This is a genomic window from Labrys sp. (in: a-proteobacteria), from assembly GCF_047605565.1.
Lineage (GTDB): Bacteria > Pseudomonadota > Alphaproteobacteria > Rhizobiales > Labraceae > Labrys > Labrys neptuniae.
The window spans coordinates 112,733-154,134 of the sequence record NZ_JASGFM010000013.1; the positions used below are offsets into that span (position 1 = coordinate 112,733).

At 65.0% G+C, this 41,402-nt stretch carries 40 protein-coding genes, 1 tRNA gene and 1 pseudogene; 26 read left to right on the forward strand and 16 right to left on the reverse strand.

Annotated features, from left to right (window positions below; translation table 11 throughout):
- Positions 1–72 precede the first annotated feature (72 nt).
- Positions 73–351 carry a hypothetical protein gene (locus tag QM672_RS14135; protein ID WP_146126940.1) on the forward strand — a complete coding sequence of 93 codons (279 nt, stop codon included), beginning with the start codon at positions 73–75 and terminating at the stop codon, positions 349–351.
- A 238-nt stretch (positions 352–589) separates the two neighbouring features.
- On the opposite strand, the gene QM672_RS14140 is transcribed toward QM672_RS14135, so the two are convergent.
- Positions 590–674, reverse strand: a tRNA-Leu gene (locus tag QM672_RS14140).
- A gap of 153 nt (positions 675–827) precedes the next feature.
- Between QM672_RS14140 and QM672_RS14145 the strand changes: the two genes are divergently transcribed.
- Positions 828–1,391 carry an NUDIX domain-containing protein gene (locus tag QM672_RS14145; protein ID WP_415083268.1) on the forward strand — a complete coding sequence of 188 codons (564 nt, stop codon included), beginning with the start codon at positions 828–830 and terminating at the stop codon, positions 1,389–1,391.
- 160 nt (positions 1,392–1,551) lie between these two features.
- On the opposite strand, the gene trpA is transcribed toward QM672_RS14145, so the two are convergent.
- From trpA to QM672_RS14160, 3 genes are read right to left on the reverse strand one after another with little or no spacing between them, the layout of a single operon-like run.
- On the reverse strand, positions 1,552–2,379 hold the full coding sequence (gene trpA / locus QM672_RS14150; protein WP_311943677.1) for a tryptophan synthase subunit alpha: 828 nt from the start codon (positions 2,377–2,379) through the stop codon (positions 1,552–1,554).
- A gap of 48 nt (positions 2,380–2,427) precedes the next feature.
- Positions 2,428–3,645, reverse strand: a complete 1,218-nt coding sequence (trpB, locus tag QM672_RS14155; RefSeq protein ID WP_311943679.1) for a tryptophan synthase subunit beta — start codon at positions 3,643–3,645, stop codon at positions 2,428–2,430.
- Between the two features lie 15 nt (positions 3,646–3,660).
- Positions 3,661–4,317: a phosphoribosylanthranilate isomerase gene (locus QM672_RS14160; RefSeq protein ID WP_415083305.1), complete on the reverse strand. Its 657-nt coding sequence runs from the start codon at positions 4,315–4,317 to the stop codon at positions 3,661–3,663.
- A gap of 69 nt (positions 4,318–4,386) precedes the next feature.
- Between QM672_RS14160 and QM672_RS14165 the strand changes: the two genes are divergently transcribed.
- Positions 4,387–4,854, forward strand: a complete 468-nt coding sequence (locus QM672_RS14165; RefSeq protein WP_311943683.1) for a hypothetical protein — start codon at positions 4,387–4,389, stop codon at positions 4,852–4,854.
- Between the two features lie 287 nt (positions 4,855–5,141).
- The gene (locus QM672_RS14170; RefSeq protein WP_415083269.1) at positions 5,142–5,810 is read left to right on the forward strand and encodes a M15 family metallopeptidase; all 669 of its coding nucleotides are present in this window, start codon (positions 5,142–5,144) and stop codon (positions 5,808–5,810) included.
- 91 nt (positions 5,811–5,901) lie between these two features.
- Here the strand turns inward: QM672_RS14170 and QM672_RS14175 are convergent, their stop codons facing one another.
- From QM672_RS14175 to QM672_RS14185, 3 genes are all read right to left on the reverse strand, one after another.
- Entirely contained in the window at positions 5,902–6,825 is a 924-nt protein-coding gene (locus QM672_RS14175) for an SMP-30/gluconolactonase/LRE family protein (RefSeq protein ID WP_415083270.1), read from the reverse strand.
- 246 nt (positions 6,826–7,071) lie between these two features.
- Complete coding sequence (locus tag QM672_RS14180) at positions 7,072–8,166, reverse strand: polyamine ABC transporter substrate-binding protein (RefSeq protein ID WP_415083271.1); 1,095 nt, start codon at positions 8,164–8,166, stop codon at positions 7,072–7,074.
- Positions 8,167–8,323: 157 nt separating this feature from the next.
- Complete coding sequence (locus QM672_RS14185; protein ID WP_415083272.1) at positions 8,324–9,667, reverse strand: glutamine synthetase family protein; 1,344 nt, start codon at positions 9,665–9,667, stop codon at positions 8,324–8,326.
- Positions 9,668–9,789: 122 nt separating this feature from the next.
- On the opposite strand from QM672_RS14185, the gene QM672_RS14190 reads away from it, so the two are divergent.
- Positions 9,790–10,497, forward strand: coding sequence for a GntR family transcriptional regulator (locus tag QM672_RS14190; RefSeq protein ID WP_415083273.1), 708 nt, complete (start codon positions 9,790–9,792; stop codon positions 10,495–10,497).
- 36 nt (positions 10,498–10,533) lie between these two features.
- On the opposite strand, the gene QM672_RS14195 is transcribed toward QM672_RS14190, so the two are convergent.
- Positions 10,534–11,604: a siderophore-interacting protein gene (locus QM672_RS14195; RefSeq protein ID WP_311943692.1), complete on the reverse strand. Its 1,071-nt coding sequence runs from the start codon at positions 11,602–11,604 to the stop codon at positions 10,534–10,536.
- 336 nt (positions 11,605–11,940) lie between these two features.
- Between QM672_RS14195 and QM672_RS14200 the strand changes: the two genes are divergently transcribed.
- From QM672_RS14200 to QM672_RS14220, 5 genes are all read left to right on the forward strand, one after another.
- Positions 11,941–14,283 (forward strand): TonB-dependent hemoglobin/transferrin/lactoferrin family receptor, encoded by a 2,343-nt coding sequence (locus QM672_RS14200; RefSeq protein ID WP_415083274.1) that lies wholly within the window; start codon positions 11,941–11,943, stop codon positions 14,281–14,283.
- Between the two features lie 9 nt (positions 14,284–14,292).
- Entirely contained in the window at positions 14,293–15,024 is a 732-nt protein-coding gene (locus QM672_RS14205; RefSeq protein WP_415083275.1) for a hypothetical protein, read from the forward strand.
- A gap of 14 nt (positions 15,025–15,038) precedes the next feature.
- The gene (locus tag QM672_RS14210) at positions 15,039–16,730 is read left to right on the forward strand and encodes an ABC transporter ATP-binding protein/permease (protein ID WP_415083276.1); all 1,692 of its coding nucleotides are present in this window, start codon (positions 15,039–15,041) and stop codon (positions 16,728–16,730) included.
- A gap of 148 nt (positions 16,731–16,878) precedes the next feature.
- Positions 16,879–17,430, forward strand: a complete 552-nt coding sequence (locus QM672_RS14215; RefSeq protein ID WP_311943700.1) for a sterol desaturase family protein — start codon at positions 16,879–16,881, stop codon at positions 17,428–17,430.
- Positions 17,431–17,507: 77 nt separating this feature from the next.
- Positions 17,508–19,358 (forward strand): class I SAM-dependent methyltransferase, encoded by a 1,851-nt coding sequence (locus QM672_RS14220; protein WP_415083277.1) that lies wholly within the window; start codon positions 17,508–17,510, stop codon positions 19,356–19,358.
- 101 nt (positions 19,359–19,459) lie between these two features.
- Here the strand turns inward: QM672_RS14220 and QM672_RS14225 are convergent, their stop codons facing one another.
- The 3 genes from QM672_RS14225 to QM672_RS14235 form a co-directional block, all read right to left on the reverse strand.
- A complete protein-coding gene (locus QM672_RS14225) occupies positions 19,460–20,314 on the reverse strand; it encodes an ABC transporter ATP-binding protein (RefSeq protein ID WP_415083278.1) in 855 nt (284 codons plus the stop codon).
- Positions 20,298–21,095: an ABC transporter permease gene (locus QM672_RS14230; protein WP_311943708.1), complete on the reverse strand. Its 798-nt coding sequence runs from the start codon at positions 21,093–21,095 to the stop codon at positions 20,298–20,300. The genes QM672_RS14225 and QM672_RS14230 overlap by 17 nt, the downstream gene beginning before the upstream one ends.
- A gap of 233 nt (positions 21,096–21,328) precedes the next feature.
- Positions 21,329–21,796: a VapA/VapB family virulence-associated protein gene (locus QM672_RS14235; RefSeq protein WP_311943710.1), complete on the reverse strand. Its 468-nt coding sequence runs from the start codon at positions 21,794–21,796 to the stop codon at positions 21,329–21,331.
- Between the two features lie 622 nt (positions 21,797–22,418).
- On the opposite strand from QM672_RS14235, the gene QM672_RS14240 reads away from it, so the two are divergent.
- From QM672_RS14240 to QM672_RS14285, 10 genes are all read left to right on the forward strand, one after another.
- Positions 22,419–23,453, forward strand: a complete 1,035-nt coding sequence (locus QM672_RS14240) for a helix-turn-helix domain-containing protein (protein ID WP_415083279.1) — start codon at positions 22,419–22,421, stop codon at positions 23,451–23,453.
- A 56-nt stretch (positions 23,454–23,509) separates the two neighbouring features.
- Entirely contained in the window at positions 23,510–24,673 is a 1,164-nt protein-coding gene (locus QM672_RS14245) for a hypothetical protein (protein ID WP_311943713.1), read from the forward strand.
- Positions 24,674–24,779: 106 nt separating this feature from the next.
- Complete coding sequence (locus QM672_RS14250) at positions 24,780–25,064, forward strand: acyl carrier protein (RefSeq protein WP_068285961.1); 285 nt, start codon at positions 24,780–24,782, stop codon at positions 25,062–25,064.
- 1 nt (position 25,065) lies between these two features.
- Positions 25,066–26,274, forward strand: a complete 1,209-nt coding sequence (locus QM672_RS14255) for a beta-ketoacyl-[acyl-carrier-protein] synthase family protein (protein WP_415083280.1) — start codon at positions 25,066–25,068, stop codon at positions 26,272–26,274.
- Complete coding sequence (locus QM672_RS14260; RefSeq protein WP_415083281.1) at positions 26,271–26,690, forward strand: hypothetical protein; 420 nt, start codon at positions 26,271–26,273, stop codon at positions 26,688–26,690. Before QM672_RS14255 ends, QM672_RS14260 begins: the two co-directional genes overlap by 4 nt.
- Complete coding sequence (locus QM672_RS14265; RefSeq protein WP_394314160.1) at positions 26,687–27,085, forward strand: MaoC family dehydratase; 399 nt, start codon at positions 26,687–26,689, stop codon at positions 27,083–27,085. The genes QM672_RS14260 and QM672_RS14265 overlap by 4 nt, the downstream gene beginning before the upstream one ends.
- On the forward strand, positions 27,082–27,879 hold the full coding sequence (locus QM672_RS14270) for an SDR family NAD(P)-dependent oxidoreductase (protein ID WP_415083282.1): 798 nt from the start codon (positions 27,082–27,084) through the stop codon (positions 27,877–27,879). The genes QM672_RS14265 and QM672_RS14270 overlap by 4 nt, the downstream gene beginning before the upstream one ends.
- Positions 27,876–29,105 carry a glycosyltransferase family 2 protein gene (locus QM672_RS14275; RefSeq protein WP_415083284.1) on the forward strand — a complete coding sequence of 410 codons (1,230 nt, stop codon included), beginning with the start codon at positions 27,876–27,878 and terminating at the stop codon, positions 29,103–29,105. Before QM672_RS14270 ends, QM672_RS14275 begins: the two co-directional genes overlap by 4 nt.
- Positions 29,105–30,337 (forward strand): glycosyltransferase family 2 protein, encoded by a 1,233-nt coding sequence (locus QM672_RS14280; protein WP_415083286.1) that lies wholly within the window; start codon positions 29,105–29,107, stop codon positions 30,335–30,337. Before QM672_RS14275 ends, QM672_RS14280 begins: the two co-directional genes overlap by 1 nt.
- A gap of 35 nt (positions 30,338–30,372) precedes the next feature.
- Positions 30,373–31,704, forward strand: a complete 1,332-nt coding sequence (locus tag QM672_RS14285; protein WP_415083288.1) for a glycosyltransferase family 2 protein — start codon at positions 30,373–30,375, stop codon at positions 31,702–31,704.
- A gap of 15 nt (positions 31,705–31,719) precedes the next feature.
- Here QM672_RS14285 and QM672_RS14290 read toward each other — a convergent pair whose 3' ends face one another.
- Positions 31,720–32,934 carry an aminotransferase class I/II-fold pyridoxal phosphate-dependent enzyme gene (locus QM672_RS14290; RefSeq protein ID WP_311943736.1) on the reverse strand — a complete coding sequence of 405 codons (1,215 nt, stop codon included), beginning with the start codon at positions 32,932–32,934 and terminating at the stop codon, positions 31,720–31,722.
- A 194-nt stretch (positions 32,935–33,128) separates the two neighbouring features.
- On the opposite strand from QM672_RS14290, the gene QM672_RS14295 reads away from it, so the two are divergent.
- From QM672_RS14295 to QM672_RS14320, 6 genes are all read left to right on the forward strand, one after another.
- The gene (locus QM672_RS14295) at positions 33,129–34,028 is read left to right on the forward strand and encodes a transglutaminase family protein (protein ID WP_311943738.1); all 900 of its coding nucleotides are present in this window, start codon (positions 33,129–33,131) and stop codon (positions 34,026–34,028) included.
- 91 nt (positions 34,029–34,119) lie between these two features.
- Positions 34,120–35,031: a LysR family transcriptional regulator gene (locus tag QM672_RS14300; RefSeq protein ID WP_367625560.1), complete on the forward strand. Its 912-nt coding sequence runs from the start codon at positions 34,120–34,122 to the stop codon at positions 35,029–35,031.
- A 103-nt stretch (positions 35,032–35,134) separates the two neighbouring features.
- Positions 35,135–35,551 carry a DoxX family protein gene (locus tag QM672_RS14305; RefSeq protein ID WP_415083291.1) on the forward strand — a complete coding sequence of 139 codons (417 nt, stop codon included), beginning with the start codon at positions 35,135–35,137 and terminating at the stop codon, positions 35,549–35,551.
- A gap of 43 nt (positions 35,552–35,594) precedes the next feature.
- Positions 35,595–36,446, forward strand: a complete 852-nt coding sequence (locus QM672_RS14310; RefSeq protein ID WP_415083293.1) for a VOC family protein — start codon at positions 35,595–35,597, stop codon at positions 36,444–36,446.
- Between the two features lie 3 nt (positions 36,447–36,449).
- A complete protein-coding gene (locus tag QM672_RS14315; RefSeq protein WP_311943748.1) occupies positions 36,450–37,427 on the forward strand; it encodes a glutathione S-transferase family protein in 978 nt (325 codons plus the stop codon).
- The gene (locus QM672_RS14320) at positions 37,424–38,038 is read left to right on the forward strand and encodes an alpha/beta hydrolase (protein WP_415083296.1); all 615 of its coding nucleotides are present in this window, start codon (positions 37,424–37,426) and stop codon (positions 38,036–38,038) included. The genes QM672_RS14315 and QM672_RS14320 overlap by 4 nt, the downstream gene beginning before the upstream one ends.
- Before the next feature lie 113 nt (positions 38,039–38,151).
- Here QM672_RS14320 and QM672_RS14325 read toward each other — a convergent pair whose 3' ends face one another.
- The 4 genes and pseudogenes from QM672_RS14325 to QM672_RS14340 form a co-directional block, all read right to left on the reverse strand.
- A complete protein-coding gene (locus QM672_RS14325; RefSeq protein ID WP_311943753.1) occupies positions 38,152–39,405 on the reverse strand; it encodes a HAMP domain-containing sensor histidine kinase in 1,254 nt (417 codons plus the stop codon).
- Positions 39,406–39,533: 128 nt separating this feature from the next.
- Positions 39,534–40,235 carry a response regulator gene (locus tag QM672_RS14330; protein WP_256390538.1) on the reverse strand — a complete coding sequence of 234 codons (702 nt, stop codon included), beginning with the start codon at positions 40,233–40,235 and terminating at the stop codon, positions 39,534–39,536.
- 268 nt (positions 40,236–40,503) lie between these two features.
- Positions 40,504–41,088 (reverse strand): Spy/CpxP family protein refolding chaperone, encoded by a 585-nt coding sequence (locus QM672_RS14335; protein WP_415083298.1) that lies wholly within the window; start codon positions 41,086–41,088, stop codon positions 40,504–40,506.
- A 200-nt stretch (positions 41,089–41,288) separates the two neighbouring features.
- Positions 41,289–41,402: pseudogene (locus tag QM672_RS14340) on the reverse strand (S-(hydroxymethyl)glutathione dehydrogenase); the annotation flags it as partial.

Sequence of the window (41,402 nt, forward strand, 5' to 3'; positions counted from 1 at the left end):
ATCGCAAGACGCTCTGGCGCGCGGCTGAACGCAATTTGCCAGGCCTGCAACATCGCGACGGGGCTGCGGTATATGGCATTTCGACCCTTGGACTATGACGAGCACCCGACCGTTCTCGCGGCCGAGTATCAGCGTATCAAGGCGAGCCTGTCCGACAACGAGGCGATGCTGCTCGCCTGCCTCACCAATGTGCTGAACGAATTGCCGGATTGGCTGGACGGGGACTATGCCGCCGGCAGCGCGCTCGACCATGCCAACACGGCGATCGAGGCGATGCTGCGGGGCTCCGGCTTGCTGCCGATTCCCCCTGAAGCCCGCGAACGGGCCGAGAGGCTGCGCGACGACAGCTGAAACCCGAGACGATAGCTGAAACCTGGAGCAAAGCGCGTTCAAGCGTGAACGCTTATTTGCTCTCACTCTTTGTTTCCAAGCCAATCCAAAGGATTGGCTAAGGCGTTTTGCGATTCTTGGTGATTCCACCAAATCGCAGAACGCCTTAGGGCTCGGGCGTGAGCGATGCTCTGCGTCTCGAGGCCTCGAAATGCAAAAGGCCCGACGGGCCGTTAGCCACGTCGAGCCTTTCCGAAATTGGTGCCCAGAAGAGGACTCGAACCTCCACACCTTGCAGTACACGGACCTGAACCGTGCGCGTCTACCAATTCCGCCATCTGGGCGCGGGGGTCTTCTAGGGGGGCGGAGAGCCGATGTCAACGCCCATTTGCAGTTCTTGCGACAGCTTGATGAAACCGCCGCAAAACCGGCGTTCTGCCTTGCGTTTGACACCTTGCTGGGCTTGTCTGCGGCGGAGTTCGAATGGAGTGAATGCCTTGGCCGCAGCGATTCTCGACGAGGCCCTGCTTTATGACGGCTGGAACCGCCTGCTGATGGTCAAGGCCCGCACGCCCGGTGGCGCGGTGATTCACCGCAGCGTCGAGGATCACGGCGATGCGGTGACGGTTCTGCCCTTCGATTCCGAGCGCCGGCTGGCGTTGCTGGTGCGCCAGTTGCGCGTTGCGATTCTCAAGGGACATGGCGTGGAGGCCTCGCTCGAGGCACCGGCCGGTATCCTGGACGAGGACGATCCGGCCGATTGCGCCCGGCGCGAGGCGATGGAGGAGGCAGGGCTGGAACTGAAGGCCCTGGTCCCGCTCGGGGCGGCCTTCGTGATGCCGGGCATCTCGACCGAGAAGATGCACATGTTCCTGGCCGAATATTCGGCGGCGAGCCGCGTGGGCGCCGGCGGCGGCCTGGCGGAAGAGAACGAGGAGATCGAGGTGGTCGAGATCGGGCTGAAGGATCTAGCCGCCATGGCCGACCGCGGCGAGCTTTCCGATCTCAAGACCTACGCCCTGGTGCAGACGCTCCGGCTGAAGCGGCCGGAGCTGTTTTAAAGGATGATCGCGCGGGTCCCATCCCTTCTCCCCTTGCGGGAGAAGGTGGCACGAAGTGCCGGATGAGGGGTTTCTCGACATTTCCGAGAGGGCGCGCGACCCCTCATCCCCCTGCCGGGACCTTCTCCCGCAAGGGGAGAAGGGCATAGGTATGCGGGCCTTACTTCTTGACGCTGCGGGCGCCCTTGGCGATGTCGCCGACCAGCGCCAGCACGGCCGGCACCGTCTTCTCCGTCGCCTTGTTATCGGCATCGAGGCTGCTGCGTACCGCTTCCACCAGGGCGGAACCCACTACCACGCCGTCGGCGCCCTCGGCGATGGCCCGGGCGTGCTCGGCGGTCTTGACGCCGAAGCCGACGCAGACCGGCAGGTCGGTGTGCTGCTTGATGCGGCCGACGGCGCCAGCCACCACGCCGAAATCGGGCGTGGCCGAGCCGGTGATACCGGTGATCGAGACATAATAGACGAAGCCCGAGGTGTTCTGCAGCACCTTGGGCAGGCGTTTGTCGTCGGTGGTCGGCGTCGCCAGGCGGATGAAGGCGATGCCGGCCTTCAGCGCCGGCAGGCAGAGCTCGTCATCCTCTTCCGGCGGCAGATCGACCACGATCAGGCCGTCGACCCCGGCGGCCTTGGCATCGACCAGGAAGCGTTCGACGCCATAGATGTAGATCGGGTTGAAATAGCCCATCAGGATGATCGGCGTGGCATCGTCGCTTTTGCGGAATTCGCGGATGACGCCGAGCGTCTTGGTCAGCGTCATGCCGGCCTTGAGGGCCCGCAGGCCCGCAGCCTGGATCGCCGGGCCGTCGGCCATCGGATCGGTGAAGGGCATGCCGAATTCGATGATGTCGGCGCCGGCAGCCGGCAGGCCGGCAAGGATCTTGGCGGAAGTCTCGATATCGGGATCGCCGGCGGTGACGAAGGTCACCAGGGCGGCGCGCTTTTCGGCGGCCAGGGCGGCGAAGCGGGCGGTGAGGCGGCTGGTCATGGTGTCACAGGCTCGGAGCAGGGGGCGGCAGGATGGGATGGCGCGAGGTCATAGCGACGTTCCCAAAATCTCGGCAACCTGCGGTACGTCCTTGTCGCCGCGGCCGGAGAGGCTGACCACCATCAGGTGATCCTTGGGCCGCTTCGGCGCCAGCTCGGCCACCCGGGCGAGGGCATGGGCCGATTCGAGCGCGGGAATGATGCCCTCCAGGCGCGACAGCAACTGGAAGGCGTCCAGAGCCTCCTGGTCCGTCGCAGACATGTAGGTGGCGCGGCCGACCTCGTGCAGCCAGGAATGTTCCGGCCCGATGCCGGGATAGTCGAGGCCGGCGGAGATGGAATGGGCTTCCTCGATCTGGCCGTCGGCATCCATCAGAAGATAGGTGCGGTTGCCGTGCAGCACGCCGGGGCGGCCGCCGGCGATCGAGGCGGCGTGCAGGCTGGTGAGGCCGTGCCCGGCCGCTTCCACGCCGATGATCTCGACGGAGGGATCGTCCAGGAAGGGATGGAACAGGCCCATGGCGTTGGAACCGCCGCCGATGCAGGCGATCACGCTGTCGGGCAGGCGCCCTTCGGCCTCCATCATCTGCTCGCGGGTCTCGCGGCCGATGATCGACTGGAAGTCGCGCACCATGCCCGGATAGGGATGGGGGCCGGCCACGGTGCCGATGCAGTAGAAGGTGTCGTGCACATTGGTGACCCAGTCGCGCAGCGCCTCGTTCATGGCGTCCTTGAGCGTCTTGGAGCCGGACTGCACCGGAATGACCTCGGCGCCGAGCATCTTCATGCGGAAGACGTTGGGCGCCTGGCGCTCGACGTCGACGGCGCCCATATAGACCACGCATTTCAGGCCGAAGCGGGCGCAGAGCGTGGCGGTGGCGACGCCGTGCTGGCCGGCGCCGGTCTCGGCGATGATGCGCGGCTTGCCCATGCGACGCGCCAGCATGATCTGGCCGAGCACATTGTTGACCTTGTGCGAGCCGGTGTGGTTCAGCTCTTCACGCTTGAGATAGATCTTGGCGCCGCCGAAATGCTCGGTCAGCCTTTCGGCGAAATAGAGCGGCGAGGGCCGGCCGACATAGGTGGACAGGTGCCCCGCCATCTCCTTGTGGAAGGCCGGGTCCGCCTTGGCCTGCTTGTAGGCCTCTTCCAGCGACAGGATCAGCGGCATCAGCGTCTCGGCGACGAAGCGCCCGCCGAACTGCCCGAAATGACCGCGCTCATCGGGTCCGTTGCGGAAGGAATTGAGCTTGGGGGTCTCGGTCATCGTTGCGGCCTGTTGTCAGCGGGATGACGTGAAGGAGGCGCGCGCCCTCTCCACGAAAGCCCTGATCTTGTCGGGGTTCTTCACGCCGGGCCGGTCTTCGACGCCCGACGAGACGTCGACCCCGTCGGGGGTGCTGATGCGGATGGCTTCGGCAACATTGGCGGGATCGAGCCCGCCCGATAGCATGAAGGGCAGGGTGCGGTCGAGATGCTTGAGCAGCGTCCAGTCGAATGTCACGCCGTTGCCGCCGGGATGGGCGGCGTCCTTCGGGGGCTTGGCGTCGAGCAGCAGCCAGTCGGCCACGCCGCGATAGACGGCTGCCCCTTCGAGATCGGCGGCGCTGGAGACACCGATCGCCTTCAGGAGCGGCAGGCCGTAGCGGGCCTTGACGGCCGCCACACGCTCGGGACTTTCCTTGCCATGCAGCTGCAGCCCGTCGGGGGCGAGGGCGGCGACGATGGCGTCGAGCCTGGCATCGTCGGCATCGACGGAGAGGGCGGTCTTGCGCGCACGGCCCGAGACCTGCGCGCCCAGCTGGGCCGCCAGATCATAGCCGATATGGCGGGGCGATTTCTCGAAGAACACGAAGCCGACCATGTCGGCGCCGGCGGCCAGAGCCGCTTCCAGCGTGTCGGGGGTGGAGAGACCGCAGATCTTGATCAATGCCATAATGGCGTCGAGATAGTTGCATCCGGCGCGCATTGCCAGTGAAATCAGGATGGAGCAGGGGAGAGAGTGCGAATGTTCCCGAAAGGGCGGTTCGTTGGCGGGGTCGCGGTGATGGCCGGGCTGGTGGTGATGGCGGGGCCGGCCGAGGCGTCGCTGTGCTATGCCCGCGACTACGATACCGCCCATCTCGTCAAGCATGTCGACCAGCGCGTGACCCGTATCACCGTGCGTCTCCTGGCCGACAATGGCTCGGGCATCGGTGTCGGCCTGTGGTTCCGGGGCGACAAGCGCCAATGGTGGGCGGGCGGCGGCTGCCGCCAGCAGGGAGCCGTGTTCGCCTGCACCCTGGACGGTGACGGCGGCAAGCTCACCGCGACGCAGAATGCCAAGGGCATCCGCCTCGACGTTCCCGCTGCGGGCATGCAGGTGGAGCATCCCGATGCGCAGGGCAATGCCAGCTTCCAGGCCGTCGACGGGCCGGAACACCGGGTCTTCCTGCTCTGGCCGGCGCCGGAGGCCGCATGCGAGCCGCAGAATTGACGGGTGATCCATGCAACGGTTTCGGTCGGGGCGGGCGAGGCGCAACTAGCCTTCTCCACGAAGTGGGGAAGGTGTCACGACGCAGTCGTGACGGATGGGGTGCGGTGGGCAATGCGATGCCATTAGTGGCTTGGCAGGGCGGTGGTGCAATCTCGGCTTGGCATACGCGCTGCCCGCCACACCCCACCCGACCTCGCTTCGCTCGGCCACCCTCCCCAACTTCGTTGGAGAGGGCTAGTCGCGTCACATTCCGAAGGTTCTATGCCAAGACGCTGGTGCTAGCAGTGATGGCTGCCACACTGGTCTTTGTGACTACCCCCGCTTACGCCGCCGACCTGCCGCCCGGCTTCGTCCGCCTGGCCGAGGTCGCGCCCGGTATCCGGCAGGACATGCGCTATGCCGGTTCGCACAATTTCGTCGGCCGGCCTGTCGCGGGCTATGCAAGCCCGGCCTGCTGGCTCAAGCGCGAGGCGGCGCAGGCCCTGGCCGCGACGGCCCGCGACCTCGAAAAGCGCCGCTGGCGGCTCGTCGTCTACGATTGCTATCGGCCCCAGCGCGCCGTTGCCGATTTCCTGGAATGGGCCAGGGATGCCACGGACCAGCGGACCAGGGCCGAGTTCTATCCGCGCACGCCCAAGTCGAGACTGTTCGCGCTCGGCTATGTCGCCCGCGCCTCCTCCCATTCGAAGGGGATCGCCGTCGATGTCGCGGCAGAACAGGTCGATGCGGCCGGGCAGGTCACGCCGCTCGATTTCGGCGGTGGCTTCGACCTGTTCGACGAGATGTCGTGGACCGCGAGCAAGGCGGTGTCGGCTGAGGCCGCCGCCAATCGCAAGGCCCTCGTCGCCGTCTTCGCCGCGAATGGCCTTGCCAATTATGCGCGGGAATGGTGGCATTTCAGCCTGCCCGGCGCCACGAAGGCGCCGGCCTATGATGTGGTGATCAGGGAACCCTGAGGGCGATGTGGCCCATGCAAGCATGCGGGTAGCCGGGTCAAGCCCGGCTATGACAAAGCGGAGGGGTTTCTCCTCAAGAGATCAGAATGCGCTATTTCTTCGGGCGCTTGGCGCCCTGGGTGTTCAGATACACCGCATAGAGCGACGTCGTGCCGCAAATATAGAGGCGGTTGCGCTTGGGGCCGCCGAATTCGACATTGGCGACGACTTCGGGGATGAGCACCTTGCCGATCAGCGTGCCGTCGGGGGCGTAGCAGATCACGCCTTCGCCGGACGAGGTCCAGACATTGCCGTGGATGTCGACGCGCAGGCCGTCGAACAGGCCAGCCGGTGAGGTGGCGAAAACCTTGCCGCCCGAGAGCGTGATTCCGTCCTCGCCGACGTCGAAGACGCGGATATGGCGCGGGCCGTCCTCGACATGGGTGGCGCCGGTGTCGACGATGTAGAGCCTGGATTCGTCGGGGGAGAAGGCAAGGCCGTTGGGCTTGACGAAATCGGTGGCCACGGCCGTGAGCTTCCCGCCGCGCGGGGGGATGCGATAGACATAGGAGGCGCCGATCTCAGAAGGCGCCGCGTCGCCCTCATATTCGGAATCGATGCCATAGGTCGGGTCGGTGAACCAGATCGAGCCGTCCGACTTCACCACCGCGTCATTGGGCGAGTTCAGGCGCTTGCCTTCATATTTGTCGGCCAGGATGGTGCGGCTGCCGTCATGCTCGATGCGGCTGACGCAGCGCCCGCGATGCTCGCAGGCGATCAGGCGGCCCTCGCGGTCGACGGTGTGGCCGTTCTGGTTGCGGCTGTCATGGTCGTAGACCGAGACCGAGCCGTCGGTCTCGTCATAGCGCATCAGCCGGTTGTTGGGGATATCCGACCAGATCAGATATTTGCCGGCCGGAAAATAGGCCGGACCCTCCGCCCAGCGCGTGCCCGTATGGAGCTTGTCGAGCTGGGAATTGCCGAAGATGAGCGCCTTGAAGCGCGGATCGACGACCACGAATTCCTTGGGGAGCATGTCGGTTCCTCGTTGTTTCATACCAAGCCTCGAGAATGCATCGGCATTTTCGAGGCTTGGTATTGGTTGGCGGCATGGAACGACAATTGCCCGGCAAAATCAATTCATCGGACAAAAGAAAACGGCGCGGAAACCGCGCCGTGGAGTGGATATTTTTCGGAGCGCGGACATCTTGTCCGCCCTTGGGAGCGCCGAACTTGACGGTGAAGCAAGAGGCGGACTGGAAGTCCGCGCTCCAAGACGCCCTCACTGGCCCGTCTTGACCCGGGTCCAGGTGCGGGTGACCAGCGTCTGCACCTTGGCCGCGTAGGGCTGCACGGTATAGGTCTTGGCCAGCATGTCGTCGTTGAGATAGATCTGCGGATTGTCCGTGATCGCCTTGTCGACCAAGGGCTTGGCCGCCAGCACGCCCGAGGCGAACTTGGTGGCATCGGCATTCTTGGCCGCGACATCGGGACGGATCATGTAGTTGATGAAGGCATGAGCCGCATCGACATGCTTGGCGTCCTTGGGAATGGCCATGGTGTCCATCGACATCAGCGTGCCTTCCTGGGGAACGACATAATCGACCTTCACGCCGTTCTTGGCTTCCTCGGCACGCGCCTTGGCCTGATAGGTGTCGCCGGCCCAGCCGATGGCGAGGCAGATGTCGCCATTGGCGAGCGCGTTGATATATTCGGACGAGTGGAACTTCTTCACATAGGGGCGGACGCCCTCGAGCAGCTTGCCGGCGGCCTCGATGTCCTTCTTGTCGGTCGAGCCCGGTTCCTTGCCGAGATATTTCAGGGCGGCGGTGAGGACGTCCTCAGGGCTGTCGAGGAAATAGACGCCGCAATCCTTGAACTTGGCGATGTTCTCGGGCTTGAACACCACGTCCCAGCTGTTCATCGGTTTGTCGCCGTACACGGCCTTGGCCTTGTCGACATTATAGGCGATGCCGGTGGTGAACCAGGTGTAATCGACGAGATACTCATTTCCAGGATCGTAGACCGCAAGATTTTCCATGATCTTGGGCCACAATTCCTTGTAGTTCGACAATTTGGACTTGTCTATTTTCTGGAATACGCCTGCCTTGATCTGGCGCGATGCGAAGGTCGCGGAGGGGAAGACGACGTCATAGCCGGAATTGCCGGCGAACAATTTGGTTTCCAGCACTTCGTTGGAATCCATGGTGTCGTAGACCACCTTGATTCCGGTTTCCTTGGTGAAATCTTCGAGCACGGTCGGGCCAATGTAATCCGACCAGTTATAGACGTTGACGACCTTGTCCTCGGCCATGGCCTGGCCCGCGAGCAACGCCACGGCCGTGGCCGCGAGAGCCAGTTTCTTGAAGGCTGACATCGGGAACACCTCCTCTGGGTGAGCGCCGCGCATTCCCGGACGCGACGCTGGCGTGCGAAAGCTAGAACCCCTGCTGAACTTGCTCAAGTCTTCCGAAGGGTTTTTGGTGACGTTTTATATAGCAAGTCCGTTACCGGTCAGGAGTGGAGCTGCGAAACTACAGATAGGTTTCATATTCCAGGCTCGAGATGCGGCGCTCGAACTCGGCGCATTCGAGTTCCTTCATCACCGCATAGACTTCGGCGAAGTGTTCGCCGAAATGCCGGCGGGCGAACTCCGAGGCCCGGAACAGGGCGACGGCCTCTTGCATCGAGCCCGACAGCCTGGGAGCGCCGAGATCATAGGCATTGCCGATGATCGGTTCGGGGGCCGGCATCTTCTTCTCCATGCCCTCATGCATGGCGGCCAGGATGGCGGCGAGCACGAGATAGGGATTGGCGTCGGCACCGGCGATGCGGTGCTCGATACGGGTGGCGGCCGGGCTGCCATTGGGAATGCGCACCGCCACCGAGCGGTTGTCATAGCCCCAGGTCAGCGAAACCGGCGCATAGGAGCCCGGCATCAGGCGGCGGAAGCCATTATAGCTCGACACGAACAGCAGCGCCGTCTCGGGCATATGGGTCAGCATGCCGCCCACGGCATGGCGCAGGGTGTCGGCGCCGGTATCCGGTTTGGCGAAGACATTGGCACCCTCGGCATCGAGGAGGCTGGCATGGATGTGCATGCCCGAGCCGGCAGTGTCGAGATAGGGCTTGGGCATGAAGCTGGCGACGAGGCCGTGCTTGCGTGCCACGCCCTGGATCATGCGGCGCAGCAGCACGGCATCGTCGGCCGCCGCCATGGCATCGTCGCGATGGTAGAGATTGATCTCGAACTGGCCGGGCGCCGCCTCGGAAATCACCGAATCGGCCGGCAGGCCCTGGATCTTGGCGGCCTCGCGCATCTCCTGGATCACCGGCGCGAAGGTGTCGAGATCGGAGATCGAATACATGTTCTGGCGAGCGGGGCCCGTATCGCGGTGGAATACCGTCTTGGGCGTCTCGCCCGGCTTGCTGCCGCCTTGCAGCAGATAGAATTCGAGCTCGAAGGCCACCACGGGCTTGAGGCCGAGGGCGGTGAGTTTGTCGAGCTGGGACTTGAGGATATGGCGCGGATCGAGCATCCAGGGCCGGCCATCCGGCAGATACATCGAGATCAGCGCCTGCATGGCGGGCTGGGAGGACCAGGGCACCGGCTTGAGCGTTCCAGGAACCAGGCGGCACAGGCCGTCCTTGTCGCCGGTCTCGATATGAATGCCGGTTTCCTCGACCTCGCGTCCCCAGACGTCGAGACCGAACATGGATTGCGGCATCGCCACCCCGTCCTTGAGGACCTTGTCGATCGCCGAGCCGGGCAGCCATTTGCCGCGGAGAATGCCGTTGGTGTCGGGAAGCAGCACTTCGATGACGTCGACTTGCGGGGCCGAAGACAAGCCAGCCGCGTCGCCGGCGAGTTTGTTCACGCCGTGCGTTTGGAATCCCATGGTACACCGGGGTTGTGAATGCGTCGTATCTTGACGCATCCTTCATCTGCACTAATTGTGATCACAAATTTGTGCGGTGTCAAATGGAGTCCGTTTTGCCCATGCCGAGTTCGCCAAAGCCGAGTTCGCCCAAGTCGCGTTCGCCCAAGTCGAGCAGCAGCGAGCCCGCCAGCAAACTGGCACCCGTGCATGACAAGGTCTATGCGGCGATCCGCAGTGGCCTGGTCGGCGGGCAGTTCGTCCCAGGCAGGGCCGTGACCCTGCGGGGGCTGGCCGAGATGCTCGGCGTCAGTCCGATGCCCGTCCGGGCCGCGGTGACGCGATTGGTCACCGAGGGCGCCCTGACCCTGACCGCGACGCGCCGGGTCAGCGTTCCCCTGATGACGCCGGCCCGCTTCGAGGAACTGGTACGCGTGCGCATGCTGCTGGAAGGGGAGGCGGCCGAAAGGGCGCTACCCGCCATCGACGCCGAACGCCTCGCCGCCATCCGGATGCATGACGACGAGGTCGAGCGTTGCCTCGCCGAAGACGATGCCGAGGGCTATATGCGGGCCAACCATGCCTTCCATTTCGCCATCTACACGGCGGTGCCCTCGTCGGTGCTGTTGCCGCTGATCGAGACGCTCTGGCTGCAATTCGGCCCGTTCATGCGCCTCGTCTATGAGGACCTCGACATGAGCGGCCTCGTCGACCAGCATCATCGCGCCATCACCGCCATCGAGCGGGGCGACGCCAAGGGGCTGCGCGATGCCATCGAGGCCGATATCGGCGACGGCATGCGCATCATCGGCAAGATGGCGCTGGGCTGAGGCAGCTTCCGGAGGAACTGCGCCGCCCCTCCCGCTTCAGTGGCCGGCTTCGCCGCGATGCCAGTAGGCGACGGCGCTGACGGCATGTTTGGGAAGCTGCAGGACCTCGCGCCAATGGTGGCGCAGCCGCCGGGCCGTTTCGGCTTCCGCGCCGAGCCAGCACTGGAAGCGGCCCTCGGAGGGAAGCGGCACCGCGATGGCTGCTTCGGCCAGGAGGTCGCTTTCGCCGGCCGGCCGCCCCTGCCTCAGGAGCCATTTGAGTTCGATGCCTGCCGGTGGGGCGAGGGCCTGGATCTCGCCGGCATCCGCCACCTCGATCAGGGCGAAGCCGCGTGCCTCGGCCGGCATCGCCTCGAAGATGCGGGCAATGGCGGGAATGGCCGTCTCGTCGCCGGCGATCAGGTACCAGTCGGCGTCATCGATCTCGCCGCCGCCGGGGCCGAGCATGCCGACGATATCGCCCGGCTTTGCCCGCGCAGCCCAGCCTGAGGCGACGCCCTCGTCGCCATGCAGCACGAAGTCGACGTCGACCTCACCCGCCGCCGCATCGATACGCCGGATCGTGTAGAGGCGTTGCGTCGGCCGGCGTCCCTCCGATGGCCAGATGCGGCGCCCGTTCCTGGCCGGACGAGGCCATTCCGGCTTGTCCAGTCCCGCAGGCGGGATGAGCAGGCGGATATGGATGCCGTCTCGTGTGAAGCGCTCGAGATCCTCGCCCGCAAGCGTGATACGGCGGATCAGCGGTGTCACCTGGGTGACCTGACTGACCCGCATCTCGCGAAGGCCCGGCAGGACGGTAAGGTCGCACCCGTCCCCCGTCCACACCAGGTCGGGCTTTTCGGCCTGCGCCACCTTTTCGAGGCGCAGGCTGAGCATGAATTTGAGGGCTGACAAGCCTTGCTCCGTGGCGGCTTCGGCCCGGATCGTCAATTCGCCCGGATGCGCGGCGAGAAAGGCGCTTCCTCGCCCGCGTGGCAGGTCGACCTGGGCGGTCTCCCCGTAGCGTCTGGTTGGAAATTCATCCATCTCGAAGTCGTTGCAAATTGAATTCAAGTATTCATTTCCAAGGATTGTCTCGATACGAAGCTCGGAATTCAGGATACTCATGGCGCTATATCTCGGTAAGGAAAGCTGTCAGCAAGCGGCCATTCTCCTATCTTGATCCATAAAATGATTCAATATCAATATTTTAGATGAATTAAAACCTGTGCAGCGACAAACATCCGTGAAGTGTGGCGCCGATTTGCATCAAGGGTCGGGCGGAGATGGGACGGTATGCCAAATTGTGCAGTTTTGAGTTTTTATGAATAAATTATGGGCTTAATGACTTGATTTTTACTGCGTATTTTGGAATATATATAATTATGGAATGAATTATTATTTTTTGTTGATTTATGTTGCTTTCGTCGTGTTTATGCCCTCGGGGTTTACTTGGGGGTTGTAATGGAGACGAGGATCATTGTGGCGGCTGGCCTCCTTCTGGCAGGCTGTGCAATAGCGGCCCAGGCGCAGGAGGCCAGGCCGCGGCCGAACCATCCCGCCGCTCCGGCTGCATCGGAGCCAGCCGGCACTGACGAACCGGTGATGCTGGAGCCGGTTACCGTCGTGGCGGAACGCGCCAAGCGTCAGCTTCTCGACGTCCCGGCCACCGTGACGGTGATTTCGGACAAGGAGCTGAAGTCGCATATGGTGCGCGACATCGATGATCTCACCCGCTACGAACCGGGCATCACCGTGAGCCGCAACAGTTCGAGCACGGATCCCTTCGGTGGCAATGGCGGCTTCACCATCCGCGGCGTCGGCGGCAACCGCATCCAGATGCGTGTCGATGGCTCGCGCATCCTCGATGGCAACACCGATGGCACGCGCGATTTCGTCGACCTGCCCTTCATCAAGTCGGTCGAGATCATTCGGGGGCCGGCCTCGGCGCTCTATGGCACCGATGCTGTCGGCGGCCTGGTCGCCTTCACCACCAAGGACCCGGCCGACATCATCAAGGAAGGGCGCAATTGGGGACTGGAGGCGAGCACCAATTTCGACAGCTACAACAAGGCGCTGGTGAATACCGCCCTCGGAGCCTGGCGGGTCTCTCCCAATCTCGAGATCCTGCTGGGATATTCGGTCAAGAAGGCGAGCGAAGCCAAGCTCTCGCGCGCCCGGGCCGATGGTGGCCGCTATGGTTGCCCCCGCTGGGTCGAATATGGCGCCATCGATTGCGGCAGCTTCAACCCGCTGGATGAACTCGGGCAGAACTTCCTCGCCAAGATCGTCTGGCGGCCCACCGAATCACTGGAGCTCAAGCTGACCGGCGAGATCTTCGACCGCAACAGGGATGTCGACTCCCTCTACAATCGCGGCCCCACCACGGTGCGCACGCCCGCCAATCCCAATCCGCCGCAACTGCCCTTTATCCATTCCTGGACGGGAAGCCAGGAATTGACGCGCTACCGCATCGCGCTCGACGGCCTGTGGAAGCCCGAATACGCCTTCGCCGACCAGATACGCTGGAACATCACCTGGTCGCCGCAGCGCCGCGAGGTCACCAGCCGCGAACACCGCACCCTCGCCAACGGCAATCAGCAATATCAGGACAATGTCACCGAGTTCGGGCAACGCTTCCTGCAGGCCGGCCTGCAGATCGATTCGTCCTTCAAGCTCGGGCGCAGTGATCACAAGCTGGTCTGGGGCTTCGACGGCGAATATGGCTACACCGACTATGTCCGCAATCGCACTACGCGGGTGTTCACCCCGGGCGGCGTGCCGGTCTCCAACGCCACCGTCGTGCCCTACACCTGGAACTTCGCCGATTCCAACACCAAGCGGCTCGACGCCTTCGTGCAGGACGAGATCAGCCTGCTGGACGGCAAGCTGCTGATCACGCCGGCGCTGCGCTATTCCTGGAACCAGATCACGCCCAAGCCCAAGTCCGACTATCAGCCGGTACCCGGCTATGTGCTCAGGCAGCGCGAGGAATCGGCGCTGACCAAGAAGCTCGGCATCATCTACAAGCTCAATGAGACCTATTCGGTGTACGGCCTCTATGCAGAGGGCTTCCGCATGCCCAATGCCGAGCAGCTCTATACCGGCTCCTCCTCGGGCCTGCCGGACAACAATCTCGTGCCGGCGCCGGAGTTGAAGCCGGAGCGGGTCCGCTCCTTCGAGGCGGGGCTGCGCGGGCGCTACGGCTGGGGCTATTTCTCCCTGTCGGCCTTCCATGCCGACTACACCAACTTCATCCAGAATTTCGTGGAGATCCCGGCCAGTTCGGGGTCAGGGGTAGACTATACCTGGGCCAATCGCGCCAAGGTCCGGCTGACCGGCATCGAAGGCTCCGCCGAGGTGCAATGGGCCGAAAACTGGGGGTCGAGCTTCAGCCTCACCTACCAGCACGGCAACCAGAAGACGACGCGCGACGCCCCCTGGACCCCGTTCAACGGCGCCAGCCCCCTCACGGCCGTCGCCAGCCTGCGCTGGACCAAGCCGGAACAGGGGCTGGAAGTCGAAATGATCGGCACCTTCGCCTCCAAGGTCAGCCGCACCAGCACCCCCGACATCTTCAAGCCCGGCGGCTATGCCGTGTTCGATCTGCTGGGCAGTTGGAAACCGACCGAGAACATCACGCTGCGGGCCGGCATCCTCAACATCGCCGATACCCGCTATTTCCGCTGGCCGCTGCCTGGCAGTTACAGCCGGACGGCCAGCTCGAGCGTCGCCTTCTCCAATCCGCTCGAACTGCAGACCGCCGCCGGCCGCACCTTCAAGCTCGGCGCCAACATCACCTTTTGAGGATCCGTCATGAGCCAGCAACGATTGCAGCGCGAACGCCTGCTGCACCATGCCGCCGACGTCCTGGAGGTGGCGGGACGTCTCGGCCGCGTGATGCTCACAGCCAGCGGGGGCGGGGCCACCCACGAGCGCATGGGGCCGGTCGACAGGATCGAACGCTCCGGCCTGGCCCTGCGGCTGGCAGGGGTGGCGCACGACGCCGATATCGACACGACCGGGCTCGGCGCCGTCATCCTCGACCGCTCCAGCCGCATGAAGGACAAGGTGCTGCCGCGCCTCGACTTTCATGGCAAGGATGGCGGCGTACGGTTCAGCCTGGTGGGCCTCGACGGGCTCGAGCCTTTCGATGCCGGCATTGCCGGGCTGCGCGGCATGGCCGCAGAAGCGGCGGAGCCCGTCGAACCCGCGGCGCGGGCGGAGGTGGCCGAAGGCGATCCGGGCGCAATTCCCTTCGAGGTGGCTCGCTGCGCCGGTGTGCCCGTGACCATCGAGTTGCGCCGTGATGGCCTCAGGCAGGCCTGGTCCGGCAGTGTCGAGGCGGTCAAGCCGGCCATGGGTTTCATCAACGTCATGCAGCCCGATTTCCACCTGCATCTGCGTGCCGGCGCCGTCGGGCGCTGGCGGTTGCGGGCGGATCGGGCCGGGCTGGATGGCGTCGAACTCCTGGCTGAGAATGCGCGTGGCGAACTGATCGGGCTGGCGGTGCGCGGTCCGGCTGCCGTCCTCGCGCGCCGCGATTGAGCGAAGGGCGAATCATGCCACGGATCATCAGTCAGACGTGGCGGCTGCTGTGCCTGTGCGTCGCCGGCCCAGGCGGACGCACGGGCCTTATCCTCCTCGCAGTGGTTCTCGGGCTCAATCTGGGCGGTGTCTATGTCAGCCTGCTGCTGATCGACTGGAACGCCCAGTTCTACGGCGCCCTCGAAAAACGGGATGCCGCAGCGGCCGTCGGCCAGATCGGCGTGTTCGGCCTGCTGATCGCCGTCAATGCGGCGATGTATCTGGTGGCGGTCTATCTGCGCAAGAGCGTGCAGATCCGCTGGCGGCACGCCTTGACCTCGGCCGCTCTCGACCGCTGGCTTGGCGGCAGAACCCATGTGCGGCTGCGCCAGACCGCTGCCATCCCCGACAATCCAGACCAGCGCATTGCCGAGGACTGCCGGCTGTTCGTCGACAAGTTCACCGAGGAAGGCCTGGAGGTCGTCAGCAGCGCTGTGGGGCTGGTGTCCTATGTGGCTTTGCTGTGGTCGCTGTCCTCCTTTCCGCTCGCCTTCACCCTGTTCGGCGTGGCGGTGGAGATCCCGCGCTACATGGTGTGGGCCGCCCCGGTCTATGTGCTGATCTCCAGCGGTCTCACCCATTGGCTCGGCCGCCCCCTGCTGGCGCTCAATGCACAGCAGCAGAGCCGCGAGGCCGATTTCCGCTTCGCGCTCGCGCGTCTCCGCGAATCATCCGACGCCGTGGCGCTGATGGCCGGCGAGGCCGCCGAAAGGCGCGTGCTGGACGCTCGCTTCGGTGCCATTATGCGCAATTGGCGGGCGCTGATGAACCGCGATCTCATCCTGGGCTGCTTCACCAGGCCTTATTTCAGCACCGTGCTGCGCATCCCGATATTCCTGGCCCTGCCGGCCTATCTTGCCGGGCAGGTCGCGCTGGGCGGGCTGATGAAGCTTGCTTCCGCCTTCCAGAACGTGGTCACCACCTTGTCCTGGTTCATCTTCTCCTATCGCAATCTCGCCGAACTCGCCGCGGCCATTCGGCGTCTCGACGGCTTCCTCGCTGCCCTCGGCCGGGTCGGGGACAATGGCGGTGTCAAGACCGGCACGAGCGGGCTCGATCATCTCACGGTCCAGGACCTCGCCTTGGCGACGCCCGAGGGGCGCCCTCTCGCCATCCTGGCGGACATGCGGTTGGAAAGAGGCGAAAACGCCTGGCTATCCGGTGCGTCGGGCATCGGCAAGACCACCCTCATCAAGGCGATGGCCGGCCTGTGGCCGCACGGAACGGGGAGGGTGAGCCTGCCCGCCGGCCGTCAAATCGCTTTCCTGCCGCAGGCGGTCTATCTGCCGCTCGCGGATCTGCGCACCGTCCTGGCCTATCCGCAAGATCCCGACGCGCTGCCGCGACAAGCCTATGTCGAGGCCCTCGAGCGGGTCGGCCTCGAGCATCGGCTGCCGGGGCTCGACGACGGCGATCCACCCATCGGCCTCTCCGGCGGCGAACAGCAGCGCCTCGCTCTGGCGCGGCTGATCCTGGCGCGGCCGGACTGGGCCGTGCTCGATGAGCCGACCAGTGCCCTCGACGCCGTTGCCGAAAAGCACTTGTTCTCGGTGCTGCGGACGGCGCTGCCGCATACGAGCTTCGTGGTGGTGGCACATCGCGAACCGGCCGGCCTCGGGCCGCTGCGGCGGATCGAGCTGGATCGGTCCGGACTCGAAGTGTCCTAGATCGGCACGGTTCTTGCTAGCGTCCCCGCGATAAGAAAGGCCGCGAGGGGCCAAAGCGCGCTGCTAGGACGCAGCATTTTGTCCTCAAACTGTCGCAATCGCGGAGAAATATGCTCCAGCTTCCAAAGTGCATCGAACGGTGAAGCGCATGCGTTTGAACAAAATTCTCTATTTTGGCGATTTTGTACTCTGCCCTGCTGCGGCCTTCGGCCTGCTTGTCTTGACTCTTCTGCAGCATGACGCCACTGCCGTCGGCATCTGGGCGATGGCTTTCGTGCTGGGCTGCATCGGTTGGACTTTCGTGGAATATGCGGTGCATCGCTGGGTCTACCACGCGGTTCCCTTCTTCGACCGCATGCACGATGCCCATCACCAGGAGCCCAAGGGCATGATCGGCGCGCCGTCCTTCCTGAGCGTGGGCGTGATTTTCCTGGTGTTCTACTTGCCGCTTTATTTCGCCAATCATGCCTTTGCCGGCGGCTTCACCAGCGGGATCCTGCTCGGCTATGTCGCCTATATGCTGGTGCACCACGCCTCGCATCACTGGCCGTCGAAGCCGGGAAGCCTGCTCTATCGCCTGCGTCTGGCCCATATGGTGCATCATTATCGCGGCGAGGAAGGCAATTACGGCGTGGTCACTTCCTTCTGGGACCACATCTTCTCCACCTATGTCGAGCCCCAGCGGCGGCGGGCATCCTGATCGAGCAAACGATTGGCTCGATGCCCCTCATTCGGGCATTGATCGTGCGTGCGCCCGTCGCGTAGGGTCGGAGCATCATGCCCGATCTCGTCCACGACATTGTCCGCTATCAGAACAAGCGCGGTGGCGCCCACCGAGCCGGTACCCTCACGACCGGGCCGCTCGAGCGCATGGAATATTATCTGAGGGATCATTTCAAAGGACAGCCGCTCCGCACCGTCGAGACGGGGTGCGGCGCCTCGACGATCCTGTTCTCCCATTACGCGGAGGCGCACACCGCCTATTGCTACGACGATACCGCCGAGGCGAATTCGAGCGTCAACTTCGCCAGCGGCTTTCCGGGGCTGAAGAGCAATGTGGAGTGGGTCTTTGGGCCGACGCAGCGCACGATCTTTGCGAACCCGCTCACGCATGACGTCGACATCATCCTGATCGACGGTCCGCACGGCTATCCGTTTCCGGAGCTGGAATATTTCGCCTTCTATGAACGCCTCAAGCCTGGCGGTATCCTGATCGTCGACGACATCCACATACCCACGATCAACAATCTCTATCGCTTCCTGATGCAGGACGATGGCTTCCACCCGCATGGTATCACGGGCGCGACGGCCTATTTCCAGCGCAGCGACCGCCCCGCCTTCAACATGGAAGGCGATGATTGGTGGCTGCAGCGCTACAATGTGCAAAAATTCCCCGCGCGCCGCTTCGATCGCATCGAGGAAAACTTCAAGCTCCCGATCAAGATCGACTTCCAGGGCAAGCTCAACGAATCGCTGCCCCAACTGGTACGCGGCTTTTCTCTTCAGAACGGGCGGCCGGTGACGGAAGGCTACACGTCGCTGGTCCAGCTGAAACTCGGTCTGAAGGCACCGACGAAGCTGACTTTCGATATCGAGCTGAGGCCGGTCGGTGTCGACGAGCGGCGCAAACGCCTGTCGGACTCTCCGGGCTTCAGCGTGGTCGTCGACAACAGAGAGATCGGCTCCTACGATTTCGAGGGCGCAGGCCGGCGCCGAATACGCTTCGAGGCGCAAACCCGCGGCAGCGATGTCGTCGACCTCGAATTCCGGCATCGCGGCCTCATGTCGGGCAATGCTCTGCCCGATTGGGAGAAGTCGGAATCCTTCGACAATCGCTATCCGAATTTCTGGCTCGATTCGATCGCCGTCGCTTCAGACGACGAGCTCGATGCCAGGCCCAATCACATCAGCCGGGTCGACGGCAGTGTGATTTCGTTTGATTACCAGGCCGAGCGCGTGAGCTTCCTCGTCAACGACGAGGCGGATTCGGTGCAGGCCTTCCATGCGAGCGGCCAGTTCTACGAAGCCGAGGAGCTGGAACGCATTCGGGCGCGCCTTCCTGAGAAGGCCAGCATCCTCGATGTCGGCGCGCATCTCGGCAATCACACGGTCTTCCTCGGCAAATTCGCCGATGCGGGCGTGATCGTGCCGATCGAGCCGCAGTCGGGGGCCGCTGCCTGCCTGCGCATCAATTGCGCCTTGAACCGCTTGGCCAATGTCGACTTCGCCTATCTTGGGGTCGCCCTGAGCGACCAGGCCGGTGCCGGACAGACTTTCACCCACAGCAAACACAACACGGGCGGCACGGTGATCCAGCAGGCCGAGGAAGGCCCGGTGCAGATCGCCAAGGGGGACGATCTCTTCGCCGGGCACAGCTTCGATTTCATCAAGATCGATGTCGAGGGCATGGAGCTGAAGGTGCTGGGCGGGCTTGCAGCCACCATAGAGCGCTGCCGCCCGCTTCTTTTCGTCGAGGTCACCGACGCCAACGAGGCGCGGTTCCGCCGTCTCATGCGGGACTGGAACTATGCGATCCTATGGTCCGGCCAGACCTATCCCAAGCTCACCAATTTTCTGCTGGAGCCCGGCAAGCCGGCCAAGCCAGCCAGGCGGTGGTTCTGGCGGTAATTTCCTGGGAAGAGCAGGCGTCCTCGCCTGCTCTTCCCATCGGCTTGCCGGAGCGCTTCCAAGATCAGGCGAGGACGCCTGCGATCCCAGGACCAGTGGCCTCAGGTCATGAAGGCAAAGCGGTTGGGGTCGTCGGCTTCCTCAGCCAGGGCCTTGCGATAGTCGGTGATGACGGCATGCGTCTGGCCATCGGCCCGGAGGCGGCCGCGGTCGATCCAGATCGTGCGCTCGCATAATTCCGCGACCTGGTCGAGGTCGTGCGAGACGAACAGGATGGTGCCGCGCTGGCGGAAGGCGCGGATCAGGGTCCGGCAGCGCTCGCGGAAGGCATCGTCGCCCACGGCGAGGGCCTCGTCGACGATCAGCACGTCGCCATCGGCATGGGCGCAGATGGCGAAGGCGAGGCGGGCGCCCATGCCGCTGGAATAGAGCTTCACCGGCTGCTCGAAGAAATCGCCGAGGCCGCAGAGTTCCTGGATGGCGCCGAGCCTCTCGGTGACCTGCGTACGCTTGAGGCCGAGAATGGCGCCCGACAGATAGCAGTTCTCGCGCCCCGTCAGCTCGTAGTCGAAGGCGGCCCCGAGCGCCAGCACCGGGGCGATGCGGCCCTTGACGGTGAGCGAGCCGATGGTGGGCGCGGTGATGCCGCACAGAATCTGCAGGAGGGTCGACTTGCCCGAGCCGTTGCGTCCGACGATGCCGACCGCCGCGCCCTTGGGAATGGCGAAACCGATCTCCTTCAGCGCCCAATATTCGTCGTAATAGCGTTTCCTGCCGCCAAACAGCACCTGCTTCACCTGGTCGATCGGGCGCCGGTAGAACTGATAGGCCTTGCCGAGGTCGCGGCATTCGACCGCGAGGTCCAAGGGACGGTCTTGGGCGTGATCTCGGGCACGGCCCTGGGTGGGATCCTGGGCTGGATCTTGCGCGAGCGTCTGTTCAGATGATGTCGACAAGGATCGTCTTCTTTCGCATGAACAGGGTCTGGCCAGCATAGAATACCGCAAGCGAGGCCGCGAGGCAGGCCAGATAGAGCAGGCTGTCCGGCCAGGTGCCACGCAGGATGGCGGTGCGCATCATCTCGATGATGCCGGTGAGGGGATTGAGATAGGCAAGCCAGCGCCAGTTTTCCGGCACCTGCGCCGCCTCGTAGAACACCGGCGTCGCGAACATTGCCACCGGAATGATCGAGATGATCAGATGGTTGAGGTCGCTGGTCAGCGCGCCGATGGTGGAGAGAATCCAGACGATACCGAGCAGGCAGAGGACGAGCGGCAGGAGGATGAAGGGCAGCGCGAGCCAGGACCAGTGGATCGACTGGTCGATCAGGATCTGGCCGGTCAGCAGCACGCCGAGCGCGATCAGCATGTAGACGCCGCCACGTGCCACCGCGATCCAGGCCAGGATCTGCGGCGGGAAGATCGAACGGCGGATGATGTGCTTGTGCTCGGCCAGCAGCAGCGGGGCGCGATAGGCGATCTCGGCGAAGTAGTTGAAGACGATCAGGCCGACGAAGATCGAGAAGGCATAGCCGAAGCGCCCGCCGCTGTCCTGCGCGACGCCGACCTTGAGCGCGCCGGAGAAGACCAGCGTATAGATCGACAGCATCACCAGGGGCGCCAGCACGGCCCAGGCCCAGCCGAACACCGAGCCGCGAAAGCGTACCTGCAGTTCGCGGGTCAGGATGGCGCGAAACAGTTCGCGCTGGCGCCAGATATCGGCAAAGGGCTGCAGCAAGACGAAATTCCAGGTAGTCGAGGCTTCTTCAGCCCCTTCCTAGAGCAAAACGCGTTCAAGTGTGAACGCTATTTTGTTCTAACCCTTTGGTTCGACGCGTCTTTGCGATTCTTGGTGATTCCGCCAAATCGCTATGGAGCAAAGCGTGTTTGAGTGTAAACGCTTCACTGCCTGCGCCCGATGCCCACACAGGGACGGTGGCAGGCCAAAGGGAGCGGCCTGCCACCTCTTCGTCATTTCCAGCGGCCGGTGCCGCCGCCGGTTCCGCCGACCGTGCTGACGCCGCCCGACATGAAGTTGCCCAGCAGGGCGTGGCCCTTGCTGAAGAAGTTCACATTCAGCATGACGGGGCTGGCGTTGAACTGGAAGCTCACGGTTTCCGCATAGAGGCGGTTGAGGTCCTTGGTGAATACCGTGCCGAACATCACGCCGCCGCCGGGACTGGAAACGCCACCGGCATTGCCGGTGAAGGTCTTGAGGACATGGCCATATCCTCTGTCGGTCGTGACTTCGATCGTGAAGCGCAGATAGAAGATGGCGCTGATGATGGTGCATTTGGCCGGATATTGGTCGGCTGCCGCCGTGCCCATGATGTCGGCCGCGATGGCCTTGATCTGGTCCTGCTCGAGCAGCCCTGCCATTGAGTTTGCAAACTCGCGGGCGGCAAGGTCGGGGTCGTAGTTCAACTTGACGTCGTCCATGGAACTCTCCTGATCTTGATCCAAAGTTCAGGCGCGTAGGCGCTCTTTTTCTCGGTTCTCTCGCCAGGGGCTGCGGTCGGTGACGACAGGCCCTGGAACGGGACGGCAAGTCTCGCCTTGGCGTTTTGATCGGCGGCCTCACGCGCGGAACGGGCATCATGGGCGAGGCTCAGGGGGCGGTCTCTGGCTATTAAAATAGACCTGAATACCTCGAAGGTGGTAGGATAGGCGTCTCGATATATTTGGATAAACGTCTCTTCTGGATGAATTAATCTACAAAAATACAGGAAAATGTATTCTGAATATGGAAGTATTATTTATATATTTGTTTTTCGTTTTGCTGACGTTCAAGCATGGGCGAGGTGGTCTTTAGTTTTATTGAGATGAATGTCGTAGCGGTGTTCCGCAAATGAAAATTCCATCACGGAATTCGAAGCAGGCGACCGTTAAGCTGCTGATATTCGAATTTTGAAAAATGTGTTGTTATATTGTGATTGTCACTCGCACGTTCTTTGCCCAAGCACGTGCGGGCTGCCCTTGCAGCAGCATCGGAAGATGTTATTCGTTGCTGGATGTCAGGCCGTGCGGCAGGGCACGAGCCAACCCTGTTCGGGAGACATGCGTGAAGCGATCCACTGTCGACTGGAGCAAGGATGCGTGGAACTGGCGTCCCGGCGAGGGGCGGTGGTCGATGAGGCGCCATGGTCTGCCCAAGGCGGCCGTCTATGCGCGTCTCGATACTCGCGACCATCGCCCGCACGAGCGCTATGATTTCTGGCGCGAAGCCGCCCTCTACGAGATCGACGCGGACCGGCGCAGTGACCCCTCGCCGTTTCTGGCGGAGGGGGCAGGCGTGATCGGGCCGGGGGGTTCGATCTTCACCACGCGTTCCCATGCTTTGGCAGGAGGACGGCGCCGGGGGCAGAGCGAGCGGGACGGTGGTGACGATATCGCCATCGGCCTGGTTCTCTCTGGAAAGCGCCGGCACGAGGAAGGGGATGAGCGCAGCCTGGCCACGGCCGGACAATTTTTCGCCTTCGATGCCAGATCCGAGAGCCGGCTGTCCTGGACCGCCTTCGAAGCGGTGCATCTGGCGATGAGGCGCGAACGTGCTGAAGCGATCCTGGGGCCGCAGCTTCCGTCCTCGGCCGCGCTCGCCCGCTGGCTGGGGGCCTCGCCCGCCGGCCGCATCCTCGCCGCCCAGATGCGGGCGCTGGCCGGCGAGATCGACAATCTCCACCCCGACGAGCGCAGCAGCCTGCTCCAGATCACGCTCGATCTGGCCGATCTCGCCTTGCGCGACGTGGCGGGGCGGACAGAGGACGAGGATCTCGATGTCGCCGGCAGTGTCTTCACCGCGGCGATGCGGCTGATCGACGTCAATCTCGCCAACCCCGCTTTCGATCCCGACATGCTGGCAGGGCTGCTCGGCTGCTCGCGTGCCACGCTCTATCGCTGCTTTGCCGAGCAGGACATCGCCATTGCCGAGGCCATTCGCGCGCGGCGGCTGGCGCGTGCACGCGACTTGCTGCTCAGCGCGCCGCGCAGCGTGTCGATTGCCGAGATCGCCATGCGCTGCGGCTATCTGGATCCGGCCCATTTCAGCCGATTGTTCCGCCAGGAATTCGGCGTCAGTCCGACGGATGCCCGCGGCTGAGCCGCTCTTGTCCGCCAGCCGTTGCCTTTCCCGTCCGAACTTGACAGAAGGGCGGCATGCAAGTCACCGTCCGTCCCGTCTCCTCCAAGCGCGAGCTCAAGCAATTCCTCGCTTTGCCGCGGCGGATCTATGCCTGTTACAGCGATTATGTCGCGCCGCTCGATCATGACCGGGCGCAATTGATCGATCCGGCCAGAAGTGCCTTCTGGACCCATGGCGAAGCCGCGTATTGGCTTGCCTATGACGGAGAGGGCCGCGCCGTCGGCCGCATCTCGGCGCAGATCGATCACCTCGCCACCGGCGCCCAGCATGAGGGCATCGGCTTCTTCGGCTGCCTCGATGCGGTGGATGACGAAGGGGTGGTGGTCGAGCTGGTACGCATTGCCGCTGCCTATCTCGCCGGCAAGGGCAGCAAGGTGATGCGCGGCCCCTTCACCTTGTCGATCAATGCCGAATCCGGCCTGCTGATCGACGGTTTCACCGCACCGCCCATGGTGCTGATGCCCTGGCACCCGCCCTATCTGCGCGCCCATCTGGAGGCTGCCGGCCTCAAGCTGGCGAAGACGCTGCATTCCTATGGCTTCGACCGGCGCCGCAGCGATCTTGCCGACAGGCTCGAAAAGCTCGGCATGGAGCGCCGCCGCAAGGGGTTCGACATCCGCGCCATGCGCATGGACAGGCTGGCCGAGGATGCCGAACTCGGGCGGTGCCTGTTCAACGGCTCCTGGGCAGCGAACTGGGGCTTCGTCCCGGTCTCGCAGGCCGAGATGTCGGCGATGATCAAGGCCTTCAAGCCGTTGCTGAAGGCGGAATATGGCGTTTTCGTCGAAAGGCAGGGGGAACTGGTCGGCTTCGCACTGTTCCTGCCCAATGTCTTCGAGATCACCGGCGATCTAGGAGGTTCGCCTTCTCCCTGGGGCTGGCTGAAACTGGCATGGCGCGGGCTGACGCAGCGCTTCGCAGGCGGTCGCGCCGTGCTGTTCGGCGTGGCGCCGCGCCTGGTCGGCTCGGTCTCCGGCGCCAGCGTCGCGCTCATCCTGGTGGATGAATTGATGCGCCGGGCTGCCATCACCGGTGTGCAAGATTTGGAATGCGGTTGGATTCTTGACGATAACTATGCCATGACGAGCGTAGTTGAATGGCTCGGGGCCCGGTCGACACGCCGTTTCGGCGTTTTTGAAGCATCGATTCAGTCCCATGACGCCCATAGTGTTTTGTGATTTGACGGCATTGCCTAGAATCGCAAAACGCGTTGAAACAAAAAGCTTGAGCAATCGAGCGGTTAGCTAGAACGCGCTTTGCTCAAGGGACGTGTCCAGGAAGAAGATGTCGACCGAAACCAAAGATAACATCCTGTCCGATCCGCAGCGTGTCTATGACGAGGTCGTCAACCTGATCGTATCCGAGGGCATGGTGGATCGCGAGAAGGTAACGCCCGATGCGACCTTCGAGACGCTCGGCCTCAAATCCATCGATATCGTGATGATCCTCACGGCTGTGGAAGAAAAGTTCGACGTCTATATTCCGATGGATGGCTCGATCGCCGAGGCCAAGGATCTCAAATCCTTCATCGACGGCGTGCTGGCCCGCATTGCCAGTGAAAAGTCCTGATTTGAAAAGACGCGTCTATATTACCGGCATGGGGGCGGCGACGGCGGCGGGGCTTGGTGTTCCGGCGCTGTGGGAGGCCGCCCGCGAGGGCCGGAGCGCCATCGGCCCGCTCGAAGTGGCGCGGGAACTGCGCCACAACATCCGCATCGCCGGGCAGTTGCGTGGCTTCGATCCGGCCGATCATATCGAGCCCGACGTGCTGGCCTTTTGCGACCGCTTCACCCAGCTCGCGATCGTCGCCGGCGACGAAGCGCTGGCCCAGGCCGGCTTTGCCCGCGCCGATCGGCAGGGCGAGCGCACCGCCACCATCGTCGGCACCGGCATCGGCGGCGGTGAAACCATCGAGATCGGCATCCACAACGCCTATGTCACCGGCCAGCGCCTCGATCCCTGGAGCGTGCCGCGCCTGATGCCCAATGGCGCCGCCTCGCAGCTGAGCGCCCGCTATGGCGCGCGCGGCCCGTCCTTCGCGATTGCCAGCGCCTGTGCCTCCGGCACCCAGGCCATCGGCCTCGGTGCCCATTTCATCCGTGCCGGCATCGTCGATCGCGCCGTGGTCGGCGGGGCCGAGGCCTGCATCACCGCCTCGGGCATGAAGGGCTGGGAAGCCCTGCGCGTGCTCTCTCCCAATGCCTGTCGTCCCTTCTCCAAGGATCGCAACGGCATGGTACTCGGAGAAGGTGCCGCCATTTTCGTGCTGGAGAGCGAGGAGAGTGCTAGGGACAGGGGCGTGACTCCGCTGGCTGAGCTCTGCGGCTACGGCACCTCCAGCGATGCCGGCGACATCGTGCGCCCGGATGCCGGCGGTGCCGCTGCCGCGATGCGCCAGGCCCTGGCTGATGCCGGGCTCGGGCCGGAGGCGATCGACTATGTCAACGCCCACGGCACCGGCACGCTCGCCAATGATGCCACCGAGGCGGCCGCGCTGGCCGCTGTCTTCGACGCGCGCCTGCCCGGCCTGCCCGTCTCCTCCACCAAGCCGGTGCACGGCCATGCCCTCGGGGCGGCCGGCGCCATCGAGCTGGCGATCACGGTGATGGCTCTGCGAGAAGGCGTGGTACCGCCAACGCTCAACTGGACAACGCCCGATCCCCGATGCGATCTTGACTGCGTGCCGGGGCAGAAGAGGGCGGTGACGATGCGCCATGCCATGACGAATTCCTTCGCGTTTGGCGGCATCAATGCGGTGCTGATCGTCGGGCAGGCATGAGCGCGCCGCCGCCTCTCTCCATCGGCCCCATTGCGGCCCGGGTCGAGGCGGATGCCGTGCGGCGCTACCGCGAGGCGACGGCCTTCGACGGCAAGATGAGCCAAGGATCGACAGGCGATGGCGACGAGGTTCCCGCGACCTTTCCAGCGATCTGGCTGTGGCATCCGGCCGCCAAGGCTGCCTTCGACGATCTTGCCGGCGAGGAACATCTCATTCCCGTGCTGATCGCCCAGCGCTTCGGCTATCGGCGCGCCTTGCGCATCGGCGAGGAGATTCGCTTCGTGATCACCCGGCGGGCGGATGCCGCCATGCCCGACGATGTGCAGATCGAGGCGCATATCGAAGGCCGGGATGGCGAGGTCATCGCCGATTTCGCAGCGACCTACCGGTTGTTCCAGCCGGAGCTGGCGCAATGAGCGCCTCGATGCCGCCGCTCACCATCGGCCCGATCGGCGCGGCCGAGGTGGAGGCGTTCGCCCGGGCCTCGGGCGACACCAACCCCCTGCATGTCAGCGCGGCCATCGCCCGCACCATCGGCCTGGAGGCAGCGCCGGTGCATGGCATGCTGCTGGTCGCCTATCTCAATGAGGCGGTGCGGCGTTTCCTGCCGCAGGCTGTGATCGCAGGCCTGTCCACCCGCTTCATGGCACCGGTACCCGTCGGGGCCGAGGTCGAGATTTCCGGGCGAACGGTCAAGCGTCACGATAACGGCGAGCCGGCCGTGCTGCGCCTCTTCGTCAAGACGAGCGGCGGCGTCGTCGCCTGCATGGCGGAAGCGACTCTGTCGCGTGCGATGGAGGGTGGGTCATGAGCCGCCGGACCGTGCTGATCACCGGGGCCAGCAGCGGTATCGGCAGGGCCCTCGCCCTCGAATATGCCACGTCCGAAAATGCCCTCCTCCTCGTCGGCCGAGACGAGGCGCGGCTGGCCGACATCGCCGAACTCTGCCGGGCACGCGCGGCTGCGGTCGTCACCGGCCGCATCGATGTCCGTGATCGCGAGGCGCTTGCCGCCTGGATCACAGCCCGGGACGGCGAGGCGCCGATCGACCTCGCCATCGCCTGTGCCGGCATCGTCTCGGGCACCAGCGCGCAAAGGCCGCTCGACCCCGCTGAGGCGATGCGGGCGGTGCTCGCCGTCGACCTGATGGGAGCGGTCAACACCATCGAGCCGGCGCTGGATGCGATGCGTCGCCGAGGCCGCGGTCACGTCGCCTTGGTCGGCTCGCTGGCCGGCCTGCGCGGCTTTCCGTCCTCGCCGGCCTATTCCATGGCCAAGGCCGCCATTCACGCCTATGCCGAAGGCATCCGGCCGGCCCTGAAGCGCGAAGGCATCGCCGTCAGCCTGATCGCGCCGGGCTTCGTCACCACGCCGCTGAATGCCGAGCTCGTCGCGCCGCAGCCGTTCAAGCTCACCGCCACCAGAGCAGCCCGCATCATCCGCAGCGGCCTCGACCGCCGCAAGCCGGTGATCGCCTTTCCCTTCATCCTCTATGCGGGATTGCGCCTGCTCACTTTGCTGCCCGCGCGTTTCGGGGACTGGCTGCTCGATCGTCCCGGTGTCGATGTGCCGTTGACGAGGGAGCGGGAGACAAGCGGGCCATGACGCTCCTCGCGGCCCTGGCAGGCCTGTGGTGGGTCGCTCTCGTCTGCCTGCTGCTCGGCTCCACGCTGCTCGCTTTGCTCCAGCCGGCGCTCGCGGCACGCCGGGCCGTTGCCGGCGAACGCAGGCCCGTCTCGGTGCTGGTGCCGCTGCGGCAGGTTGAGGAAGCGGAGAGCGAAGCGAATCAGGCGCTCCTGCGGCTGGATCATCCCGGCCTCGAAATCCTGTTCTCGGTGAGCGACGCAGAGCCTTCTCCGCGAAGTGGGGAAGGTGGCGTTGCGAAGCAACGACGGATGGGGTGCGGCCCGCTGCCAGTGTCCTATCCGGATGAAGCCGTGCAAGCCGACCACACCCCATCCGACCCGACTTCGTCGGGCCACCTTCCCCACTTCGTGGAGAAGGCTTTGACGATCAGCGTCCATGTCACCACGCCCATTCCCGGTGCCAATCCGAAGATCGCCAATCTGATCGAACCGGTGGAAGCGGCTGAGCACGATCTCCTGCTGATCAAGGATGCCGCCACCATTCTGCCGCCCGGCGCCCTGGCCGCGATGATGGCGAGCCTCACGCCCGGCGTCGGACTGGTCTCCTGTGTGCCGGTGGCGCGCAGGCCCGGCAATTTCCCGGCCCTGGTCGAGGCGAGCCTCGTCAACTCCTATGGCGGGCGGCTGTTGCTGGCGCTCTCCGCGCTCGGGGGCGGTGCCGGTATCGGCGCGGCCATGCTGCTGCGGCGTGGCGATCTCGAAGCCGCCGGCGGCATCTCCACGATCCTCCGTGCGGTCGCCGACGACCATGCCCTGGCCAAGCTTCTGCAGGCGAGGGGGCTGCGACCGGTCTTCGCCGCGGCCACCGTCGACCAGGACCTTGGCGCCCGCCGGCCCGGCGAGATCTGGCAGCGCCATCTGCGCTGGGCGATCTGCCGGCGCCTGGAAGAACCCCTGGCCTTCGCCGCCGAGCTCTTGACCGGCCTGCCCGCCGCCTGTCTGGCGGCGCTCGCCGGTGCCACTCTCCTCGGCCTGCCTGCCATTGCCCTGCTGGTGCTGACGCTCCTCCTCTGGCCCGCGGCAGAATGCGCCCTCGCCTGGCGCAAGGGCTGGCCGCTCTCCCCGGCCACGCCGCTCGCCGTGCTGCTCCGGGAAGCGATCATGCCGGCACTATGGCTGAACGCCCTCGCGGCGCGTCGCCTCGCCTGGGGCGGGGCCACAATCGCCCTGGCAGGGCGGCGCTGATGCTCTTCCTGATCGATGCCATCGGCTTTGTCGCCGGCCTTTTCCTTGTCGTGCTGCTGGGCCAGCATCTGCGCCTGGCCTGGCGCGCGCGCCGCTACCGGCCGCCGCCGATGCAGCCGGATGCCGAGTGCCCGCCTATTCTCCTGCAGATCCCGCTCTACAACGAGGCCGGTTCGGTCGAGGGGGCCCTGGCCTCGGCCCTGGCGCTGGACTGGCCTGCCGATCGGCTGACCATCCAGCTCCTCGATGATTCCACCGACGAGACGGCGGCCCTGGCCGCTGCCGCCATCGCCAGCCTGCCGCCGGGAGGCCCGCTGGTGCAGCAGGTCAGGCGGGTGAACCGGGACGGCTTCAAGGCTGGCGCCCTGGCCGAAGGCATGCAGCGCTCCGATGCGCCCTTGATTGCCATTCTCGATGCCGATTTCAGGGCACCACGCCAATGGCTGAGGCAAGCGGCAGCGGTACTGGCGGCCGACCAGGGGGCGGCCTTCGTGCAGTTCCGCTTCGAGTTCGGCAATCGCGACCAGAATTGGATGACTTTGGGCCAGCAATTCTCGGTCGATGCGCATTTCCTCGCCGAACAGGCGGGAAGGCAGGTCGGCGGCGACCTGTTCCAGTTCAACGGCACCGGTGCAGTCTGGCGCCGCGCCGCCATCGAGGCGGCCGGCGGCTGGTCCGCCGATACGCTGGCCGAGGATCTCGATCTGACGCTGCGCAGCTATGCCGCCGGCTGGCACGGCCAGCTGACGCTCGAGCCTCCGCTGACCTGCGAGGCGCCGGCCGACCTCGCCAGCTGGCGCGTACAGCAGGCCCGCTGGTCGACCGGCTTCGTCCAGGTCGCACGCAAGGGGCTGCCGCTGGTCTGGCATTCGAACTGGAACCTTGCTGCCAAATTCGGCACCAGCCTGCTCCTCGGCCTGCAGCTCGGCCTGCCCTGTCTCGTGCTGGCGGTCGCCGCCTTCGTCCTCGATGGCCTGCTGCGTGGTTTCGGTAGCGGACATGCCGTCCTGGCGACGGCAGCCGCCCTTTATGCCGGGACTTCGGCCCTTCTCATCACCCTGCCGCCATTTCTGCGCTTGCGCCGGGGTGGTATCATCCGCTACGGGGCAACCCTGATCGCAATTCCGGTCCTGCTCGTCTTTCTGGCTTTGGCCAATTCGGCGGGCGTGGTGACGGCGCCCTTCGCTGCAAGGCACGATTTCGTGCGCACGCCGAAACAGGGAGACCGGTAGCGGCGACAGGCTGGAACGGGGCTGAGAGACGGAGTTTGACGGGTTTGTGGGAGAGTTTGTGGGCGGTCGCCGGCTGGCTGGCGGTGATCTTGGCCGTGATATCGTTGCTCGGCTGGTCGGTCACCTTCGGCTCGACCCTGGCGACCTTCTATCTCGTCTTCAAGCATTGGCGCCTGCGCAAGGTCGGTGTCGAGGCCGAGCGCCTCCTGCTGGCGCGGGGCCTGCCTGACCGGGCCGACCTGCCGGATGTGGTGGTGCAGATCCCCACCTTCAATGAAGGCGCCATGGTCGCCCGTGCGCTCGACGCCGCCACCGCTCTCGACTGGCCGCGCGAGCGCCTGCATATCCAGATCCTCGACGATTCCACCGACGGCTCCACCGTCTTCGCCAATGAAGAGGTGGCGCGGCGCCGGGCGCAGGGCTTCGACGTGGTGCTGATCCATCGCAAGGATCGCACCGAATACAAAGCCGGCGCGCTCGCCAATGCGATGACGCTGACGCCGCATGGCTTTTTCGCCATTCTCGACGTCGACTACGTGCCCGACCCCGACTTCCTCAAGAAGACCATGACCTGCCTGTTGGCGGATCCCAAGCTCGCCTTCATCCAGGCCCGCTTCGACTATCTGAACCGGGATGCCAACCCGCTGACCCGCACCCAGGCGGTGCTGCTCGACGCCCATCTCGCCATTGAGCAGGGCACCCGCTGCTGGGCCGGCCATCCCCTACCGTTCAACGGCACCTGCGGCGTCTGGCGCCGGGAGGCGATCGAGGCGGCCGGCGGCTGGCGCGGCGGCACCTTGGCCGAGGATCTCGACCTGTCCTACCGGGCCTGGCGCATCGGCCGGCGCGGCTCCTTCCTGATGAGCGTGCCGGTGCCCGGCGAACTTCCCGAGACGATGAAGGCCTGGATGACCCAGCAGCAGCGCTGGACCAAGGGCTTCGGCGAAGTGATGCTGCGCCTGCTCTGCCCGATCCTCGGCGACGGTTCGCTCTCGCTCACCGATCGCCTCAAGGCGGCGATGCATCTGGGGGTGTGGTGGTCGGGCCTGGCCTGGGCCGTGGCCCTGCCGGCCGGCATCGGCGCGATCGTGCTGGGCGCGCCGCTGCGCTGGGAGTTGGCCGGTATCCTGATCGGCCAGCTGCTGATCGGTTATATCGCGCTCTTCGTGTTCCTCAGGGCCGGCAATCTGTCCCTGCGGCCCGGGGAGACCAGCCTCTCCGATTTCCTGCGTGAATTCGTGCAGGTCTCCCGCGATCTCTTCCGCATCGGCGCCGTCATCGGCCCCGCCCAGCGCGAAGTGATCTTCGGAAAACGCAGCGAGTTCGTGCGCACCCCGAAATCCACGGCAGCGCCCAAGGTCGTCTGAGACTGGTCCGTTGTCTCAGGCCGCCGGCCTGAGCACGCCGGTCTGACGGCCGGCAGCGGCGATGATGTCGAGCGCACGCTCGATATCGGCGGCGCTGTGGGCGGCCGAGACCGAATAGCGCAGCACCACCTCGCCATTGGGCGTGGCCGGTGGGATCAGCATGTTGACGTAGAGCCCGGCGCGAAGCAGGGCGGTCCAGGTGTCGAGCCCTGCCTTGATGCCCGGCATGCGCACGGCGCCGACCGGGCCAGGCGGGGCCAGAGGCGGCAGCCCGAGGCCGGTCAGGCCGCGATGCAGGGCTTCGGCATGGCTGAACACGGTTGCGCGGCGCTCGTTGTCACCGGCGATGATCGAGAGCGCCTGCCGGGCTGCGGCCACCACCGGCGGCGGCAGGGAGGCGGTATAGAGATAGCTGCGCGCGGCAAAACGCAGGGCCCGGAAGGCCGGATCATTGGTGACGCAATAGCCGCCGACCACGCCGACGCTCTTGGAGAAGGTGCCGACGATGACGTCGACCTTGTCTTCCACGCCCTGCGCTTCGGCGACGCCGCGCCCCCGGGCGCCGTAGAGCCCGAGCGAATGGGCCTCGTCGACCAGCAGCACGGCGCCGGTCTCGGACGTCACGGCACTGATCGCTTCGAGCGCGGCGACATCGCCGAGCACGCTGTAGAGGCCCTCGACGATGACGAGCAGGCGGCTTGGCGCGATCTCGCTTTGTGCGATGATGCGGGCGAGATCGGCAGCGTCATTGTGCTTGAAGGTGAGGATTTTGGCGCCCGAGAGCCGGCAGGCATCGAAGATCGAGGCATGGCAATGGGCGTCGAGCACCACGGCGTCGCCTTCGCGCACCAGCCCGCCGATGGCACCGAGATTGGCCATGAAGCCGGTGGAGAACACCACGGCATCGCGCCGGCCGTAGAGCTCGGCGATCGCCTTTTCCAGCTCGACATGCAGGGCCTGGTTGCCGCTGGCGACGCGCGAGGCGGTCGAGCCCGTGCCGAAGCTCGCCAGCGCCATACTGGCTGCCTCGATGCAGGTGGGATCGAAATTGAGGCCGAGATAGGAGTTGGTGCCGAACATCAGGGTTTCGCGCCCCTCGATCACCGCCCGAACCGGGCTCAGCACTCGCTCGATCACCACGCTGAGCGGGGTGAGGGCGCCCCCGGTGGAGCGGTCGAAAATATCGGCGAATCCCTGCGATCGTGCCCTGATGCCCGGCGGCCCTGCCATCGTTACTCCTTGTTTCCAAGCCAATCCAACGGATTGGCTGGAGTGTCTTTGTGATTCCCGGCAATTTCGCCAGATCATGAAACTCGATCGCCCGGCAAGAGTTTCCACTTGCCGGCTCGTTTCGGTCATACCTTATTTTTTCGCCTCGTCCATCCGGACCGGGATGAATCTGCTGCCCGAAGGGAGTTCGTGCCTTGAAACGCCTGATCGTCAGCCATCGCACGACCTATCGCTATGCCGAATCGGTCAGCTTTGGGCCGCATCGCATGATGCTGCGCCCACGCGACAGCCATGAGATGCGACTGATCTCGGCCACCCTGACCACCTCGCTGCCGGCCGAGTTTGCCTGGACCTACGATGTCTTCGGCAACGAGGTCTGCACGGGGGTCTTCACGGGCCAGGCCGGCGAATTGTCGATCGAGAGCCGGCTCGAGATCGAACGCTTCGCCTCGGCGGTGCCAACCAACCACCTGACCGGCGGCGAGGCACCTTTCCCGGTTACCTATTCGGCCGACGAGACCATCGATCTCGGTGCTGCCATGCTCGCCTCGGCCGACGACTATCCCGACGATCTCAGGCTCTGGATCGCCGGGGCCCCGAAGCGCCATCCGGGCGGGGCGCGGGATCTGCTCACCGGCCTGTGCCAGGAGATCCATGGCGAGTTCGCCTATGTCACCCGCTTCGAACAATCGACCCAGGATCCGGCCGTCACCTTCGCAAACCGAAGCGGCGCCTGCCGTGACTTCGCAGCCCTGTTCATCGCCGCGGCCCGGCTGCTCGGCTTCGGAGCGCGCTTCGTCTCGGGCTATCTGTTCGATCCGCCGCCCGAGGGAGGAGCGCAGATCCTGCAAGGCGCCGGCGCGAGCCATGCCTGGGCCGACGTCTATCTGCCGGATATTGGCTGGATCGAGTTCGATCCCACCAATGGCCTGGTGGCGTCCGACCGCCTGATTCGCATCGCGGCGGTGCGCGAGCCGCATCAGGCGATACCGATATCAGGCTCGTTCATCGGCACGCCCACCGCCTTCATCGGGCTGTGGGTCGGCGTGGATGTCGAGGAGGTCGAGGAGGCGGGCCTGTCGCCGTACAGGTGACGTTCGGCCTTGTTTGAAGGCCAATATTCTTTCCGAGCGGGGACTTTAGAAGCTAGAATGGGCTTCATTCTCTCCGAACCGGAAGCAATGTATGGAACGGCTCGAATGCGACCGCATGTTCGTGGCAGTGCTGGAGGCCGGCAGCTTCTCCCACGCGGCGGCCCGGCTCGGTACCAGTTCCGGCCAGGCTTCCAAGCTGGTGTCGCGGCTGGAAGCCGATCTCGGCGTGCAATTGCTCAAGCGCACCACACGGGCCTTGTCGCCGACCGAGATCGGCCGCGCCTATTACGATCGCATCAAGGCCGTGCTGGAGGAGTTCGATGCCCTCGATGCTTCCGTTCGCAGCGCCTCGGGCCTCGCGGCGGGACGCATCAAGCTCTCCGCGCCCCTCAGCTTCGGCACCATGCATCTGGCGCCAGCCTTCGTCGCCTTCGCCAAGCTCTATCCCGATATCCAGCTCGATGTCGGCTTCACCGACCGCGTGGTCAGCCTGGTCGACGAAGGCTTCGACATGGCGGTTCGCATCGGCAACCCCGGCGATTCCAGTCTGATCGCCCGCAAGCTCTGTGAGGTCAGCATGGTGACGGTGGCGGCGCCCGTCTATCTCGCCGAACATGGCGAGCCCCTGCACCCCCGCGAATTGGCGCGCCATGAATGCATCATCGATACCAATTACAGCGATCCGCTGAGCTGGCGTTTCCAGACGGATGGGGCGTCGCTGCAGGTGGCGGTCAGGGGACGGCTGCAATTCTCGAACGGGGAGGCGAGCTTCAAGGCGGCGGAGGCAGGGCTCGGCATTGCCTGTGGGCCGAGCTTCCTGGGCGGCGAGGCGCTGCGAGCGGGCCGCCTCAAGCCCGTGCTGCGCAGCTTCGAGGACAGGCCGCTCGGCGCCTATGCCCTCTATCCGCCCGGCCGGCATCTCGCGGCCAAGATACGCGTTCTCGTCGATTTCCTGGCCGAACGCTATCGCGGCAGGCCGCCCTGGGAGCAGGGATGGTCCTGACATAAGTTCCACAATGGAAGGAATGTTCTGTCCTGAACCAGGATAATCTCCAGAACGGAAATGGTGCAATGTACAGGCAGCAATCCTGTCCCTGGAGACGATCATGTTCGACACCCGCACCGCCCCCTATGCCGCCCTGTTGCTGCGCCTGGCGCTCGGCGTTCTCTTCCTGGCCCATGCCGGGCTGAAGATCTTCGTGTTCACGCCGGCCGGCACCGCCCAGTTCTTCGGCTCGCTCGGCCTGCCGCCGGCGCTGGCCTATGTGACCATTGCCTGGGAGATCATCGGCGCGCTTGCGCTTATTCTCGGCGTCTGGCCGCGCCTGGCTGCCCTGGCGCTGATTCCGGTGCTGGCAGGCGCCATCGCCACCGTGCACGGCCCGGCCGGCTTCTTCTTCACCAATCCCAATGGCGGCTGGGAATTCCTGGCGCTGTGGATCGCCGGCCTTCTCGCGCTTGCCCTGATCGGCGACGGTGCCCTGGCGCTGAGGCCGACCCCTTCGCGCGCCGCCGCCAACTGACGCAATGCTTGGCGCGTTAACCCGCCCTCGTCCGGAGGATATCATGTCAGCCAGTGACGCTCCCCTCAGCATCGGCACGGTCGGCCTGACCGTGCACGACCTCGATGCGACAAGCCATTTCTACGAACAGGCGATCGGCCTGCAGGTGGTGTCGTCGGAGGCGGGCCTGCGCCGGCTCGGAACCGGCGAGACGGTGCTCCTGGAACTGCGGCATGATCCCAAGGCCCGGCAGCGTTCGCCCCGGGAGGCCGGCCTGTTCCACACGGCCTTCCTGCTGCCTGACAGGGCCGATCTCGGCCGCTGGCTCAAGCATGCCGTCGAGGCGCGGCTGCCGCTTCAGGGCGCTTCGGATCACCTGGTCAGCGAGGCGATCTATCTGTCCGATCCCGAAGGCAACGGCATCGAAGTCTATGCCGATCGCCCGCGCAGTGCCTGGAGCGTCGACGGCGGCACGGTGACGATGTCGACCGAACGCCTGGACGCGCAGGACGTGATCGCCGCTGCCGGCACGACGCGCTGGCAAGGCTATCCGGCAGGCGGTATCGTCGGCCATGTGCATCTCCAGGTCGGCGCCACCGAGCCGGCGGATGCCTTCTTCGGCGGTGCGCTCGGCTTCGATCTCACCGCCCGCTATCCGGGTGCCAGCTTCTATGCGACGGGCGGCTATCACCATCATCTGGCCGCCAATATCTGGAACAGCCGAGGGGCGGGCCCGCGCGATTTTCCTTCGACGGGCCTGGCCGAGGTCGCGATGATCGCAGCCGATGAAGACATCCTTGCCGCCTTGCGGAACCGTGTACGGGCTGCCGGCGTTGCCACTACGGAAAAGCAAGGCGGCTTCGCCCTGCACGATCCCTGGGGAACCTCGTTCTCCATCGTCACCCGCAAAGGCTGAGTCATGCTGGTCAACGGAAAATGGAGCGCCGACTGGCACCCGGTGCAGGCGACCGACAAGCAGGGCGGTTTCGTGCGCCAGGTCTCGAAGTTCCGCAATTGGGTCACGCCCGACGGCAGCGCCGGGCCGACGGGCGAGGCCGGTTTCAAGGCCGAAACCGGGCGCTATCATCTCTATGTCGCGCTGATCTGCCCCTGGGCCTCGCGCACCCTGATCGGCCGCAGGCTCAAGGGGCTCGATGACGCCATCTCCGTCAGTGTGGTCGAACCTTCAACCACCGAACAGGGCTGGCGCTTCGGCACCTATCCCGGCGCGACGCCCGACACGGTGAACGGCGCCACCTATATCCACGAGATCTATACCCGGGCCGATCCCAACTATACCGGCCGCGCCACGGTGCCGGTCTTGTGGGACAAGCAGCGCGGCACGATCGTCAACAACGAGTCCGCCGATATCCTGCGCATGCTCAATGATGGTTTCGGTGCCCTCGCCCGCAATGACATCGACCTCTACCCCGCGGATCTGCGCCCCGAGATCGACGCCCTGAACGAGGCCATCTATCCCAGCCTCAACAACGGCGTCTATCGCGCCGGCTTCGCCACCACGCAAGAGGCCTATGAGGCCGCCTTCTGGGGCATTTTCGCCATGCTCGACCGGATCGAGCAGCGTCTTGCGGCCGGCGGCCCCTTCCTGTTCGGCGCCCGCCTGACCGAAGCCGATATCCGCCTGTTCGTGACGTTGGTGCGCTTCGATGCCGCCTATCACGGGCTGTTCAAATGCAATCTCAGGCGGATTGCCGACTATCCGGCGCTCTCGGCCTATCTCGCCGCGATATTGGCAGTGCCCGGGATCCGCGAGACCGTCAGCATCGATCACATCAAGCGCGGCTATTATTCGATCAAGGCGCTCAATCCCAATGGCATCGTGCCTGTCGGCCCCGACCTGCCGGGATTGACCACGGTCGAGGCCAAGGCGGCATGACGGAGAGCCTGATCATCCTCCTGCATGGCGTCGGCAGCAATGGCGGCGACCTCATGCATCTGGGTGACATCTGGCGCGAAATGTTGCCGGGCGCCACCTTGGCAGCGCCGGACGCGCCCTTCGTCTTCGAGGGCGGCCGGGGCCGGCAATGGTTCAGCGTCGCCGGTGTGAACGCGCAGAATCGCGGCGGGCGCATTGTCGCCGCCCGGACCGCCTTCGACGCCACCGTTCAGGAGGCCATCGACAGGCACGGCTTTTCGCAGGCGCCCGAACGCGTGGCATTGGCGGGCTTTTCGCAGGGCGGGATCATGGCGCTCGACGCACTCGCTTCCGGCCGCTGGCCGCTGGCGGTCGTCGCCTTTTCCGCGAGGCTGGCGACACCGGCCCCCCTGGCACCGGCGGCGGGAAGCGCCGCCTTGCTGGTCCATGGCGAGGCCGACAGGATCATTCCCGCGCGCGAAAGCGAGGCGGCGGCCGAGCGGCTCGATCGTGCAGGTGTCCATACCGAGCTCTTCATCGAGCCCGGCCTCGATCACACCATCTCATCGGAAGGCGCCATGCAGGCGGTGGATTTCCTGGCGCGGCGCCTGGGCACCCGAGCGCATGCTTAGCGTTGGCCCGACACGTCTGAGATGTTTGCGCAGCCCCTCACCCTTACCCTCGCCCGTTCTTACGGGGAGAGGGTAAGGGTGAGGGGCTGCGCGACGGTAGATACGGTACGCATTCACGCCAGCGGCAGTTCCACCACGAAACGGCTGCCGCCGCCTTCGCGGCTTTCGCAGCGTACCGAGCCGCGGTGGCGCCCGGCAATCTGGCGCACCAGCGCCAGGCCCAGGCCCCAGCCACCGGAGGTCTCGCTGCGGCCGGCGGGCCGGTAGAACGGCTCGAACAGATGGTCTCGCTCTTTCTCGGCAATGCCGGGGCCGCGGTCGCTTACCTCGATGCGGGCCTGTCCCTTGTCGCTGGCGATGGTGATCTCCACCGGCGGCCTGCCATGCTTGCCGGCATTCTCCAGGAGGTTGCGCATCAGCCGGCGCAGCAGCGTGGCATCGCCGCGGATTTCCACGGGCTCGCCATCGGCGGCGGCGCCGGTGCGGGCGGCCTCCTCGGCCGCCAGGCCCAGGAGGTCGACCGGAACCCCTTCGAGCGGCATGGCGGTGGCATAGTCGAGCCGGCTGGCGAGCAGGATCTCCTCCACCAGCTGGTCGATCTCCTGCAGGTCCCGGTTGATCTCCTCGCGCACAGCCGCGCTGGGTTTGTCCGCGCCGATTTCCACCGCCATGCGCAGCCTTGCCAGGGGCGAACGCAATTCGTGGCTGGCATTGGCGAGCAGCGCCTTCTGGGAATTGACCAGGGCCTCGATCCGGCTGGCGGCGCCGTTGAAGCTGCGGGCCACCATGGCGACCTCGTCGGTTCCCTGTTCCGCCACCCGTCGGTTCAAGGCGCCGCTGCCCCAGCTCTCGACACCGGCGCGCAGCGTTTCGAGGCGACGGGTCAGCCGGGCCGTCGCCGGCCAGGCCGCGATACCGACGCCGCCGGCGACCAGGAGGGCCAGCAGCAGCACGCGCAAGCCCGGCTTCGGCGGCCGCGGCAATTGCGCGAGCACGGTGCGCCCGCCCGGCAGGTCGAGGCGGACGACATGATCGAGCCAGCGCTGTGGCACATCGTCGTCTCCAGCCGGCAGGGCGATTGGAAAGCCGCGCGAGGCGATCAGCACGCGCTGCTTGCTGTAGACGGAGATCGAGGCGCCCATTTCCTCGCTGAGCTTGCGGATCTCGTTAGGCAGGTCTTCCGGCGTGCGTTCCTGGAAGCGCACCAGCTCGTCGGTCAGCCGGACGCGCAACGCGCCCCAACGTTCGCCGGCCGTATCGCCCGCCATGCGCCAGAGCGAGCCGACCAGCAGCGCCAGCACGACGAGACAGGCGAGCAGGGTGAGGTAGACCTGCCAGAACAGACGCTTGCGAAAGAATATCAGCATGGGCGCTGGCTCTTGGTCCCGATCAGGCTAGAGCGTTTTCCAAAAAGTTGATAGACTTTTCGATTAAGAAAACGCGTCAAAACAAAAGGTTAGAGAGAAAGTGCGATTCAGCGAAATCGCACTTTGCTCTAGTCCGCATCCTGCCGCTTGGCGAAGACATAGCCGGCACCGCGCACGGTGAGAATGCGGCGCGGATGCTTGGCATCGTCCTCGATGGCGGCGCGGATGCGGGAGATGTGCACGTCGATCGAACGGTCGAAGACCTCCAGCTCCTCGCCCTTCACCAGATCCATCAGTCTTTCGCGGTTGAGCACCCGGCCTGCATTGTCGGCCAGCGCCAGGAGCAGATCGAACTGATGGCTGGTGAGCGGACGTTCCTCGCCATCGATGCGGGCGCTGCGCGAACCGCGATCAATGGTGAGACGCCCGAAGCGCAGGGTCTGGTTGTCGAGTTCGGCCGGCGCGGTGCGCCGGCGCAGCACCGCCCGCAGGCGTGCGAGCAGTTCGCGCGGGTTGAAGGGCTTGGGCAGATAGTCGTCGGCGCCGATCTCGAGCCCGACGATGCGATCGGTGTCGTCGCCCCTTGCAGTCAGCATCACCACGGGAATGTTGGAGCGCATGCGCAGGCGACGGCAGACCTCGAAGCCGTCGAAGTCCGGGAGCATGATGTCGAGTACCACGGCATCGTAGCCGTCGCGCTCGATGGCGCCGAGGCCTTCCGTGCCCGACGGCCTGTGATCGACGTCGAAACCCGCCGCCGCCAGATAATCGCCGAGCATGGCGGCCAGCCTGGTGTCGTCGTCGATGATCAGGATGCGTTCCACGCCCACTGCCTGCTCCGCACGAATGCATTTTCTGGAAAAGACGGTCGACTTTTCAATTGAGAAAATGCGTCAAAACAAAGAGTTGAAGACAAATCCATTCGGCCGCTCCCCGGGAGGAGCGGCCGTCATTCTGTATCGATCCTAGAGCGTTTCGCGACTTGATGGAATTGCCATGTATCGCGAAGGCACACTCGCCAATCCGTTGGATTGGCCTGGCAACAGCGAGTTGGAGCAAAGCGGCGTTTTTCGCCAAGTGCGCTCTGCTCCAGGGGCCTCAATTGTCGCCGTTCTCGCCGTCCTGGCCGCCATCATCCGGCCGTTCGGGGCGGCCTTGTCTGTCAGGGTGTCCGCGATGGCCGCCCATCATCGGGCCGTGCGGGCGCCAAAGATCGGCACGATCGGCCAGCTTGGCGCGCTGCTCGGGCGTCAGCACGTCGGCGGTAGCGAGCACGGCTTCGACGAAGCGTTTCGACTTGGCGTCCGTCCGCGCTACGAAGTCGCTGCGCAGTTTCTCGACCGCCGCCTTGTCGATCGTGGGCGCGCGCAGGAGATCGATGGCCTGTTTGCGGAAGGCGGCCCTGTCTTCCGGCTTGGGGGCGAGGTCGGTATAGGCGGCGGCGACGATGTCGTGCACCTTGGCCTCCTGCTCGGAGGTGGCCGCGACCGAATCCAGCGACATCCGCACGAAATTCTGGATGCGCTCGAGCCGGGGGCCGTGATGCCAGCCACCACCGCCCATTACGGCGGCAGCAGCCAATCCGCCGGCGCCGAGGGCGATGCCGGCCGCCATGGCGCCGCCGAGCACCAGCACGCGTGGCCAGCGGCGGGCGGGGACGGAAGCGTTCGGGCTTTCACTCATGTCAGTCTCCATCAAGGGCAGTGCCGCACGGCAAGGGCCGCGCCGGGCATTGCGGGATGACAAAGCCTAGCCAGGAGAGGTTTCGCGCCGTCCGGGCGTTTGTAAAGTTAGATGAAGCGGATAAGGAAAATCCGCGCCCGTGGAAACCGAGCGCGGATCGATCATTGCGTCCTGCCGAGGCCAGGCCCGGCAGCCGGTCTTCAGAAGGTGACCACCGAGCGGATCGACTTGCCTTCATGCATCAGGTCGAAGGCGGTGTTGATCTCGTCGAGCGGCATGGTGTGGGTGATCAGGCTGTCGATCTCGATCTTGCC

What these genes read in the sequence shown, in the direction of transcription:
- QM672_RS14325 (WP_311943753.1), bottom strand. Translation starts at nt 39,405, where the DNA reads ATGCTGATATTCTTTCGCAAGCGTCTGTTCTGGCAGGTCTACCTCACC.
- QM672_RS14280 (WP_415083286.1), top strand. Translation starts at nt 29,105, where the DNA reads ATGCTCTTCCTGATCGATGCCATCGGCTTTGTCGCCGGCCTTTTCCTT.
- QM672_RS14195 (WP_311943692.1), bottom strand. Translation starts at nt 11,604, where the DNA reads ATGAGTATCCTGAATTCCGAGCTTCGTATCGAGACAATCCTTGGAAAT.
- QM672_RS14180 (WP_415083271.1), bottom strand. Translation starts at nt 8,166, where the DNA reads ATGTCAGCCTTCAAGAAACTGGCTCTCGCGGCCACGGCCGTGGCGTTG.
- QM672_RS14235 (WP_311943710.1), bottom strand. Translation starts at nt 21,796, where the DNA reads ATGGACGACGTCAAGTTGAACTACGACCCCGACCTTGCCGCCCGCGAG.
- QM672_RS14205 (WP_415083275.1), top strand. Translation starts at nt 14,293, where the DNA reads ATGAGCCAGCAACGATTGCAGCGCGAACGCCTGCTGCACCATGCCGCC.
- QM672_RS14320 (WP_415083296.1), top strand. Translation starts at nt 37,424, where the DNA reads ATGACGGAGAGCCTGATCATCCTCCTGCATGGCGTCGGCAGCAATGGC.
- QM672_RS14290 (WP_311943736.1), bottom strand. Translation starts at nt 32,934, where the DNA reads ATGGCAGGGCCGCCGGGCATCAGGGCACGATCGCAGGGATTCGCCGAT.
- QM672_RS14250 (WP_068285961.1), top strand. Translation starts at nt 24,780, where the DNA reads ATGTCGACCGAAACCAAAGATAACATCCTGTCCGATCCGCAGCGTGTC.
- trpA (WP_311943677.1), bottom strand. Translation starts at nt 2,379, where the DNA reads ATGACCAGCCGCCTCACCGCCCGCTTCGCCGCCCTGGCCGCCGAAAAG.
- QM672_RS14190 (WP_415083273.1), top strand. Translation starts at nt 9,790, where the DNA reads ATGCCGAGTTCGCCAAAGCCGAGTTCGCCCAAGTCGCGTTCGCCCAAG.
- QM672_RS14265 (WP_394314160.1), top strand. Translation starts at nt 26,687, where the DNA reads ATGAGCGCCTCGATGCCGCCGCTCACCATCGGCCCGATCGGCGCGGCC.
- trpB (WP_311943679.1), bottom strand. Translation starts at nt 3,645, where the DNA reads ATGACCGAGACCCCCAAGCTCAATTCCTTCCGCAACGGACCCGATGAG.
- QM672_RS14215 (WP_311943700.1), top strand. Translation starts at nt 16,879, where the DNA reads ATGCGTTTGAACAAAATTCTCTATTTTGGCGATTTTGTACTCTGCCCT.
- QM672_RS14260 (WP_415083281.1), top strand. Translation starts at nt 26,271, where the DNA reads ATGAGCGCGCCGCCGCCTCTCTCCATCGGCCCCATTGCGGCCCGGGTC.
- QM672_RS14275 (WP_415083284.1), top strand. Translation starts at nt 27,876, where the DNA reads ATGACGCTCCTCGCGGCCCTGGCAGGCCTGTGGTGGGTCGCTCTCGTC.
- QM672_RS14305 (WP_415083291.1), top strand. Translation starts at nt 35,135, where the DNA reads ATGTTCGACACCCGCACCGCCCCCTATGCCGCCCTGTTGCTGCGCCTG.
- QM672_RS14245 (WP_311943713.1), top strand. Translation starts at nt 23,510, where the DNA reads ATGCAAGTCACCGTCCGTCCCGTCTCCTCCAAGCGCGAGCTCAAGCAA.
- QM672_RS14210 (WP_415083276.1), top strand. Translation starts at nt 15,039, where the DNA reads ATGCCACGGATCATCAGTCAGACGTGGCGGCTGCTGTGCCTGTGCGTC.
- QM672_RS14175 (WP_415083270.1), bottom strand. Translation starts at nt 6,825, where the DNA reads ATGCTCCCCAAGGAATTCGTGGTCGTCGATCCGCGCTTCAAGGCGCTC.
- QM672_RS14220 (WP_415083277.1), top strand. Translation starts at nt 17,508, where the DNA reads ATGCCCGATCTCGTCCACGACATTGTCCGCTATCAGAACAAGCGCGGT.
- QM672_RS14270 (WP_415083282.1), top strand. Translation starts at nt 27,082, where the DNA reads ATGAGCCGCCGGACCGTGCTGATCACCGGGGCCAGCAGCGGTATCGGC.
- QM672_RS14165 (WP_311943683.1), top strand. Translation starts at nt 4,387, where the DNA reads ATGTTCCCGAAAGGGCGGTTCGTTGGCGGGGTCGCGGTGATGGCCGGG.
- QM672_RS14300 (WP_367625560.1), top strand. Translation starts at nt 34,120, where the DNA reads ATGGAACGGCTCGAATGCGACCGCATGTTCGTGGCAGTGCTGGAGGCC.
- QM672_RS14335 (WP_415083298.1), bottom strand. Translation starts at nt 41,088, where the DNA reads ATGAGTGAAAGCCCGAACGCTTCCGTCCCCGCCCGCCGCTGGCCACGC.
- QM672_RS14200 (WP_415083274.1), top strand. Translation starts at nt 11,941, where the DNA reads ATGGAGACGAGGATCATTGTGGCGGCTGGCCTCCTTCTGGCAGGCTGT.
- QM672_RS14315 (WP_311943748.1), top strand. Translation starts at nt 36,450, where the DNA reads ATGCTGGTCAACGGAAAATGGAGCGCCGACTGGCACCCGGTGCAGGCG.
- QM672_RS14135 (WP_146126940.1), top strand. Translation starts at nt 73, where the DNA reads ATGGCATTTCGACCCTTGGACTATGACGAGCACCCGACCGTTCTCGCG.
- QM672_RS14310 (WP_415083293.1), top strand. Translation starts at nt 35,595, where the DNA reads ATGTCAGCCAGTGACGCTCCCCTCAGCATCGGCACGGTCGGCCTGACC.
- QM672_RS14170 (WP_415083269.1), top strand. Translation starts at nt 5,142, where the DNA reads ATGGCTGCCACACTGGTCTTTGTGACTACCCCCGCTTACGCCGCCGAC.